This window comes from Caballeronia sp. ATUFL_F2_KS9A (assembly GCF_023630765.1).
GTDB lineage: Bacteria > Pseudomonadota > Gammaproteobacteria > Burkholderiales > Burkholderiaceae > Caballeronia > Caballeronia zhejiangensis.
The window spans coordinates 114,570-172,240 of the sequence record NZ_JALQEK010000022.1 but is presented as its reverse complement, the minus strand read 5'-3'; the positions used below and the strand labels follow the sequence as shown (position 1 = coordinate 172,240).

Here is a 57,671-nt window from a genome sequence, read left to right as displayed (position 1 = left end):
CGAGTGTTCGCTCGCGGTTGGATGTCGCACTCGACGGCGAGCCGCTCACGCGCCGCATAGAAGTCTTGAGACAGGACATCGTTCAGTTGCCGGCGCAGGCCGCGTTCCCCAAGGCCGCAAGGCTGCTGAAAACGGATGAGTTCTCATCCGTTTTTCGTTTGCGCCCCTGGCGCCGTTCGCCGCATTTCGTTCTGTACGGCAAGCCGTCCGGAAAGGAAGCGCGGCTCGGGCTGGTGATCGGCAAGAAGCAGGCGCCGCGCGCCGTCACGCGCAATCTGATCAAACGGCTTGCGCGCGATGCGTTCCGGCTGCGTCGCACGCAGTTGGACGGATTCGACATTCTCGTGCGGCTGCACGCGAAGATCGACCGCAAGGCAATGCCGAGCGCGAGCTCCCCGCCGCTTCGGGCGCTCGTCGGCAGCGAGCTGGAAACTTTGTTCGACCGTGCCGTGCGCGAAGCCGCGCGCCGCAGGGCCGAAACCGTGGCGGCGCCGCCCGAGGCGCCCGCCGTCGACGAATCATCCGGCCCGTCAGGGTCATGAAGCGCGGATTGCGCAGACTCGCCTCCACGGCAAGTCCGGCGCGCGGCGCGAAGCTTATGCAAACGGCACTCATCGCGTTGTTGCGCTTCTACAAGGTTGCTGTGAGCCCTCTGCTCGGCAACCGGTGCCGCTTTTATCCTTCCTGTTCCGACTACGCGCGCGAGGCAATCCAGTATCATGGCGCCGCGCATGGCACGTATCTCGCCGTGAAGCGGCTTTGCCGCTGCCATCCTCTTTCGGCGGGCGGCGTCGATCTCGTGCCGCCTCCCAACGCACAAGAATCTGGCGCGGACGCCGCAAGCCCCGGGCAAGACAAGCTTTCAACACCAAACGGCGCTAAAGCGCTTTCCGATCGACACTGAGACAACGCATGGATATCAAACGCACCGTCCTATGGGTCATCTTCTTCGTGTCAGTTGTCCTGCTGTTCGACAACTGGCAACGCGACCATGGGCGCCCGTCGATGTTCTTCCCGAGCGCGACGCAACCGGCGAAGACCGCCAGCAACCCGGCACCGGGCTCGGCCGCATCCGGCGCGCAGCCGTCCGAACTGCCGAACGCGCCCGCGGGCACGGCCGCTCCCGGATCGACGACGCCGCCCGCCACGGCGCAATCGCAGCTCGTCAAGTTCACGACGGACGTGTATTCCGGTGAAATCGACACGCGCGGCGGCACACTCTCGAAGCTTTCGCTGGTCAAGGAAGGCGACGGCAAGCAGCCGGACCTTTACATCACGCTGTTCGATCACACCGCGAACCACACGTATCTCGCGCGCACGGGCCTGCTCGGCGGCGATTTCCCGAATCACAACGACATCTTCACGCCCGTTCCCGGCCAGACTTCGCTGACGGGCGACGAAAAGACGCTGAAGATCGCGTTCGAATCGCCCGCGAAGGGTGGCGTGAAGGTCATCAAGACCTACACGTTCACGCGCGGCAGCTATGTGATCAACGTCGATACGAAGATCGAGAACGTGGGCACCGCGCCGGTCACGCCGAAGCTCTACATGGAGCTCGTGCGCGACAACACGCCGGTCGAGACGCCGCGCTTCTCGCATACCTTCATCGGGCCGGCGGTCTACACGGATCAGAAGCACTTCCAGAAGATCGACTTCTCCGACATCGACAAGAACAAGGCAACGTTCGAGACCTCGTCGGATAACGGCTGGATCGCGATGGTGCAGCACTATTTCGCGTCCGCGTGGATTCCGCAGCAAGGCGTGAAGCGCGACATCTACGTGCAGAAGATCGACCCGGACCTGTACCGCGTCGGCGTGACGATGCCCGCGCAGACCATCGCGCCGGGACAGACCGTGAACGTCGATGCGCGTCTCTTCGCCGGTCCGGAAGAAGAGCGCATGCTCGAAGGCATCGCGCCGGGTCTGGAGCTGGTGAAGGACTACGGCATGGTGACGATCATCGCCAAGCCGCTCTTCTGGCTGCTCGAGAAGATTCACAGCTATGTCGGCAACTGGGGCTGGGCGATCGTGCTGCTCACGCTGCTCATCAAGGCCGTGTTCTTCCCGCTGTCGGCGGCGAGCTACAAGTCGATGGCGCGCATGAAGGAAATCACGCCGCGCATGCAGCAGATCCGCGAGCGCTTCAAGAGCGATCCGCAGAAGATGAACGCCGAACTGATGTCGCTGTACAAGACCGAGAAGGTCAATCCGTTCGGCGGCTGTCTGCCGGTCGTCGTGCAGATTCCGGTGTTCATCTCGCTGTACTGGGTGCTGCTGTCGTCGGTGGAAATGCGCGGCGCGCCGTGGATCGGCTGGATTCACGATCTGTCGCAGCAAGACCCGTATTTCATCCTGCCGGTGCTGATGGCCGTCTCGATGTTCCTGCAGACGAAGCTGAACCCCACGCCGCCGGACCCCGTTCAGGCCAAGATGATGATGTTCATGCCGATCGCGTTCTCGGTCATGTTCTTCTTCTTCCCGGCCGGTCTCGTGCTGTACTACGTGGTGAACAACGTGCTGTCGATCGCGCAGCAGTACTACATCACGCGCATGATGGGAAAGAGTAAGAAGGCGGCGTAAGCGCTGCGTCTGCTTCTGATGCGAAAACGCCCGGCTCTGGCCGGGCGTTTTGTTTTGGTGGAGTGGGAATTTACCGCTTCATCGATCCGTAGAACTGCTCGACGAGCTCCTCGAGCAAGTATCGATGATGCGGCGACAGCGCTTCGATCTTCGTCGCCAGTTCGAGCGTCTCCTCGGACGCGGGATATTGCTCGTCGCGCGCAAGCGGCTTCGGCGTGACCTGCGGATTGCCGCTCGGCGGCGGCCCGTAGTGCAGCCAGTGTTGGTCGACCTTGAACCAGTCGGCGAGCGTCTTCAGCTTGTCGGCGGTCGGGATCGAACGCGCGGTGAGCCACTTGTGCGCCGTCTGCGGCGAAACGGGCTCGCCTTGATAGCGCAGGTTGAAGTGCAATGCGAGATCAGTCGCTCCGCGCATCTTTTCGGGTGCGCGGGTCATCGAGAATTTGAGCCGCTCGGAGAAATCGGCCTTTTCTTGTGGTGTAGGCATGGGCTGGATTGTGCGAGGCAATCGCTGCTTACCAGTCAACCAATTGCGCTACTTTTGGCGCGAGGCTGCGCCTCTTTATCTTGATTAAGTGTTGTTGTTGATTGCCGTTTGGCAGCGAGCTTGCATCATATCGCCAATCGCTGCGCGGCTTGCGTTCTTCAATGCACGAAGTTTCGCTTTCCGTTTCGTTGGGATCCTCTATCTCAAAAAAGATAATTCATACGGGACGCTTCCGACAGCGCTGGACAAAGGGAATCAGACGCCGCGCTACAATGCCCGCACTTTGAAACCATCACATTGCGCATCGACATGCTGAGCAACGACACCGATCCAATCGTCGCAATCGCCACCGCACCGGGGCGTGGCGGGATCGGCGTCGTGCGGCTGTCGTTCGGTCGCGCAGGCGAGGCCGCCGCGCAAAAGGCGATGCACGCGTTGTGCGGCCAGGCGCTCGCGCCGCGTCATGCGAGCTACGTGCCGTTTAGCGACGGCAACGGCGAAGCGCTCGACCGCGGCATCGCGCTCTATTTCCCCGCGCCCAACTCCTACACCGGCGAGCATGTGCTGGAGTTGCAAGGACACGGCGGCCCGATCGTGCTGCAACTCGTCCTGCAACGGGCGATCGAAGCCGGCCGCGATTTCGGCCTGCGGCTCGCCGAGCCGGGTGAATTCACGCGACGCGCGTTTCTCAACGACAAGCTCGATCTGGCGCAGGCGGAGGCCGTCGCCGATCTGATCGAAGCGAGCACCGAAGCCGCCGCGCGCTCGGCCGGGCGTTCGCTGGAAGGCGCGTTCTCGCGCGAGATCCATGCGCTGGTCGAAGACGTGATCACGCTGCGCATGCTCGTCGAAGCGACGCTGGATTTTCCCGAGGAAGAGATCGACTTTCTCGAAGCCGCGGACGCGCGCGGGAAGCTCGCGCGCATCCGCGAGCGGCTCGACACGGTTCTCGCCGACGCGCGTCAGGGCGCGCTTTTGCGCGAGGGTTTGTCGGTCGTGCTCGCGGGCCAGCCGAACGTGGGCAAGTCGTCGCTGCTGAATGCGCTCGCGGGCGCGGAACTGGCGATCGTCACGCCGATTGCCGGAACGACGCGCGACAAGGTCGCGCAGACGATCCAGGTCGAAGGCATTCCGCTGCACATCATCGACACGGCGGGGCTGCGCGAGACGCAGGACGAGGTGGAGCGCATTGGCATCGAGCGCACGTGGGGCGAAATCGAGCGCGCTGATGTCGTGCTGCATCTGCTCGATGCGCGCGAAGGCGTGACGCCGGAAGATCAGGCCATCGCGGCGCGCTTTCCGGCTGGCGTGCCCGTCGTGCGAGTGATGAACAAGACAGACCTCGCGGGCGCGCCGTCATCTGTGCGCGATGCGGAAGGTCACGCGCGCGAAGTCAATCTGTCGGCGAAAACCGGCGATGGCATTTCGCTGCTGCGCGACGAGCTGCTGAAGATCGCGGGCTGGCAAGCGGGCGCAGAGAGCGTGTATCTCGCCCGCGAGCGTCATCTGATCGCGCTGCGCGAGGCGCGGGAACATCTCGCGCTCGCCGCCGGACATGCCGATCAACAGTCGCAAGTGCTCGATCTTTTCGCGGAAGAACTGCGGCTCGCGCAAGACGATCTCAACGCGATCACGGGCGAATTCACTTCCGATGACTTGCTCGGCGTGATTTTCAGCCGCTTCTGCATCGGAAAGTAGACGTCCAAATAACTACGCGCCCGCCGGTTTGCCGAGCTCGCGCAATTCCACGCTGAGCTTTTCGCTTTCTTCCGGCCGTCCGTGAAACGCGGCAGGCGTGTTCTGGAACATCTCGATCCGGTACACGCCATCGCAAAGCGACAGCACCATCGTCTGAACCGCGTTCAGACTCGGCTCGAGCGCCGTCGCGCCGCGCGGCCACATGCCCGCGACGGCACGCAGCAGCAACGTCTGCCCGTTCGCCATGCGCCTCACCTCGCGCACCTTCGCGACGAAACGCGGCGTCGGATGCTGGGCGAAAATCGGCTGAAGATGCGCCTCGATGCAGGCGCGCCCGTCGATGGCGCTGCCGTCGAAACCGACAAGACTGCCGCGCTCCGTGAAGCGCGCCGCCATCGCGGCCGCGTCCTGCCTGTTCCAGTCGTCGAGCAGGCCGAAATACACGCGCCGCGCGCTTGCGGTCCAATCGTCCGGCTGACTCATGCTGCTTTTTTCCATGCCGCGGCGAAAATGCCCGCGCCCATCAGGAGCGCGCCGCCGGTGCGGTTCACCGCGCGCTGCACGGAAGCCTTGCGGATCGCCTTGCGCGCGCCGGACGCGAGCAGCGCGTAGGCGAACGCGTTGGCGGCCGCCAGTCCGACGAAGGTTGCTTCGAGAATCGCGATCTGCGACACGCTCGCCGCGTGGGGATCGACGAATTGCGGCACGAACGCGACGAAGAAAATGATGCTCTTCGGGTTCAACGTCGTGACGGCGTACGCGTGGGCCATGATTCGGCTCGTGCGCAGTTCGCCGGTAGGCTGGACCGCGTCCGTATCGACCACCGGCGCGCGCCAAAGCTTGATGCCGAGGTACACGAGATACGCCGCGCCGATCCACTTCACGACCATGAACAATTCAGCCGATGCCGCCAGCACCACGCCGAGGCCGAGCATCGATGCGGTCATCGCGGTAAGGTCGCCGAGCGCGACGCCGATGGTCGTCGCGAATGCGTACTTGCGGCCGTGGCCGAGCGCGTAGGACACGACGAGCAGCACGGTCGGGCCGGGAATCGCGACGAGGATCGCCGACGCGATCGCGAACGGCAGCCATTGGGCAAGGGTCATGCTTGATCTCCAGAGTTCGATGCGTCGATTTATCCATGAACGCCGAACGCGTGCAATAGGCCGATTGGCCATCTTGACGCGCGCAGAGCGCATCGGTCGTTATGTGTTGGATCAGTCTCACGGGCGTCTAATGCAACGCACCACGCGCGCGCGGCAGGCAAATTGTCACAGTCCTTCCGGCATAAGAGCGAGCTTTCATTTCTTTTCGCGCTTCGTTTTCGCGATTTTTAACTGGATTTCAATCGCCGCTTCACTTGAAAAGCGCCTGCGACATTCTGACGTGTTGCGGTCGCACATAACATATGCTTGCAAGTTTGCCTCCGTCAACTAGCATGAGTTTTGCGGTCAGCCGCTTTTAAATACATAGCTAATTTCGAAACGGTTTCGTTTGGGGGCTATACATGAAAAGACGCGTCGGTATTCTCTTCGCGATGATGGGTTTGTTTGCAACCGTTTCCGCAGCGCAAGCCCAAGACGGCGTTATTCAGCCTCAGCAGACGTTCACTTTCAGGCCAAACTCGTATGGCTGCTTATCCAAGGACAAGTTCGATTCGGCCGATCAACACGCGAAAGCCGGCGAGCATCAGAAGATGCAGCAGTTCTTCGAGGGTTTCGAATGCATTTCGACTCCGGTCGATTCGCATTTTCGCGTGATTCGCGTGGTGGGCCATGACATCGAATTCGTCAACGCCTCAAATAGCGACACGCAAGGTATGTGGACCGCGGATCGTTTCATCGATCAATAAGCGGTTCCTCGCAGAATATCCAGCCGACGATCCGGCGCGATTATTGAATTGCGCCGGAAGCGGGATTTATCCGTGAATTAATCGGCGGCAACAGGCCATCGATCCATTCCGCCGCGATCGAAGCACGATCGTGCGCGTCGGCGTCTTCCAAATTTCCTTCGATTCCCCGCACAATGTCGGTTTCGCGCGCAAATGCTCGCGCCATCTCGACAATTCTTTTCCGCTGGCCGAAAGACCGGCGTCCGATGCTGAATGGCTCTCAAATCCACGATCTACAAGGCAGACCTGCAAATTGCCGACATGGATCGCCACTACTACGGCGATCATTCCCTGACCATTGCGCGCCATCCCTCGGAGACGGACGAACGGATGATGGTGCGCGTCGCCGCGTTCGGCATGTTCGCCGACGAGCGTCTCGAATTCTGCAAAGGCTTGTCCGACACGGATGAGCCCGATCTGTGGCAAAAGGATCTCACCGGGCAGATCCAGACGTGGATCGAAGTCGGCCAGCCGGACGAACGGCGCATCTCGAAGGCGAGTGGCCGCTCGGAGCGCGTGATCGTGATCGCGTATGCGGGAAAGACCGCGGATATCTGGTGGAACGGCGTGAAGGGCAAGGTCGAACGGTTGCAGAACGTGACGGTCTGGTCGCTCGCGGATGGCATCGCAGAAGCGCTCGGCAAGCTGGCCGAACGGACGATGCGTTTGCAGATGATGGTGCAGGACGGCGACGTCACGCTAGGCAGCGAGACTGCCGACGCCGTCGCGATCCGCTGGAACGTTCTGAAGGACGGCGCGGCCTGAACATCAGACGTCGGGCCGACCTTTGAACTCGATCATGTTGCCTTCCGGATCGAAGAAATAGAGCGACGGGCCGAAGCCTTCGGCGCCGTATCGTCGCGCCTCTTCACCGATGCGCGCGCCATGCTTTTCGAGATGCGCGCGTAACGTGTCGGCATCGAACGGTTCGACGCGCACGCACAGATGATCCATATTGCCACCCGCGCCGGGCTGACCGCTCTCCGGCCGATCGATTTTCGCGCCGACGGCCAGCAGATCGATCAGCGAACGGCCCGCGCGCATCTGCACGAGGCCGATATCGCGCTGCTCCTTCTCGACCGGACAACCTAATACGACGCGATAGAAGTCCACCATGCGGTCGAGATCGGCGCAGCGGATGACGACGTGGTCGATTTCGCGGATCTCGAAGTGCATGCGGGCCTCGCATGTTTTGTATGGCGATCAGTTTAGCCGGTTGGGGAAGTGCAGATGGGTGCAGAAATGGGAAAGGGCCTGGGTTTGAGCCAGGCCCTTTGGATTCGTGGTGGAGAGGAGGAGGATCGAATTCCCGACCTTCGCATTGCGAATGTAAAAACCTGGTCTTGTGGCTTGGGGCTTATAGCTTCAGTCTCGAATATTTGCCACAATATCGCCACACTCACTTGAGCAAACACCAGAAATGCCGACCATTCGAAAGCGTGGGCAGTACCAATGGGAGGCGCAGGTACGCCGACGTGGCTATCCAGCGCAAAGCAAAACCTTTAATACCAAAGCTGAGGCGGAAGCTTGGGCCACCTTGATCGAATCGGAGATGTCTCGCGGTGTGTGGGTCAGCCGCAGTGAGGCCGAGGCGACGACGCTTTTCGAAGCACTGAAACGTTATGCGGAAGAAGTCTCGCGGTCAAAGAAGGGCGTTGCGCAGGAATCATCCGTCATTAGGACTTGCCAAGCAGACGAATTAGCTAAACGGCCGCTGGCCGGGATCCGTAGCGCAGATATTGCGAAGCTTCGGGACGAATGGCTGAAGAACTACAAGCCAGCGACAGTGCTACGTCGCTTAGCGGTCTTGTCACACGTTTTCAACATCGCCCGAAGAGAATGGGGCATGGAAAGCCTTTCGAATCCAGTCGAGCTCGTGCGAAAGCCCCAGCCAAATAACGCACGCACTCGTCGCATTGCTGCTGGCTGCACCACTACCGTTGCTCATGGCGTGGGAAAGTCCGACTTTGAACGCGGCGCACAAGACGGCGAACTTGAACGCGTGTCGAGGGCTAGTGGCTCGAGATTGCTGCCGCCCATCATTAATCTAGCCGTCGAAACCGCGATGCGGCGGGGCGAGATAGTGTCCCTGTTGTGGATGCACGTGGACCTCAATCGCTGCGTCGTGCATCTACCGTCGACGAAGAATGGGAACGCCCGTGACGTGCCTCTGTCTTCGCGTGCTGTTGCAGTGCTCCAGCCATTGAAAGCCTTGTACGACGCCAAAGGCAATTCGACCAACAACGGCGATAACAACGCCGACCGCGTGTTTGAGATTCGCACCGACGCCGTCACCCGAGCCTTCGAACGTGCAGTGACACGGGCCCGGAAGATATACATAGATGAGTGCCGGGCGGCCGAATTGAAGCCAGACGGAAAATTTTTGACCAATCTTCGCTTTCACGACCTGCGGCATGAGGCAACTTCCCGCTTGGCGTCGATCTTCCCCATGCATGAATTAACAAAAATCACCGGCTACAAAGACCCACGGATGTTGATGCGGTACTACCACCCGAGAGCCGAGGATTTAGCAAAGAAATTATCCTAACGTCAACAAATGCTTGCACGAGGGCTCACCGCCCAGCCACTTCTTGTCCGCGATTCGGGCCTCTGCCTATTCGAAGCCAAATTTCTCGCGATGGCGTGCCATTCGTGAACGGTGCGGGCTCTCGAGATGGAGCGAAGGCACGTTGGGAAGACTCAGAGCTATCTTGGCCTTAGCGCTGAGGCCCGGCTTGGCCAGCACCGCGCCATCATCGGTAAAACTCACCAGCCCCGCGTCGAAGGCGGCGTCCCAGTGAGCGCACAGGAGGAGCCCGTTGAACACGTTGAGCCGCTCGGCATCACTCGCGCATTCGGCCCAAGGGACGATATGGCTGGCGCGCAAAAGCGCCGGTTCGGTGACGCCGGTGAGCGGGCAAGCGCCCCAATAATCGATCAGCGCGGCGCGGAACAAGCCTTGTCCCACTCGCTGGCGCACGATGCGATCGATCTCCGTATCACCCAGCCCCGCGACCTCGGCCTCGAACTGGGTGAAGGGGAACGTCGGCAGACTGCGCGCAAGTTGGAAGGCGCGACTGAGTGCCCGGCGCATGTCCGCCTGCAGCGCGAAAGCGAAGGCGCTCTTACACGGCGGGGGGGCTGGGCCAGAAACCGCCTCAGGCAGTTCGGAAGCGAGGACTTGCGCCACACCGGCATGCTCCACCGCGAGGAACCACGGCGCGCCGTCATCGGAAGCACCGCAGGCAAGCGCTACCTCACCGGGCACGCCCTCATCCGAGCGGAACCACAGCCACCCATCCGCCTCACCGTTCGCACGGCGATAACCGTGATTCCACGCGGCCTGTTCAAGCTCGGTGCGTAGAATTGGGTGGGGGACGGAACGGCGCAGGACGGTGGAGGTCATCGATAGACCTCCAGTCGCGGCCGCAGGCCCTTAGCGAAAAGCGCGTCGTAGGCGCTGAGGACGAGGCGGCGGGTTCGGTATTCGCCGAACTTGCGCTCCTCGGTGGACTTGAGAACGCGGAAGGTCTCGCTGGGGTAATCCGGCCCCATGACGTCTGCGGGATCGAGGACGTAGCGCAGCTCGTCGCGTGCTAAACCGTAGGCGAACGCGTACCAGGCGTCGAGCTCGGCCCGCAGCTGCGCGCGACGAACGTCGTCCCAAGCGAAAGGCGCGCCCTCATAGCCGAGGTCGCGTGCGAAGGGGGCCATGGAATAGCTGGTGTACGTCAACTCCAGCACGCGCGGGACAATGAAGTCGAAGTCGAGCTCGGAATAGGCGGACGGGGGAAGAATAGGAAGCTGAAAAAGGTATTGAAATGTCAGGTTTGTACCGCCGAGCTTGCATCGCTCAACGTAGTCAGTGACTAGACTTCCGAAGTTTCCGATAAGGCCACACGCTGTTCGTGTCTCTGTGTTCGGTAGCGCCAGCGGCAAGGAATCACTCGCCCCTGCTCTCGGAAAGACCGCCGAAATCAGAGTACGCTCGTTAGTCGCATTGGTGATCTTTCGCCACCCTAGAAGCCATGCTTTATCCCATCCCTGAGCGCGCAATCTGCTTGAGACCTCGTCAGATGGCACCCAATAGCGAGGAGTCGGCTCCAAGCTGCTGTTGTTCCTCTCGGCGGGCTCGAAGTCACGGCTGGTCCCTCGGTCATATGTTGCCCAGCGGTGATTGAACTGATGTATTAGTTTGGCTTCGTAGAGAGGAACGTAACGTGCTGCACCTTCCCGAACCCAATCCATTCCCTCCCGCACATACCCTTCTTGCGTAAAAAAGAGCTCGTCGCGGAACCATTCCGCATCTTCTGCCATGTGCCAGATACGTGTGAAAAAGGAGGCATCCCACGGGTTCCCTCCTTTGCGCCCTTCCTCGAATAGCACCGGCACGCGGTTATAGATGCTCGCGGTCAATTCTGCGTCGCGGCGTGAGCGGAACACCGGGGCGGTCTTCGTGTTCGGATTTATCCTAGCGATCTCATCCGAGCTCAGCCTGTAATGACGACGTCCATCCTCCAACTCGTCAGTTGCAAGAATATAGGACGTGAACCGTATCGGCTCAAAGGATCGTCCCATGGTTAGCAGCACAAAGGGGGTATCTGGATGCACTGAGGGAAATAAGCGGCGAGCATTGTCGAACCCGAGAGCAGAAATCAAAAGATTCGACCGCACCAAATGGCTAAAGAATGGCGCAGCCGTTGCGTCCGTCGTAAGCCCGGCTTGCACGATGACCCCTGCGCGGCCGCCTTCGCGCGTCAGGTTCAAGAAGTGCTCGGCGAATAACGCATAGGTATTTACATCGCCGCGCCCTGTCCAGGGATAGCGACGGGTCGAAGCGGGTTTGATGCCTGTCGGCAGCTTGGTCGGGTCTTCGTCCTTAGGCGAGGTGAAGAACACACCCGATGCTTCGGCGAGGCGCTTGGCGGTCTCGAAGCGGTCGATCCAACTGCGTTCGTAGCTACCCTGCTCCTTGCCCGCCCATTCGCGGATCAGACGGCTACGCGCGGCCGCGTTAACGGCCTCCGCGACCGGGGTGCCCGCGAAGAACTCCTGCTCTTGCAGCTTGATCCGCTCCCATGGCGGATTGCCAAGTAGCACGTCGAAGCCGCCGCGCTCGATCATCACGTCCGGAAAGGCGAGCGGCCAGTGCAGCAGGCGCGCGGCTTCGGCTACCTCCGCGGTAGCGGCCTCCAACTGCGCATAGACCTGCCCGCCACCAAGCCGCTTGCGCACGTCGGCAGTCGTTGGCACCACCCCCTCAACGTTGCTGGCGGGTACCTCGGTCTTGGGCAGGAGGAAGGCCGCGACGTAGAGGTCGCAGGCGACTTGGGTTGCCCAGCGCGCCGGATCGCGGCGCCACGCCGCGTAAGCTTCGCGCTTCTTCTCGACCTGTCCGACGGTGTCTTCGGGCATCCTGCGGATCAAGTTCAGATTGGCCGCTAGCTTGGCCGGCGGCATGGCCCCGCCGCCGCCCGCAAAGTCGAACGCGCCTTGCCCAGCCTTGGCGTCACGATTAGCCTGCAGGAAGAATTTCGCTGCGTCTTTTCTGTCGCCGGTCAGCGGCTTGTACGCCTCGTCGGGAATTCCCTGTTCCAACGCGTCTAGGTCGAACACCCCCAGCAGCGCGTCACCGCAGCGGATGTTGCCGTCCAGGAAGCCGAGCGGTTTGCCAGGAGAAACGCTCTCGATCCACAGCGCCACCTTGGCGAGTTCCACGGCCATCGGGTTGCGGTCGACCCCGTGGATGCAGCGGCCGACGACGTCGCGGAGCGCCGCCTGCGTCTCCTCCTTGCCGGCGTCCTCGTTACGCAGTCTCGCCACGCGATCGGCCATGCGGCGGGCGGCCCCAAGCAGGAAGTGGCCCGATCCGCAGGCCGGGTCGATCACCCTGAGATCGAGGATCGCTGCAACCTTGCGCTCGAGGGTGTCGGCTTCGTCCTCCGCCTTGCGCAGCACCGGATCGAGCGCGCCGTCGAGCAGCGTCTCGACCAGGCTGTCGGGCGTGTAATAGCTGCCGCTGGTCTTTCGGGCGTTGCCGCGCGCGCTGTCGTTGAGGTCGAAGACGTCATTGGCGCCCAGCTGCGGGGTGATTTCCAGCAGGCCTTCGTAGACACTGCCGAGCTCCTCGGTCTTGAGATCGCGCCAGTTAATGCGATGCGTCGCCCCGCCGCGTGTAATGAAGCCGAGGTGGAAGAGCGCTGTCAAGAAGCGCCGGTTGCTAATCTTTGCGCCGTTCATAATTGGCGTCGCGTCGGCGGCGAACAAGCCGCCCAGCGCCGGAAGGCCAAGCACATCCTGCCCTTTTTCCAGGCTGGAAAGGGTAATCTTCATCGCCTCCCACGCATCGTGATGCGTGTCACGCGCCACTCGACGACGCGCGCGCTCGCGCCAAAAGCCGAAGGAATAGCTGTCGCGATACAGAGCTCGCGACTCCTGGCTGACGCGACCGGGGTGGAGCAGTTCGCGGTCCTCCGCCACAGCGAGGAAGATCAGGCGATAGGCAGTGCGCAGCAGTTCTTCAAAGAACGCAGTCAGCCCGGCGTGGTCGACAAGCGTCTTCCGCAAGTCAGGGTTGGCCTCGACGGCGCCCTGGCCGAGTTCAGCGAGAGCCTGCCGCACGTTCCTGTAAAGGTCCGCGCGAGCGGTCTCGCCCTGTTTGAGCCCTTCGGTGCGCCATTCTTCCAGCGCGCAATCGGACGGCGGTGCGCCCGCCGCGCCGAAGCGACTCGCGTGGGTGAGCAGCCACCATGCAGTGAAGTCGACGATCATCTCGCCGCTAAAGATTGCACCTAAGTCTGCCTCAATCCAGGCCGGACGGGTCAGGCTGGCGTTGTCCCGCATCAGGCGCACCTTGTCGCCCGCGAAAACGATACCCCACAGTGCCTGATCGGCACTGTTGAGCCAGTCCTGCTGCAGCGAGACAGGGCTGCGCTTGAGGCGGCTACCACCCGCGCCGTCGCCGAACTCGGGCGCGGATAGGTTGAACGCCTCACGTCCCACGGCAGGCGCGGCCACGACGACGGGAACGCGGCCCTGCTTCGCCTCCCAGGCGAGGCGGTAGCGGCGATTTGCATCGGTGTGCTCGATAGGGCCCACAAGATCGTCGAAGCCAAAGCACTGCGAAAGCAGCTCGTGCACAAACTGAGCGGTGTGCGTGACGGTCTTGTGCTCAATCCTGACGTAGTCTGACCATAGCGCCTGGCCGATACGAAAGTAGCGCGCGATCTCATCGTTCAGGCTTGTGCCGCGCGGACAGTCATAGCTGGCGGCGAGCTTGGGCGTGGCGGGGGCAGCCGCGATCTTCTGTACCTGTTCCGGCGCGATCAAGCCGCCCTCGATAGTGACGGCGTCAAGGCCAAGCTCGGCGGCACGGGAAACTCGAGCCATCAGTTCGCCTCCGGCACGAGGACATAGAGGCCGATGACGTCGGCAGGCAATACGGGATCCACTTCGGTCGTGGTGCCTTCGCCACGAGTTGCAGCCTTCATGCGGTCGTGATCCTCTGATAATTGGGCTGCGCGCGTCCTGGCGTAGGCAGCGATGGCGGGTTGATAACCGCCCAGACGGGCACGCGCCGCGTCAATCTGGCGAGCGATAACAGAAGGCTCGATATTGCCGCTGGCGTCGACCTCCAGTAGCGCGAGCGCATCCGCGCCGAGCACAGATGCTTCAGTGCCGGCGGGGCCGAAGGCGAGCGCGGTGGCTTCCTCAGCCAATAGGGTGCGGCGGCCACTGGTGGTTAGCTTGAAGCGCAGGCGCAGGAGCAGGACGGTGGTTAGCGTATTCACCGCGCGCGTGCGCCAGGCCCCAGCGCGGCCAAGCGCGGCGTTGCCCTCGACCGAGACGGGATCTAGCGCGCCCTCAGCCATCGTCTCCGCGAGCAGCGCAACGAGCGGGTGGGTGCGGCCGACATGGGTGACCTCGGGCGTCAAGTTGTCCTCGAAGCTGATCGTGCGGGTGCCGGTGAGCCTGCGCGCTGCTAACCGCTCGCGCAGCTGCTGGGGCATGTCGTCGTAGTGCACCCTCCAGTACGCGCCTTGCTCGCCGAGCGGCTTGTCGATGCGTAACAGCGCGCGACGAGTGAAGCGGCGCACTTCCTCCGGCCCGCCTAGCAGGGCGCGCAGGCGGTGCCATTCGGGGAGGACCTCCTCAGGCTTAAGCGCAGACTGCGCATAGCGCGTTTGGCTGCGGCGGGCGTCTTCCTCAGCGTTCTTCCATTGGCCGTCTAGCGTTGCGGCAGCGTCGCCAAAGTCAAATATGCCTTGCGCACGGGGCCTGCTGGAATGCAGAAGCATGGCCTGCATCAGCGCGTTCGAAACGCTGGCGGAATCCTCGGGCACCGGAACGACGACCCCGGTTTCCTTCTGGATGCGCTCCATCTTATTCTTGATGACCTTGATGACGGCGCCATCAATGATCGAGTTCTCGCCAAACATCATCAGCGACCAAACTTCCGGCGCCTGCTGGCCAAAGCGGTCGACGCGTCCATCGCGCTGTTGGTGGCGGGTAGGATTCCAGTTGAGGTCGTAGTGGACCACTGCGTTGAACAGCGACTGCAGGTTGATACCCTCGGATAGGCAATCGGTAGCGACAAGGATACGATCGGTGTAGTCCTCTAGGGCCTCCACGCGCAGGCGACGCTCTTCGGGGGTGAGGCGGCCGGTGACGACTTCGACCTTATGCTTCTTAAATGCCGCCTGCAGTGCGGCGCCGACGGCCTCGGCCGTGTTGATAAAGCGACAGAAGACAACTGGGCGTGCGCCCTTTTCCGCCATCACGTTGGTGACCCAGCTGATTAGCTCGCGCAGCTTGGGATCCTTTTCAAAGTTGGCGACCAGTTTTTCCGCCTGGGTTATCAGGGCTCGCAATTCAGCGGCTTCCTCGATATCGAGGGCGGTAGCGGGTTCGAGATCGGTATCGGCAAAATCGCCCTCATCGCTGTCGAACAGAATAGGTTCGAGCGCGTCCTGCTCCGCTTTGCCGCCTAGCCGATTGCGCAGCGCGCTCAGCGCGGCCGCGGGTGACGAGCCGACGCAGCGCATAAGCGCAAGTGTGCCCCAGAAGGCTAGGCGCCGCGCCTTCTCACCATTGACGCGAGTGGCGACGCCGACACAGTAATCCAGGACGTCTTCCTGGAAGTTCTGGAAGTCGCCGGTGAGTGCATAGGGCGCGTCCTTCTTCATCCGGGTGGCAAAGGCGCGGGTCTCCCCCCATTTATCAGCGATGTCGGGGCGGCGGCGCTGAACGAAGTGCTGGGCCAGACGGCGGCGGTAACGCTCGACGGCATTCGCGTCCGGCGCATCGGGACCGCCCTTAAGATCAGAATGCAAAAGGCTGAGCAGGCGAGCATAAGCGTCCTGGTTGCCGCTGTGGGGGGTGGCGGTAAGCAAGAGAAGGTGCCGCCCGGTCTTCTCTGCCAGCGTTTCCAGGACGGCGAAGCGCTGGTGCGTGCCGTTCTGGTTGCCACCCACACAGGTATGCGCCTCATCGACGATGACAAAATCAGGGCATGTCTGAGCAAAACTGGCGCGGCGGCTATCGGCCTTGATGTAGTCGAGGCTAACGACGGTGAAGGGATGCACCGCGAAAATGGTATCGCCCGGTGCGAGGCCCCGCTCCAGCGAGCGAGCGCGGCCAGAAGTAACTGCAACGGCGTCTATGTCGAACTTTTCGGCCAGTTCACCGACCCACTGATCGACGAGCTGCGGCGGACACAGGACGGTGAAGCGGTCGATCTCACTGCGGTCGAGCATCTCGCGCAGGATCATGCCTGCCTCTATCGTCTTTCCGATGCCCACGTCGTCGGCGATCAACAGGCGCTTCACTTCAAGGCGCATCGCCATGAGCAACGGAACCAACTGATAGGCACGCGGTTCGACGCCGAGATGCGCGGCACTGCGGAATGGCCCCGCTCCGCGCCGCAGCGAGAGGCGCAGCGCGTCGGCCAGCATTCGCGCCGCGTCCTGCGTATCGAGTTGGTCGGGGCTCGGAGGGTCGAAAGTCGCAGGCTGGACCGGGGTTCGCTCCAGCGCGGTGGCGATGACGATGGCATCCTCCTCCGAACCGGACAGTGGGCGGACCCGCATCAGCCCCTCGCCTGGTTGGCCGAGCACTATCCACTCACGGTCGCGGGCCTTCACGAGGTCGCCGGTCTGAAAATGGCCGGTCGAAAGAGCGGAATTCATGCAGGCACTCCAAGCGCTGCCGCCAACGCGGGGGGCATGGTTTTGCCGGGAAGTTCCGGCAGTTCGATGAGGTCGCGCCCGATCGCCGCGCAACGCGCGACGAGTTCAGTCGGCGGAGTTCCGGCGACGGCCATGACCAGCAGGTCTGGCCAGCACAGCGGCCAGGTGGCACCGGCGAGGATTTCGGATCGTGGTGCGGGAGCGTTCCAGATGGCAAGCGCCGCCAGCCAAGGATCGTCGCGGTTCGCCGCAGCAGTAGCCGGACGGTCGCGCTCGCACCGCGCCATGCGCTCGATCACGTCGCGAACCCTCTCGTCCTCGCGGTCGATCATCTCGTGGTCGGGCTGGTTGTAGTAGGACAACAGGCAGCGGTAGCACCCGGCGACGCAGGCATCGTCGGTATCGTGCAGATGACCATCCTCACTTCGTTCAAGGTGCATCAGGTCCAGCGCCACCTCGGCGATGCGCTGCCAGCGTTCTGGGCCATCCATCAGCCGCTTAAGTACGCCCGCTCCCCCTTCGGTAGCCTCATAGAGCAGGATCGCCTTGCGATCCTCGCGCGTGGGCAGCGGCTCGCCAAGCAATTCGCCCGTCTCCAGCACATGCTCGGCCTCGATCGCGCGGATCAGCGCGTGCTGGAGCGTCGCCAGCTGCGCGGTGGAGAGGTCAAGGCCCTGATCGAAGCGCACCAGCAGGGCGTTCTTGGTGTCCTCCACCACGGGCACAATTGATTGGCGACGGGCGGCCTTGGGGTCTTCGTCCTGATCGTCGTCCGCATCGGGGTCCTTGAGCCAGCGACCGGTCAGCGTATCGATGTCGAAGCCCGTATGCGCCTTCTCCTTGCGCCGCCGCAGGCCTAAATTGACGCGGGAGAGTTTCGTCTGCGGGCCGTAGCACAGCACCGCCAGCGGGCTTACGTCGGCCTTGAGCAGCAGGTCTTCCTGCCGCCGGGGATCCCACTCGAAGATCGTACGCAATTCGAAGCCGCGCCGCTGGCGGTCCTCGTCGTTGGCGGTGATCCGCGCCCCCGGCACGGCGTCGACGTTTTCGATGCGGTAGAGCTTGGAAAGCCTCCCTTCATCGGTCAGCACATCGTTGCACACCGCGCAGCGTTCTTGGGTCTCGCTCTCGTGCGCAGCACCGCATGACTGGCAGCACTTCATGGTGCGCGTCACCAGCATGTTGCCCTCGGTGCGTGATCCAGCAGGCAACTTGGCGCGATTGCAACGATAGGCCTTGCCCTCGTGGTAGACGAGGCTGTTAGGCCCGAACTCCGCAATCGCTAGGAAGCGCGGACGCTGCAGCACAGTGGAGGACTTGTCAGCATCGATGAAGGCGTAGAGTGGCAAGCGCGGGAAGTTGTAGCCCGGCAGGAAGCCTTCGGTCGCCAGATAGCGGTAGACGTAGAAATCTGAGCTTTGTGAGGACACGCCCGTCGCTAGCAGTTCTACCTGCTTGTCTGCGCCCACATACCGCGCCCGCGCTTCGCGCCGCTCCTGTGCGCCGATGCCGGTACGCTGACCAATGCGATGCGCCTCGTCTCGGTCCTGGCAGGCAGAGCGGTAGAGTTCGCGCCAGCGTCGGAATGCGGCGTCGAATTCCTTTGCGCTTTCGCCCCACAAAGCAGCGACGAACTCGACGGGGTCGCCGATCTGCGACGCGCCCGCGGCAGGTAGGGCCGAGGCGACGATGCGCCCTGCGCGCGCCTGCACCTCCGTGTCCGCCGTCGCTGTGGCGAAGGCGGCGAGGATGGCGGCTTTTACCGGCAGGCCCTCGACGTCCATGTCGAGGTTGTCGGGGATCGATTTGCCTAGCGACTCCCTCGCCGCCGCCAGCCACTCCGCATGGACGTGCGCAGAAAGCAGGTCGGCGTTGACAAGGTCGATCGCAGGCGCCTTTACGATCCCAGCGACGAGATCGATTCGCCGCTCGAAATAATATTGATCATGCGGGCTCTGCGCCGCGCAATATGTGACGACTAGTGCCGCCTGCCCGCTGCGCCCCGCGCGGCCAGCACGTTGAGCGTAATTGGCGGGCGTCGGAGGAGCATTGCGCATATAGACGACGTTGAGCTGCGAGATGTCGACGCCCAGCTCCATCGTCGGCGAGCAATAGAGCAATGGCAGGAAATCGCGCTTCTCGTTGATCACGCGTGCCTCGCCCGCCATCTCGGCCATGCGGGCCTTGTCATTCGCGCCGAAACGAAAGCGACATTCACGCAGTTCGCGCAACAGCGAGTCGACCTGCGCGGTATGTTCTCGCGCCTCAAAGGCCATAGGCAGGTCGCCGGGCGAGCCGAGCCGCGCCGCGACGTCAGAATAGAGACCCGCAAAGAATACGTTGCCCCTGTCATTCTCCGGCTTGCCCTCGCCCGGCCTGAGCCGCACCGCACCGGGCGCAAGCCGCCAGCCCGTCAGCAGCCCCACCGAGAACTGGCGGACCACCTGATGTTTCGCGGCTGCCGCCAGCATCGCCTCCAGCAATAGCTCGCGGTCGGCGAGGGGAATGTTCACGCCTGCCATCTTGACCAATCTGCGCGCCAGCCCGCCTCGTCCTGAGACTCGCAACACACGTTCATTCTTTCCGGCATGCACACCGATCACCAGCGTGTTCAGGAAATTAAGGTCTTTGTACTGCTCCTCGGTGCTGATCGCCCAAGGATCTTTGAGCAGACTTCGCGACTTCTGGCCGACCTGCTCCAGCTCGACCGGATCGAGCGCATCGACGGCCACCGCTAATCCCTGGCGCATGGTATCGAACAGGTCGCGGAACATCGCCCGGCGCGTCTTTGCTGAGATCGCCGAAAAAATCGCGAAGCCCCGGCGCTGCGCGTCCGTCAGGCTCTCCTGATCCTTACCCCCACAGCTCTCCTCGTCCTCCGCCAAAAGCGTGACGCCAGGATAGTCGACGCGGATGAGGTCGAGCTGGTCAAGGTTGGGGTTGGTGAAGCGCCAGCCCCGCCTTAGATCGTTCCACAGTCGATGGGCGAGCACACGGTTGATCGAGGTCTTCGCCTCATCGAGCGCGGCGAAGCCCTTGGGGTTCTCGTCCAGCATCCAGGCCGAGCGACGGCCCTTGTCCTCGGGGTTGAAGCCGAGCGCACGGCGTAGTGCATCGCCGAACTGCTCGTGCCCCAGCCCCTCGTCCCCTGCGGCGCGCACCGCGCGTAGCATCGCCCCGCGCAGCAGGGTGACGAAGATGAAGTCGTTGAAATGGCCAGACTGCAGCGCGGCGTCCTGCCGGTTGTCGGTAAAGCCAAGTAGCTTGCGTCGCGCCTTGTCGGTCGGAACTTTTCCGCGCTCCATCCAGTCGAGTGCGGCGGTGGTGATGAGTGTCGTCGCCGAACTACGCCCCTCTGCTGAGAGACCCGCTAGCTTGTTGATGTCACGAGCCTGCGGCGGGGGCTGGTTGCGACAATGCGGGCAAAAGCGGAACTTGCCCGGGAAGAACCAGGCCCGCACACCGTCCATGTCACCACATCCATCTGCGCCGAGCATCATCATCCGCCCGTCGTGCTTGCCGCGATGATTGGACTTGAGGCGCGGATCGCCAGACTTTGTCAGCTCCAGCCAGTCGTCTGGGTAATCTTCTGGCTTGCCGGTGAAAGCTAGCGCACCGTCGGCGTCAGGCACTAAGAAGCCGTGTTGCCATCCCTTGCTATCGACCCCATCGATAGCAGTCTGGTCGATGGGGCGCGCGACCACCGTGCCCTCGTCGTCGATCGAGACCGAGTGCGCCTCATGCCCGCACTCGCGACAGAAGAAGACCGGGTAGAGGCGCGCCTCGCGATCCTCGCGGTCGTACTTCTCGGCCGCCAGCGCGACGCGGCGCGTTCCTGCGGGCTGGAGCGTGGCATGGGCATGCCCCGCGCCTGAAAGAAATCGGTGCAGTTTGAACGCCATGAACGCCTGGTCACGCTCGTTAATGCACTCGCTCATAGCGACGAGCCGCACTTCGAGCGCCTTGCGGCATAGCGCGGCGTCGAGGTCAGTGTGGGCCGCGAGCGTCGTCGCCGCATCAGTTAGCGTCTGTGGCTTGCGACGGCGACGGGCTTCTTCCTCGTCAAGGCCGATGTTCATCTCGATCCACACCGCGAGCGGATCGCGGCGGAACATCTCATGGTCGGTCGGAACCGGCTCGGGCTGGAGCACCGCTGCCTTGAGCGCCTCTGGCTGCCACACTCCCTGCGTGCAGCGCGACAGGCTCTCTGTAATTACGTCATCCTCAAGTACCGTGCTGCCGAACAGCGTAGTGCCTACCTTCGCCACGGCCCTGCGCCCGGCATCCACATCACCCGAGGCCATAGTCGCCGACGTGCCGATGCACAGCATGTCCTGCGTGCCAAGACGCTCGCGCACACGCCGCACCAGCATCGCGACGTCGGCCCCCTGCCGCCCGCGGTAGGTATGCAGTTCGTCCAACACAAGGAACTCCAGCCCATCCATGTTAGCGACAACTTCTTGGTCAAGCCCATCCTGCCGCGTCATCAGCAGTTCGAGCATCATGAAGTTGGTGAGGATAATGTCGGGCTTGGCCGCCGCGATACGTTTGCGCTCGGCGTCGCTCTCCTGACCGGTGTACCGTTCGAAGGTTGGTTTCAGATGCGGCTCGAGGCCGCAGTCTTCGATGAATTTCTCCAGTTCTTCGCGCTGGGAATTGGCCAGCGCGTTCATCGGATAGATCACGATTGCGCGGGTGCGCGGCACCGCACCCGCGCGCTTGGCCTTCAGAATGCGATTGATGATTGGCACGAAGAAGCACAGCGACTTGCCCGAGCCAGTGCCAGTGGTAACGATGTAGTTGCGCTTCTGCAGCGCCTTCGACAGCGACTGGTCCTGATGGCGGTGCAGGCTGATCGCCGAGCGATCTGCGCCGAACGCAAAGACCTTGGGCAAGTCGGGGTCGATGACACCCTCTTGCGCAAGGTCCACCAGCGAGCGGCCACGCTCGAAATGCGGATTCACCCCGATCAACGGCTCAGGCCAGAACTTCCCACTGCGATAGATTGCCTCTACTTGCGTGCGAATATCCTGCGCCCGGATCATAGTGAACGAACGAGCGAATGCTTCGTAACGGCTCAACAGCTCCGCATCGAGGTCAAAAACATTCATCTAGTTTCCCCCAGTCATGACATCCCATGACAACTGTTGCGCGAATAAGAGTGCCATTCAAACCGCTTTTGAGTGGGCCGCACCAACCGACTCGGATTTTTAGGATTAGGCGAATCGTTGAATCCCAGCTGCGTATCAGTCGTAGCTGCAGCATGGCGCCCAGAAGTAGCGACACGTTTTGCTAGGTCGGAATAACAAGCAACCGGACCGAGGATGTATCACCTTGACGGGGCAGCGGAGCGGACCAGCTCGCGAAGAGCGGAACAAGTAAGTGTTCTTGGACGTATTCGTCGCGGCTCCAACAAGCGTCGAGCTCCTTGGCAGTCGTTCACGCCGCCTCACAAACGTTTCAGACGCATATCGCAAGATCAGCAGTCTAAGCAAGATGTGCTTGCATTCGCGCGCATCGATCGCGCCTCTTATTTCGTCGGTTGCGGCGAAGAATTCTTTCCCCAATGCTCAATCTGATCTCCCAGGCAGCATTTCTATTGTTCCCGGCTATGCTCCAACGCAGGCAGCTCTCAAGGGTGGCGCGGGGCGATGACCCCAACGTGTTTGTAAAGAGTCGTGCGGGAAACACCGTAACGCCGCGCCACCTCTGCCACTTGGATATCTGGGTCCCGCAAGAGCGCCTTAATCTCCCTAAGCTGCTTCTCCCCAAGTTTCGGCTTTCGGCCACCTGAACGACCTCTGGCACGCGCTGCTGCCAAGCCGGCTTGGGTTCGCTCACGGATCAGACTGCGTTCGAACTCCGCGAGGGCCGCGAAGACATGAAATACGAGCTTGCCAGCAGCACTCACCGTCTCGATCTTTTCAGTCAAGCTCTCGAACTTGATCCCTCCGCGTTCTAGATCGGCCACAATCTGGACCAGGTCTTGCAGACTGCGGCCGAGCCGATCCAACCGCCAGACGACCAGCGTGTCACCGCTTCGCAGTGCTTTTCGACACTGATCGAGCTCCGGGCGCGCGGCGCCTTTACCGCTAACCGCTTCCGCATAGATAACGCAGCATCCTGCCTGCTGAAGCGCATCCCGCTGCAGGTCTAGGTGTTGGTCCTCTGTGGACACACGCGCATAGCCGATCCGTTGATTCATTGGCTCAATCGAGACATTGAAAACTTGACGCGAATGTTAACTCGTCAGACAAGATTTCGCTATGCTCGAATACGCGTTTTGGATGTGTCTAGAAAGCCACCGTTTTCTTGACTAGTACTCGATGCCTGCGCTTTCGGGCGTGCCTGTTATAACCAGCGGGAACTAGACAAGCTCAACGGCTAGCAGGCGTACGTGTGCTCGATCCGGCCGGACCTGCCGACTTGTGCTCACTAGCTTGCTGCGCCTCGCGTATATTGCGGTCGAGCCGCCGGGCCCCGTTCTCCAGCGTGTCAATCTAACGGAGGAACGGACGCGTCACCGACTGGGAGCGCCCGCCGTCGGGCGCAGTCGGACAGAAAGGGACCGTTGCCCGACGTACGGGTGCGACGTTCGGGAGGGCGCTTTGATCCGCTGCTGGGCAGTCAATCGGGGCACGGCCATGCCCTACAGTCCTTCCTGCCCCTAGTCCAGGGGTTAGTTTCTTTATTTTTTCAGCATTCTCTCAAGACTGTTTGAAAATTTTTCGAACGAAATCGCGCCAATGATGTCATCCGATAATTTTTGAACGAACATCAGTTCATCTATTCCACGGTTTTCGAGGTTTTTACGAATTCTAAAATAGAATTTCTTGTCTGGCTGCTCTACCTTTTCCCTCGCCCCGTATTGCTGATTATGTTCAGCAGCCAAGGAATCCAAGGAGTCCAGTTGAAAATATTTGTCATTAATTATCTTCTTTAAAGCAGGATTGGCGCCCTCGATAACGATGGAATATAGAAGCTTCTCAACGCTCTTGATTGGCAAAAACAATTTCTTCATGTCGCCAAATTCGTTAGAGACTTTGTCTGCTACATCACCGTCGAGGATGCTTATAATTTCTCGACCAACACCCAAAACATTGCCTCGCAAGAGATCACGCTGCAACGTGAGCACGTTCGCATATCCCCCGACGGGCACCACGTTTACTAATTTGCTTGAACCCAGATTCTTGGATTCTAGAATTTTTTCAACTAGCACCTTTGCCAAAATGTCCTCGACAAGCAGCAAAAAGTCAAAGCCATCATGTCGATACACGTCTCGAATAACGTAGCTGGGATACCCCGGATTAACAACATCAACGATGCCCGCATTGTTTTCGATTTTATAGATATTTTTCGGCTCAATTTTTCGAATCACTTCGGGCGAATGCGATGTCAATATCACCATTAGGTTCGGCGCGTTATGGACAAGCTCATTGATCAAATCTATAAATCTACTCACCGCGATTGGGTGTAACGCGAGTTCTATCTCGTCGATCAACACTAAGATCAATTGGTCTTTCGCAAGCGAGCGTCGAAATATCGCATTGTACAGAAAATGCAGAAGTGAGATCAGAAGGCACTCTCCCGAACTCATTCGATACTGACTAATCAAATTCCCATTGATGGAATTGAAATATGGCGTGCTTGTTAGTCGCAGCCTTTGAGCGATTGACCTGTTTTTAATTCTCTTCAGATCTTTGTATTTGTTTGCCGTGCCAGTGAGAATTTGACTCAATTTTTCCTTGACGTAGTCGTCAGCGTCCACGATATCTTCGGCCGCGATATCTCCCGACTTAAGAAGTCCATCTACAGTCCGTGAGTCATTGAACCGAGTTCCGTAAAACAGGCTTCCCTCATACATCCCACGGAGAGATACTGCCCGATTCGCTACGTCTGCCCAGTCATTCGCACCGGACCACACGTCAACTTTGCCGTCAAGGCCAATTTCGACTTTCGAAAATTTATTGTAGTCATCTGAATTGAGTGATCTCAGTGACTTTCGTATAGCTTGCGAAAGCGCCAGCAATATGGTGCTCTTGCCGCTTCCATTGCTGCCAACAATTAAGCTTACACTTTGTTCCAGCGGAAACTCGATTACAGCTGACTTAATGTTTTTTACCTGCTCGATCTTTATCTTAAGATTTTTCATTTTATTAATATTAATTTGTATCGGCTAAACGATTTCCGCGACTGTGTGCAGTCAGAGGCTCAGTTGTTGGCAGAGCGCTCTACCCGTGGCGTACGAGCGGCATGAAGCTATGAGTGCGGGCCATATGATCGTTGCCAAGGTTGCTAGTTGAAGATCGTGTTATCGGCTTTTTTCCTGCATTCTTTAGTCCAACCGACCCATTTAGCACCCCGTGTGACGATGAGCGAGACCTGGCGATGGGCCCCTGTATTTCTGCGACCGCAGTATTCCGACAAGAGACATCGGCGAAGGCTGCTAACCAACGGCAGTTCCGGATCGCGTGCTGCGTTGCCAATTGCGTTAGTCGGCACCCGGGCCATGAACGGCCGTTCGAGGTTGTCGCCCAGCTTCCATGCTCGGGATCTGATGGGCCCGTGCTTAACGACCGCTTTTCGGCGAGCGAATCGCGGGTAAATCTGCCTCGACCCCGCCAAGCAGGTCATTCGCAGACATCTTCGTCGGACATTCGGACGTCGATTCGTGGTCCGGATTCCGCCGTCCGAGCGAAAGCCGAGCGGGATGGCTTTTTGCCCTTAGGCCGCCATCACGGCATCTTTTTGGCTGGCAGCTACAAAGACCAGAGTTATCGTCTTGTCTTGGGGCCCGACCTACGACCTCTTCTTGGAGGTCCGCAGGTCCGCAGAGAGATTGATGGCGGGCCACACTAACAGGAGCGCACTACTTCTTCGACCTCGCGTGCAGCAGATGGGAAACGGCACTGCTCAACGCTTTCTCATCTTTGAGCACCTGCGCCATGCGATCTGATAGCTCTGCTAGCACAACACGGACGCTAGTCGCGTATTCCAGACACTGCTCATCCGACATTGCGTGCAGCCCTTCGCTGAGCGCGCTGTGCAATAGCAGCAACGGACTATGACCGTCTATTAGCAACGCCTGCGGTAGCGCGTCCTTCGCCATCTCCATGGACTCACTGAAACGTGTCTCGGTTTGTGCAGCACGCAGTGTGTGGACCATGCCATCGGTCACAGCATATAAGTTTCTTGAATGATTGCTTTGTAGGCTCGCAAGGACCATTGGAAAAGCCACTATTCACTCGTCCTGCTAGTGGCTTTTTCCTTTTTGACTATATGATTATTCAATGATGCCAAAAAGAATATTAGCGCAACAGGCGCGGGAGCATTTATAATCATTAGTGAATTCCTTGTTGGCGTACGCGCTTGTTCTCTCTCAAAGCTTATTAATTCACGTGGTGCCTTCGCAGCCACATTGATTGGCGCGGCCACGCATGACCCCGGGCCGTTTGGGGCACCTACCCGGTGTGTGGGATCGTGCTAGCCACTAAAAAGGCAGCATTAGAGACCTACTAACTTGCAACAAGAAGCAACCCAGCAATAGTGGGTGCTGAGCTCAGAGTTTTCTCCACGAAAGGAAAGTGCATGACCACTGTTGGTCAATACTGGGCTGTAGGACAGTCCGCATCATCCCCACTTGCTTTGACGACATCCGAACTTGCGGGATACCTCGTTTCAGACTGGGTATCAAATCTTCCATCCGTCACCGCGACAGACTTGATGGGGTGGCCGCAGTATTTACTAACCGTAACCAAATCGACCACTGAACTGTGCCTGGTTCCCGAGCTGCGCAATTGTGAGCGACAGTGGAAAGGTTTCGTATCATGGATGCTAGGCGTCGCTTCGGCCAGAAAGATTCTTGACGAAGAGAGGTATCAATGGATCGCACCCGTGAGCGCCTTTTACCCAAATAAGGTTGTGCCGGTGACAACCCATGGCTGGCATCCTAGCTATCCTCCGAGCCGCTTACGTATCGCAGCTGATCCGAAAAACACATCGAACTTGCTGCCTGACTATGTTGCACTGCGCCCAGCGATCTCAGGTGGTAGCTTTAATTGGGCGTTGGTCGAAGCCAAAGGCATCGACCGATCTTTAAGCTCAATGACGACCGCACTGCGTCCTTGGTCCGATCAAGTGCGCAATGCGAAAGTCTCGTTGGTAGCCCCCAAAAGTAACGCAACGACTCCAGTCCACATCTCGCGCCATCTCGTTATCGCAACACGGGTCTCGCCGAATGCATCTCGAGACACAACGCGGCGTCTGCAGATTCGCGCATGGAATTCCGAGGAGGCAGTTTCTAATAAAGACACTAACACGGCGGAGTTAGAGGTTATCGCGGCACATTTGCATGGTTTGTGTCAAAACCTTGGCCTCTTTAGAAATGCGGACGCTATCGCACGGGCTGCGCGACTGAGAAATGGTTCGACTCGAACGATAAACGACGACCTTATGGAAATACTACGCGATGACGCAGCCGAAGAGCTCCATTCGCGAATGGTGGTCTCTACGTCGCGTCTAGATTACCAGGATCAACGGCCCCCTAGGAGGGTCACATTACCCGAACGCCGTGACCGACGAGGAGTTTCGAATGCGATCGTCACCGTGGAAGCGGCTACCTTAGACCTTTTGGAACTTGTACAGAGAACGTACTCAGTCGATTCGATTGACACAGCGCGCGTACAGGGCCTGTCGAGAGAGCTTACGGATTGGTATTCGAAGCGATCTCTTGATCGTAGGGCCAACGACTCAATACAGCGTGACGGTGTTACGGTAAGCATGCTAACCACCGACGTCTGATCGGGAGTGGAATCCTCCGTCCTAGCGACGCTGGCTCCCGGCGATCGAGTGACCGCTTCCAGGATGAAGAGACCTCTCGAGCGTCCGCACGACATGAGTGGCGGAGGTCTCTTCCTGGCCGATCGGGTGAGGTCGCCAACGGCCGCCAACCGGCATTCCGGATCGCCGCGAGGCGCTGCTTGACGGTCGGCGCTGAGTGCGTCTGCGTTTGCAGCTCAATCCAGGCCGCAACATGCAACGGTTGCACGGCGGTGATCGAATTCACGCCGGCGTTTGCACACCATGCGAGGAAATCCCCCGCAGCGTGCGCATAGGCACGCCGCGTATGCGGATTGCGGATCGCCGACGCGAAGAACTCCAGAAAGCGTATGCCGGCACGCTCGCCCGCGGCTATGACAAGTACGGGCGTCGAAATGCCATTATGTGTGACGATCTGGCTCACGGCGCGGCCCGTCGGGCGGCCGCCCGCGCATCGACGATGCCCAGCAAATGACTGGCCAACGCAATCATTTCGACCGCTTCGCGCGGCGTGTCGATCGGCACGTTACGGTGGGAATGCGGATTCTTGTAAGAGCCGATCGCCCCCGCAAAAAGGGCCGCCAGGGCTTCCTGCTCGCCCGCGTCCTTCGTATGGTCAGCCAGAGGCCCGGCGTTCGGCCTAAAGGCCTGCCGCATCATCGGCACGCCATGCTCGGCGGCCGGATAACGTGCGGCATCCCGCACGGCAATTTCGACGGCCCGCATCGCCTCGAACACGGCAGTCGGATACGCACCACGCATGAACGACAGCCATACATCGTTCGCGATCGCCGGATGCAGGAGCGCTTTGGGCAGCAGGCGGGCGGTCTGGTAGTCAACGAAGGCCTGCGGATTCTCGAAACGCTGTGCACGTCGGCTCAGATGCTTGAAACCGTTGTTACCGTTCATGCCCTCTGCCGGCACTACCAGTCCTTGTGCCTCCATCCACGCAAATGCTTCAGCTAGGGCAAGGTCAATCTCACCGATGCGATTTCGCGGATATATGTTCCCTCGGCCGACGGCGGTTTCCAACTCAAGGCGGAGGTTGCCGAAATAAACCTGCCGTTCTGGGCGTGTTGCCTTTCGCCGTAAAGGAGCCGGGTGTTTTCGGCGTAATGGCGCCAGCGAAGGGCGCCTGATTCGGGGCTCGAACGGGGAACAAGAATCCTTGTTTTTACCTCCTTTCGCAAGTGCTGATTTGTTGCTTTCGGGCATCGGGCGTGGAACACGGTAGCTCTCGCCGTCGAGCACGACGCGGTACGCGGCATGTCGCAGACGATCAAGCGTTGCGGCACCGAGCATTTTGTTGGTCGCGAACGCGTCGCCCCATTCGGTAAAATCCAAATTACTCGTTAAGACGGTCGACGTACGCTCGTACCTCTCGGCAATCAGATCGTGGAAGTCTTCGTCTTCAGGCGTGCGCATGGGTTTCAGTCCAAAGTCGTCAATGATGAGCAGCGGCACCTTGGCAAGCGCCTGGAAGCGTCGGTCGTAGGAGCCGACGGCTTGCGCGTTGCGTAGCGCGCCGAGAAGCCGGGTCTGGGTCATGAACAGGACATCGTGACCTTGCCGGGCGGCTGAGTGGCCCAGTGCCTGCGCCAGATGGCTTTTGCCCGTTCCGCAAGGACCGGCGATTAGCACGCTGACCTTCTCATCGATGAAGCGACAGGTCGCAAGATCATGGACGACGGCGCGATTAAGATTGGGTAGCCTGCAAACCCGGTTTCTTCCTGCCCGTCCGGGTGCTTTCGCGTCTGTTCCGGCGACTGTTCCTCGAGCGGTTGCAGCATGCCTTCGACACAGGCGAACTGAGGTTCTTCTCCGCCTTGACCCATCTGTCCGAGCCCGCTCAATTCGCCCGCTACCTTATGGGTCCGCGGCACGTCGAGTGGGTCGTTTATGCCAAGCAGCCATTCGGCGGCCCGCAACAGGTTCTCGACTATCTCGGCCGCTATACACACCGAGTCGCGGTCTCCAACAACCGCCTCGTCGGCCTGACCGACGCTCACGTTACGTTTCGCTGGAAGGACTATCGCAGACCAGACAAGCCGCGCGTAATGCAGTTGCCCCCGCTTGAGTTCATCCGGCGCTTCCTGCTACACGTCCTTCCTCGCGGACTGCAACGCATCCGCCACTATGGGCTGCTGAGCAATCGCCTGCGCGAATCCCGGCTGACCGCATGCCGTCATCTGCTCAACGTTGAGCCGGACCGCGAAGCCCGCACCGCGCCCGAACCCGACTATCGTGACCGCTACGCCAAACTCACTGGCCGGTCGCTCTACGACTGTCCCGTCTGTTCGCGCGGTCGCATGCTCTGCTACCTGGTGCGTTACCGCGAGCACCACCGGCGAGTCCCCGATGAATTCCGTTCCGCCCGACTACAGCATCGGTTCCAGCACGTCCCGCAGGCACCGGTGGACACGCTCGGCCAGACGTCGCCTACCGCCGCCTGCCACACTCTGCGTCGTCTGTTCATCCCATGCGTTGTGCGGATCTCCCATCCTTGAACCGGTCCGCAGGCCGTTCATCCCGGGCGTCACAAACCCTGTCGTCGAGAACATCGCATGCTGGCCTTTCAGTTCAACGCCCATAGCCGCAAACGCCAGCGGAGCGGCTTAGCTCAAAGAATTTTTAGCGAAACACAGCCGGCCCGTACGTCGTGCCAATGCGGACGTGGTCCGCCGTCTGCGCTTCGCTAAAAATCCTCTGCCTTATCACATATAGGTGGACCGCTCATCGAGCATTCGGCGTGTGCGCACGACGTGCGCACAATACCCCGGCGTCGAAACAGAGAACTGTAGAGACAACGTGTCTGAAACAGATGCTCACGTTGACGCGCCCACCCACAGTCAGGGCGGAGCTAAGGGCCTCAGCCCCGCTCCGATGCATCGGGTTTGGGCGCTCGAAGACAGCGTTCAAATTCATTCGGCCTTCGTTAACCTTTCGATTCGAACGTTCGACTCATCAATGAGAACTAGGGCATCATCCAACGCATCGTTAGCTGCTTTTGTGGATTTCGCAACGCTCTCAAATAGGTCGAGTAGATCAGCCGGCAGCGGGTCATTGAAGTCATCGCGAACATCGAGCTTGCCATCCAGAAGACCGAGCCGAACGGATGGCGGGAGACTGGAAACGAATTTCTCTCCGTGCTCCACGGAAAATCTTACAAGTTCCCGGTGCCCATCCGGATATTTCTTAATACAGAGTCCGATAGGGGTATCCGCATCGCGGTAGTAAATCGCCCTTCCTGCTTCAAGATGCTCGCGCGCTGCACGGCCATCGTCGGACTGCAGAAGACGAATCCACTCGTCCATATCATCCGGCAGACCTTTGAATTGGTCATCTTTCATAGTAGGTCCAACTCCGAGGCTGAATGAAGTTTAGCCGCTAAATCTGCCGAGTTCGCCAGCTTCTTCGCATCGTCCGTAAATCATTAGCGGTGCGTTCGTGATATTAGCTTAAGGGCAGTGCGCTGTTCGGCTAGAGAAGGATTAGCCCCAAAACCGCGACTGTCGTCGCAAGCTTCCGCCACGTTTGAGCACCCAAGCACAAGGAATGTCAGCGCGGAGCTGCAAGGGGGTCTGTAGACTCTGAAAGACCTATAACGCTTCAGGACGACCTTTGTTGCAGTGTCGCTTTCGAATTTTTCGGTCCAGCTTCCTTACTTGCTTCTCAAGCTCCTCGATCTTTGCGAGATAGGGCCTGAGCTCGTCCATGATACGGTCCTCCCGTTCCCGGAGTTGCTTGACCATGAATGCGTAGTCTCGCTCGTACTTTTGACGAGCCACCCACCTTTCCGACCACGCACGATTAAGTTGTTCGCTGTCCTTCCTCAGCTTCCGCAATTCGCGTATCGCCGTCTTCAGTTGCGCATCTTCTGCCAGTTCGGCAGCCAGTTCCGGGTTCATGTCCGGCCTCGCTTGCGCACGGTCCACAGTCACATCGCTTCGATTACATCTCCGCACAAACTCGTCGTCCTAGTCTGCCGGATTGAAAAACCGCGCGCCCCCGTACTGTCAATGAACGGGAGCTGACGGCCTCATGCGCCGTTGCCGTTGATGCCATCGCGCGCAAGTTCAAGGCCTCTTGCACAATCTCAAGCCGCGACGCACGGCTTCGAAGGCCTTACGGGACCGCCATGAGCGTCGAAAGCCCCGAAACAACCGCGTCTTGATGTTGTTAATTCAAGCCGTGCGAAAAATTGTGCGGCCGCCTCTACGTTGACAGTACGGGGGCGGGGTTAGTTGCTATAGACTCAACTCCTGTGGGGCTCGTCCTTCTCCTTGTCGATACGCCGATTCGAGTCGAAGATGAACGACGGGCGTCGTCTACAGCGTCATTGGCGTTCTGGACGGACGCAGCAATCGAGGAACGCGCTTACGCTTTTCCCGCTCCACCATCGATCACCCCTCGTTTATCAGTCCAACTCGCCGCTCGGCAGAGGGGTGGGGTTCTCAACCCCCCCTCTACCGAGGAGCTTATTTCTTTCGGGCCGTCAACCTCCGTCCGCCGCCTCCGGCGGCCTCCCGAGACGGGGCTTGCCGGAATAGCGCCGCGGTCCCTTATAGCTCGGCAAAACCGCTATCAAATGCTCGCCTTGCAGGTCAAATGTCACCAGCTCCCGTCGACCGTCCGGATACACCTTCAAAATTCCGTCCATCCCTTCCGGAGCCGACACATACGCCGGTTGACCGGCGGCTAAGACCGCTTCAAACGGCCGCTCACGGAGAATGGCTCTAATGTCCAGCTCGAACGGGCGCGGCTTCCGCGTCGAACGTGCCGCTTTGCGACCTGACCAACCCATCACGCCGAGGTCCCAAGCGCCGACACTTTAAATCCAACAACCTCGACCGCCGACGCCGCAGCATCCAACGACTTAAACACCCGAGCGGCACCATCCTTAACCGCTCGCAACGCCACCGCTCGATCTTCAGTTCCAAAGAAGCGAACCACCCATCCGCCTGGAACACGAACCAACGCAAAGGCCGTCAAGAGGCCCCCCTCGCGCAGCTCCGACGCTACCCGCTGCGTTACCAATGTCTGATCCGAGAACGCTGGCAACTCCAACGCCCTACGATCTGTCACATCCTTCATGCAATCCCCCGCGTTTTAGGAAAACATAGTGACGTTGTTCAAAAGCATCAAGACATTCTTGATGGTCGGGAATACGTTGATCCAAACCGAACAGACGTTCTGTCCTGCCCCTCGTTTGGCAACAGCGCTTGTGACAGATGACCTATGCGCCGTCTGCGATACCGTCAGGGTCTTCGTCCCAAAACCTCTCCCCCACGCGGAACCCGAGTTGCCGAGCCAACTCACGCGGCAACCGCAATAGAATCGAAGCCTTCTGTCGAACCACCAGCACCTCGAAATCAACTCCCTGGATTTCGACGTGCAACACCTCGTCATCAAACAGCTCGTAGTACGTCTTCCACGCCGTTGTACATCCGCCCTCGCTCTGCTCAACTATCCTATCTCCGCTCATTTCTCCTCCCTTACCACGTATTCACCACGGAACTCATCTGCCGCATGGTCTTCGTCGGCGATTATCCACACCTGTCCGCGTCGTCACAAAAGCTCGACATGTCCTCGTTCAGGAGCGAAATATAGCCGCTAAATTCGCCTAGCGCGCCAGCTTCGGGCGATAACGGCAACCGTACATTCGGAACACCGGACCGTTCCCGGCGAACAGGCGGGAGCACTGGACTGAAAATTTAGCGGCTAAATCGTGACGGTCCTTTGAAGACACTGTCGGAGCCGAAGAGCCAAGCGCTCTTATTTTGCAGTCCGCGAATGGCAACAACTTCAGGCGACCGAAATAGCCGGCGCTGATCGCTTTCATTGGAAGCGGTTATTAGTATCCACTCATTCCAAAAGCATGACGGATGACGACCGAAGATGGGGCTACCGGGCAGTCGGTTTTTTAACGAGATCCAGCATTGCTATTTGCATCGTAACAATCCGTTCGAGCACGCCATGAATAACCCTGCGCATTTGCTCAGGATCCTGCGAGCTGAGTTTTTGACTATTTGTCAGCCACAGCTTTAACAAGCCACCAAGCCGCCCTTGATCTCCATTAATTTTGGCGAGCTTTAACACTAGCTCTGCATCGATGACTCCCTTGATGCGGTAGCCCATTCCGACGTTACGCAGGTACATCGAGACACTCATTCCTGCCTTACGCGCGTTCTCTTCAATGCTCGCCTTCTCTTCCGGCAAGCACCACACTTTGATTGGCGTAGAACCTTTTCGGGTGGCCTTAACTTCGTTATCCATTCTGGCGTTCATTCGGTATGCGCCCTGTGGTCGGGCCGTCGTCACCACGAGGTGACCACTCGTCTCAGCACGATTTCCGTTGAGCGCGGAGCGCGAATAAGGAAAAGTGAAGAAGGTCCGCCCGCTTGCGGGTGGGCCTACTTCACCTATCTTGCCCGGAAAATTCGCAGTACGTTTCAGCGACAGTCGTGGAGAAAATCAAGATAAAACCGATCAACGCCATGATCATTGCAGCGTTGCTCGCAAATTGAACGCTTTCTTCGCGACTGAACGACAATTACACGGTGCTTGTTCGACAATTCCGCAAATTTGTCTTGATCGTTGATCACGTTCTTCGCAGAACCAACTCATTCACGTATCGACGAAAGGCTTGATAACCAAAGGAGATCACACCATCGGCCTTCAGCGACTTATATATCGCCAAGATCGACCAGCCTTGGCTAAGTGCAACTTGCACCTCGTTCCGCACAGAAAGAAACGTTGCACGATTGGCTGGGCCCGGTGAACGGCCAGGTTCCGCCAGAACCATGGCGGCGATTCTCTCCGACAGACTCATTTCATCCACTTTCGTCTTCCGATCAGATTTTGGATCTTCGATTCTGACTTTTCAAAACACACAATTCGCGGTAAAAATACGAACAATTTTTGACACATTGCGATCAATCAATGGATATCGGTACCGGAATCTCGTCTCCAGCAGAGCTACTGAAACGACGGCGCATTCGAACAATAGTGGTGATGCACGAGTTGATGGCACGTGTCGGAGCAGTAAACGCAAATCAATTCGCGAAATGGTTTGATTCGTCGACCGAAGGTTGGTCGCGAACGACGGGCCCGGAATCAGTATCCGATCTGGCAACGCAGGTTGCAGAGACTCAGGATTCGAAGAAGTGGTATCGGATTGTGAGCGGTGCCCAACCACTGTCTGAGCGGTCGCTGTCGAACCTCCAGCATTTGTTTCCCGACGCTCGACGGATCTTTTCTGACGGCCCAGAACGTCTTTTTGAGGCGTTATGGGGCGAGATAGATTCCCTCTGGTCGATATGTCGCGTAGAAGTACATGCGTACGAATTCCCAGACCCGAAACGACCTGTCGATGCCTCTGCTTTTAACCCAGACGATCTCGAAATATTCGCCGATGCCGGCCTTTCGTTTGAAGAATCCCTGGATAATTTCGAGTGTTCACTTCTTTTACATAAACAGTTTGGCCAAGGGCTAACACTCAATTTCCTGTCTGAAGCGATAGCGTTCCACCGCATTTATGGCGCGATAAGTAGGCTTTGCAGAGTAGATGGTGTTGGAGCGTATCGATGTGTCCGGATGTGCCTTAACGATCAAGCGATCGCGACGCAGCTTGAAAAATTCAATTTTCACCGCGCCACGATGAATGTCTACGAAAGCATATCGAACGAGCTATTCACTGCAGAGGTGCGCCGTTTACAGAACGACTTGGAATATAGGAAGTCCGTCGGCGCTGAAGACTTCGCCGAATATGCACGCAATCCAGAATCTCTCTGCTCGGCTGATGCACGTGCGGAGTTGCTGCGCATCGCTTGAGCGACTCGCGGTGCATCCACGTGGCGCAGTTATCCACCGATTGATAAGACAATGCACGTTAAAGGTTTTAATAGTTAACAAACCGCGCGCGCGCGTTACGCCCTGCTCCACCATCGCGAGAACCCCGCCCTGCCGAGCGTCGCGATAACTGTCGGTGGTTGATACCACGTAGGGCCGGTGGGCGAAAACACGTACCTATCCACAGGTTTTGGTGTGCGAAACCACGTGCCCGAGCATTGGCCATTCGAGGGCGGTGGGTGAAAACACGTTATGAAAACTAGGCACCAGCTGATAGGTTCGGTCCGGGCAGACTCTGTAAGAGCCTTGCCGTATTCCTCGTGTAGAAAGTGACAATGTCTTTCTCGCCGAGGAGAATTTTGTAATCGGGAAGTTTGTCCGCACTTGCGATGGCACGCACCATTCGGCGAAACTCCTTCAGCGTCGCCTTGCTTCCTGCCTTCTGACGAAGAAGCTCCAGCCCGATCCGCGCTAGTGCCTGATGCCCGCAATGCTTGCGCGCCAGTTCGTATAAACGCCGTTCCAACGGTTTCCTCAATCGAAAATATGCGTCGTTAAGAGTGAAGACCTCGAACGCGCATAAGGCGCGGTAGAGCCACGTAGACAGCTCCACCTCCACAAAACCCGATCGTGAAGGGCCTTCTTCGTTCGTTACCATCGTATAGCGCTGGATAAGGTTAAACCCCTCGTCGATCCGAATTCCGCCGGTACAGACGTTGGTCGTTAGAATCGTCCCGTGTAGCCTTTCGAGCGATGATCTAAGTGCGTTGTACTCTGCACCGCTCACGCCACGTCCAGTCGCAATTAGATAGTCATATGCCCTGAATCGTACCGTTCTGGTATTCGTCTCAGGTAGACCGCGGTCTACGCCCGCGACGAGCTGGGAAGCGACGAAGATGAGTACGTCCTTGTCATGCAGCGTGGCGCGCCCGAGCAGGCTCGACTTGACCGTAATTCGTCTCATCCCATCTTGACTCTCCCATTTCGAGATCGATATATCGGGCTTGGTCGACAGTGAGAATATCGGCAATTCCATGCTTGCTGCGTCACACTTGAAAGCGTAGTCATGTAGATACGCAGGAAAGAAATCTGCCGTGACTCGATTCGCGTCGACGAGTGGTCCGGCCTTCATCGCGCGACTCTTGCTGGAGTACGGTTTCAAAGCTTGGCCGCACCAACTCGAACATTCTCAGCGGATTTGCCCCCGCGCTGCCTGGCGATCTGCTCCGCTTTGGTAGGTCGGCCGCGTCGCTTCAGAGAAGCTACTGCCGCATGACTTGCGACCGTAACCTCAGACGCGACGTGCTCAAGCAGCCACTGCTCGACGTCTTCTATACGCCAAAGCAATCGCTTAGTACCGGGTAGTCGACATATGGGAGGAAGCGCTTGAGGGTTGCGCGAAGCGTCACTCCGAATGCTCGCGACGGACTTATGCAGGTAGATGGATAGCTGATCGACGGTGAGAAGCGCTTGCATGGCTTGGACCTTGTAGCGCCATGCACGACTTCGCACATGACGGCGGTGGTTTGCTAATGCATGCAAGCTTCCCGTCTACGTCCATGCCGGTCCCGGTAATTCACGCGGATTTTTTTTACACATGTAGCTCGACGGCTCGGGCAACACTTCATCGCCACAAATCCGCCACACCAAGTGTGCAAAAACCTGCTTCACAACGCAAAACAACGCACTACATCGCAAGACGTAGTGCGTTGTTTCTAAAGCAATTTCGTGGTGGAGAGGAGGAGGATCGAACTCCCGACCTTCGCATTGCGAACGCGACGCTCTCCCAGCTGAGCTACCCCCCCAACGAATCAAAATTGTACCACAGCAAAATCGCCGTCAGGCAAGCCTTCAGACGACTTCAATCAACGCTCACTTCTGCGGCGCCCCCGCCAGAATCCAAGACACGACCGTCTTGATATCCGCGTCGTTCATCTTCGGGTGCGAAGGCATCGGAATCGAGCCCCACACCCCCGCGCCGCCGTTCTTCACCTTCTTTTCAAGCATCGTGCTCGCCTGCGGATCGCCCTTGTACTTCTCGGCGACCTGTTGAAACGACGGCCCCACAAGCTTGCGATCGATCGCATGACAACCCATGCACGCGTTGCTGCGCGCGATCGCCATCGCATTCGCGGATGAACCCGTCTGCTCCGCAGCAGACACACCAAAAGACGCGGCAACGATCACCGCGCCGACAATCAAACGCATCATGTTCATTTCACCGTCGAAGCCGGATTGGCATTCCCCGGACGCACATCCGAGTTCTTCACGGGCGCGGGCGATTGCGTATCGAGCGGACGCGACGTCACGCCCGAATCAGGCACCGTGCCAACCGTCGCCTCAGCCGGCGCGCTTGCCGCCGGCGCCACGCTCGTCCCCGACGCGGCCGCCGCTTCCAGCGCTTGCGCCTCTTCAGGCTTGATGTACTGGAACACCTTCACGACCTGCTCGACGCCCGGCACGCGCGCGGCGACATCCGCGCCATGCGCGCCTTCGTCCGGCGTGACGAGCCCCATCAGATAAACGACACTGCGCTCGCACACCACCTTGTAGTCGTTCGCGTGCAAGTCCTTCTCGCCGACCATCGCAGTCTTCACGCGTCCTTCAAGGTAGGAATCGTTCGCGCGCGATGAGTACGAACTCGCGCCCTGCACCGACAGCTCGTTGACGATGCTGCCGACGTTATTGATGTCGCGCACCACCGCCTCGGCCTTCGCCTTCGAAGCGTCGTCCGGCACTTCGCCCGTCAGCAACACGCGCCGGTTGAACACGGTCACGTTGACATGCGACGTATCGGGCACGTTCTCGTTGATCCGCGAAAGCGCCTTCACCTGAATCTCGCGATCTTCGGTCTGCGCGCCGAGCGTGCGGCGATCCGTGGCGATCAACGTGCCGCCGGCCGCCGCGCCGACGACCGCGAGCGCGCAGCCCTGCAACGTCAATGCAACTCCCGACAACATGCCCACCATCAGCGTGGCCTGGGCCAGCGTCGCCTTGACGCGTGTCTTGTTCATCAACTCCGTTCCCCCTTTCAGTTTCAGTCGTCGCCGAGCAGCATCGCATCGATGCCGTCGCACAGACAATGAATGGTCAGCAGATGGACTTCCTGGATGCGCGCCGTTCGTTCGGCCGGCACGCAGATATGAATATCGGTTTCGGCGAGCACGTCGGACATCGCGCCGCCGCCCTTGCCCGACAACGCGATCACGATCATCTCGCGCTCGTGCGCTTCCTGAATCGCAGCAAGCACGTTCACCGAGTTGCCCGACGTGCTGATCGCAAGCAACACGTCGCCCGATTGGCCGAGCGCGCGGACCTGGTTCGAGAAGATCTGCTCGAACGCATAGTCGTTGCCGATGGCCGTGATTATCGACGTGTCCGTGGTCAGCGCAATCGCCGGCAAGCCCGGACGCTCGCGTTCGAAGCGGCCGATGAGTTGCGCGGCGAAGCGCTGCGCATCGGCAGCCGAGCCGCCATTGCCGCACACGAGAATCTTGTTGCCGTTCGCGAGCGCGCCAAAAAGCGTATCGACGGCGGCCGCGATCGGAACCGCCAGCGCGTCGAGTGCTTCGAGTTGAAGTGCCGCGCTGTCGCGGAATTGCTGTTGAATGCGTTCGACTGACATCGACTCTCGATCATCGGCCGCGACATGCGCGGTGTGTGGCTTGAACGCTCAAGGCGTCGGTTGTTGCGCAGTTTACCGCATGCATCATGCGATGAACCGCAGTCACGCCTCGTCGGCGCGAAACGCATCGGGCAGCCAATGGATGCGGCCCGCATCGAACGCGACGACGTCGAAACGGCACGCAGGCAACGCGCCGCGCCATGTCGTCAGGAAATGCTGCGCGGCATGTACGAGGCGCGCGCGCTTCTTCGCATCGACGCTTGCGACGGCATTCGCGTAACGCCTGCTTCTTCTCGCGCGGACTTCGACGAACACGAGCGCGCCGCGTTCATCGAGCATCACGAGATCGATCTCGCCGCCGCGACACGTCACGTTGCGCGCGACAAGACGCAGGCGCTGCCGCTGCAGGAACGCGAGCGCGTGCGACTCGAAAGCGTCGCCGAGCATTTTGGACACGGCTCCTCCGTAAAAGTTGTCGGCGGGCCACCGAATCGCGCATGGCAAAATGACGACCTTTCCTTCGACGCCCGCGCTCATGCTTCAGATCTCCGAACTCGCCGCTGGGCAGCACTATCCGACAGGCGCGCTGTATATCGTCGCAACGCCGATCGGCAACGCGGCGGACATCACCGTGCGCGCGCTCCACGTGCTCGGACTCGCGGATCGCATCGCCGCCGAAGACACGCGCAACACCGCGCAACTGCTCGCGCGCTATGGCATTTCGAAGCCGTCGATCGCCGTGCACGAGCACAACGAGCGCAGCGCCGCCGAACGCGTGATCGAGCATCTCAGGAACGGCGAGCGCATCGCGTGCGTATCCGACGCGGGCACGCCCGGTATCTCCGATCCCGGCGCGCGTCTCGTCGATGCCGTGCGCGAGGCCGGCCTGCCGGTCATCCCGCTGCCGGGCGCGAGCGCGCTCACGACCGCGTTGAGCGCGGCGGGCGCGTTCGTCGGCGGCTTCTCGTTCATCGGCTTCCTGCCGACGAAGGCGAAGCAACGTGCGTCGGAGCTGAAGAAACTCGCAAGTCTTCCGATGGCGCTGGTGTTCTACGAGGCGCCGCATCGCATCGTCGAAACCGTGCGCGCGCTCGGCGACGCGTTCGGCGGCGAACGGCAACTGCTGATCGCCCGTGAGCTGACGAAGTTACATGAGAGCCTGCATCGCTGCACCCTGGCCGAAGGGCCAACGTGGCTCGAAGCCGATGCGAATCGTCAACGCGGGGAATTCGTCCTGGTCGTCGAAGGCGCGCCCGAAGCGCACGACGCCGACGACGCCCACGACGCGCTGCTGTCGACGCTGCTGGAAGAGTTGTCGGTGAAAAGCGCGGCGCGCATCGCGGCGACATTGACGGGCGCGTCGCGCAATGCGCTGTATGAACGCGCGCTGAAGCTCGCCAAACGCGACGAGAAATAAAAACGGGCCGTTGCGATAACGGCCCGTCGGGTTCTGCGAAGCTGTCGGCGAGATCAGTTCACGCTGTCGTCGGCCAGCGCCTGAGCCTGCTCTTCGCGCGCCGCACGCGCTTCCTGCTGCGTGAGACCTTCGATCTTCACCTTCTGCGTGCCGGCGCCGCGCATGCCGAGCACCGCCGCCGCTGCATACGACAGATCGATCACGCGTCCGTGCACATAAGGGCCGCGATCGTTGATCTTCACGACGACGGTCTTGTGATTCGCTTCGTTCGTCACGCGCACCCACGACGCGAGCGGCAGCGTGCGATGCGCTGCGGTCATCGCGTTCATGTTGAATTTCTCGCCGCTCGCGGTCTTGCGACCGTGGAACATGCGTCCGTACCACGACGCCTTGCCCTTCTGCTCGAAGTTGCTGGCGTCGGGACCGGTCGTGATCGGCTCGGCGTCGGAAAGCGACTGCGCCGGTTGCGCCGGCTTCTCGGCGGGCAGCGCGGAAAGGTGCGAATCGAAGGCGAGCGGCGCCGTCGAGCGGGCACTGCTCGTGCTGAAGGAGTTTGTGTTCTGAGGATTGGATGCGACATCGCCCGAACCCGGCGCGGCGCAACCCGCCAGCACGCCAACTGCTAGCAGGCTCCCGACATGTCGAATAAATCGAGCATTCATAGACGTGTTTTCAACGATAAAGGAGCGGCCGCGCTGCGCTGGTCGGCGCGCGCAAGGCTGCTCGAGGCTTTGCCGTGCAAAGCAGAACGCCGCTCGCTGAAGCGAACGGTGAACTGTGCTCGGATGCGGCGCACTCGTGCCGCAAACGCCCGGTTATTGTTCACGTCTGGCGCAACCTGTCCCCGGCAGCCTGACCAGACCCCACAAGCCGCCATCGAACGTGGCATCACGTTCGTGCGCTGGTGAAGCCAAGTGAGCGCAGGAACGGCGGCGTAGGCCCCATCCGGCGTGACGGCGGCAAAGGCCATCTGACAGACGCGCGGCGTCTGGCCGGACAAGACGTGTGCACCTACTGGAGGTGCGTGAGTTGCAATTGCGAGGCTTTTGGCCCCCAACAGCGTACTGACAGCGATTGTAAAAACGCACTAGCGTTTTGGCATTCGCCCAATGACGGCATGGTTCGATCCATGCACAAGTAGTGCCATTATACAAAAAAACCGTGGTCCGGCTCATCGGACCCATCGAATTGTCATTGATTTTCGCTATGAGCGTAAGAATTGCCGCTTTTTTGAGCAACGCCGCAGCGGCGCGCGCTGCCGTCGGACCCGTGGTCGCACCGGTACAATGAACGTTTTTACAGGCCCGCGCGCATCGACGTCAGTCATATGAAAGTCATTCTCGTTCCCGTAACGCCCTTTCAGCAGAACTGTTCGATCGTGATCTGCGAAGCGACCCAGCGCGCCGCCATCGTCGATCCGGGTGGCGACATCGAACGCATCATCGCGGAAGTCGAACGCCAGGGCGTGACCGTCGACAAGATTCTTCTCACGCACGGCCATCTCGATCATTGCGGCGGCGCCAAGGCGCTCGCGGACCATTACGGTATACAAATAGAGGGACCGCATCGCGAAGATGCGTTCTGGATCGATCAGTTGCCCGCGCAGACTCAGCGCTTCGGTTTTTCGAACGCCGAAGCCTTCACGCCGGAACGCTGGCTCGACGACGGCGACGCCGTGCAGTTCGGCAACGAGTCGATGGAAGTCTATTTCTGCCCGGGCCACACGCCGGGTCACGTCGTATTTTTCAGTCGGGAGCACAATCTGGCGTTCGTCGGCGACGTCCTGTTCGCCGGTTCGATCGGCCGGACCGATTTCCCGCGCGGCAATCACGCGGAACTCATCCGCTCGATCCGCGAAAAGCTCTGGCCGCTCGGCGACGATGTCACCTTCGTTCCCGGACACGGCCCGGCATCGACGTTCGGCGAGGAACGGCGCAGCAATCCTTTCGTGCGCGACGGCGCGGCAACGGGTGCGACAGCGTGAACGCAATTCCCGAAATCTACGTCAGCACCGATGTCGAGGCCGATGGCCCGATTCCCGGACCGCATTCGATGCTGAGCTTCGCGTCCGCGGCCTACACCGCGGACAAGCAGCTCATCGGCACCTTCTCCGCGAATCTCGAAACGCTCGAGGGCGCGACGCCGCATCCGGTTCAGGCGGCTTGGTGGAAGACGCAGCCCGACGCGTGGGCCGCATGCCGCAAGGATCTGCAGAAGCCGGAAATCGCCTTGCCGGCCTATGTCGAATGGGTGGAAGCGCTGCCCGGCAAGCCCGTGTTCGTCGCGTATCCGGCGGGCTTCGACTTCACGCATATGTTCTGGTACATGATGCGCTTTGCCGAGCGCTGCCCGTTTTCGTGGTCGGCGCTCGACATCAAGACGCTCGCCTTCGCGATGACCGGCCTGCCGTATCGCAAGGCCATCAAGCCGCGTCTGCCGAAACACTGGTTCGACGAGCTGCCGCATACGCACGTCGCGCTGGACGACGCAATCGAGCAAGGCGCACTCTTTTGCAACATGCTGGCCGACCTGCGGATCTCGCAGGAGAAGCTGGCCAGGCTTGCGAAGGAATCCGGCGACGACACTGAAGGTAAAACCGCGCCCTGAGGCGGGGGAGTTAGGGAAACTCCCTCAGTGCGGGCGCGTTTGCATTGCGTTTCTTTTTCGACGCCTCTACTATGAGAGTCAAATCGCGACCGAACGGAGGCGCAGTTGACTCTCGATACATTCTCACAAAAAATCTTGCGTCTCCTGCAGCTGGACGCACGCCGCTCCGTTCAGGAAATCTCCGACCAGGTCGGCTTGTCGAGCACGCCGTGCTGGCGTCGCATCAAGGACATGGAGCAATCGGGCGTCATTCAGCGCTATACCGCGCTGCTCGATCGCGAAAAGCTCGGTCTGCATGTCTGCGCGCTCGCGCATATTCATTTGACACGGCATACGGAAGGCGGCGTCGAGCAATTCGAACGCGAAATCGCCACTTGCCCGGAAGTCACCGAGTGCTATAGCACGACCGGCGAATCCGATTACATCCTCAAGATCGTCGCGCCCGATATCAAGGCTTACGACGCGTTTCTCCACGATCGCATCTTCAAGATTCCTGCCGTCGCTCAGGTGCGAACGAGCGTTGTGCTCCGAGAGATCAAGTTCGACACGCAATTGCCGCTCTGACGGATTGCGTTTAGCGCCGCGTTTCTAATGCGCGCTTGGACCGTTGGTTCCAGCGCGCGGAATCGGTGCGTCCGTTGGAAGAGCCTTGTAATGCAATGGGCGAACGCGCATCCAATTCCCTTTCAGCCAGTCGATAAAAATCAAACTACCCAGCACGCCCGGCCTGATACGGCGAAATATCCTGATGGTTGGCGATCCCGGTTCGCTCGCGAGCCGGCATTGCGGCGCGAACCGTGAACAGCAATCCGCCGAGGAAATTAATGCCGAAATTCGACGGCAGAACCACGATGATCCGAGTTGCCGCAAGTCCGCTATCTGGCGCAATATTCCTTCAGGAGACGTCCCGGTTTTTCGGCCTGCGCGCTGTTGACGCAAGCGCGGTGTAATGTGTCTCCGGTCTTCGAACTTCGGCAAATGACGAAACACCGATCATCTGATCGCACAAATGAAAAAGCCGCGTCACGTAACGCGGCTCTTCGAATGCATCGTTTGATGCTTTGCAATTACTTGCCGATCAGAAAATTATCCCGATCCTGCCCGGCGATCCACTTCGGCGGCTTGCCGCGACCCGACCACGTGCTGCCACTTTCGGGATCGCGATATTTCGGCGCCACGCCCGAGCGGCTGCGCGCGGCCTTCGCGCCTTTTGCGCCACGGCCGCCAGCCAGTTCCTGAAGCGTGATGCCATAATCCGACATTTTCTGCTTGATCTCATTAAGCACTTCCGCGTATTCGCGCGACTTCGCTTCTTCAATCTGACGTTCGAGAGACTCGCGTTGTGCGAGGAGTTCCTTGTATGAAGGCATGGCAATTCCCTAAGTGGTTTGCTGACTTGCGAATCGGCGCGCTCGCTTTCAGTTATCAGTATAGCCTCGGACTGGCACGCAGATTAACACAGTTCCCAATAACGCGGCATGTGCGAATCGCCACTTATTAAAAGTTTAGCAATTTTCTTCGTAACAATTGCCGAAAGCTCAGAAGGTTCGCTTGTTCGCTCTTCGGACTTAAAAAGCTCTGCCAGTCGCGACGACGACTCGACGATGGCATCGGATGAAAACAAAGACAAACGAGTCAGTCGCAAAGTTTCATGAGATGGCAACTTGCCACGAAAAAGCCGCTCTGCAGCGCGTTCCATGCGGTTGAAATCGGGTCGCAACGTCTCGGATTTATCTCGTTCAAATATTACGTTGACGCTCAAAACAATCGATAACCGCGGCCTTCAAATCCTCGTTCGTCAGTTTCGGGTAATCGAATGTAAAACGATTGCGGATGTCGGCGAGCAGCAAATCGCAGCCGTACCGGTCTATCCCCAATAATCCGAGATTCTCCGGACGGCCGCTGTAAGCATCGAAATATTTGCATAACGACGATTCGTCGTCCGCCGAAAGCGGCGGCAGCGAATCCAGTTCTTCTCCGCCGAGCCATCCCATCGCGCCGAATCCGCCTATATAACGCATGCGCTCGAGCGACATCACCCAGAAGGAAAAATCGCCGAGTTCCAGATAGCGTGCCGCATCCGGGTGATACCGCAGATAGCGCCGCGCGAGCTCTTCGCGATCTTCGGGCGCGGCGGGCGCGAAACTGCCGAGCATCGTCAGGCGCTGGCCTTCCAGCACGCCGCCATCCGCCGCGTGGGAAACCAGAAACCCCGCGCGCGCATCGGCCTGAAGATTGCGCGTGTGCTCGGCGAGATGGCTGATGAGCACCATCGGCACATGGCGCTCGGTCGGCGCGAACGGCAGCGCCGTCGGATAGGGAAAGCCGCGCGGCTCGCGGGTAAGCGTGGCGAGCGTGCCTTCGGAGACGCGATGCAGCAGATGCAGCGGCGCTTGCGACGGGATGTTCATCCGGGCCTCGTGCGTGGGTGAATGGTCGGACGATGGTAATGCAGCAGGTCCGAGCGTGTCGCCTGGCCGTTCGATAGAATCGAAAGCCTTCGCGTTCGATGGCAACATGTCCGGTTGTCATCGCATCCCGCGCAACTTCAAAGAACGATTTCATTCGTGTCCGATTCGACCACTGCCTCCGCCGCCTGCGAATCCAATCCGACGCTCGCGCTACATCGCACTCTTCCGCATGCCACACGCGTACGCGCGCGCTACGCGACGATGGCCGTCTTCTTCATCGCGGGCATGATGTACGCCTCCTGGGGCGTGCACGTTCCCACCGTGCGCGATAAGTTCGCACTCAGTCCCGGCATGCTCTCGTTCGCGTTGCTGGCGGTCGCGGGCGGCTCGATCTTCGCGATGCTCACCGCCGGATCGTGGATCGCGCGCGCCGGCACGCGCACCGCGTGCATGGCGGGCGGCATCACGATGATGATCTGCGGCTCGCTGATCCTCGTGACGCCTTCTTACTGGATGCTGCTCGTCGTGCTCGCGATTTTCGGCTTCGGCATGGCGACGCTCGATGTCGCGATGAACGCCGAGGCCAGCGCGGTCGAGCAGGCTCTGGCGCAGCCGATCATGTCGTCGCTGCATGGCATGTTCAGCATCGGCGGGATGGCGGGCGCGGCCGCGGGCGGCGCATTGCTCGCGCACGGACTCGCGCCGGCGGCGCATCTCGCGCTCGCTTCCGGTGTGAGCCTGCTCGTACTGCTCGTATCGATGCCCGCCGTGCTGCCGCACGTTCCGCATCACGACGAGCACGCGAAGGCGTCGTCATCGAATCGCTGGCGCTCGGGCGCGCTGTGGGCGCTCGGCGGCCTCGCGCTCGTCGCGCTGATCGCGGAAGGCGCGATGTACGACTGGGCCACTGTATATATGCGCGATGTCGTCGAAGCCACGCCGTCGGTGTCGAGCGCCGCTTACGCCGCGTTCTCGGGCGGCATGGCGGCAGGCCGCTTCGGCGGCGACGCGGTGCGCGCGCGTTTCGGCGCGCCGCAACTGATCTTCGGCAGCGCGGGGCTTGCGTTCATCGGCATGGTGATGGCGCTCTTGCTGCCGAACACCATCGTCACGATGACCGGCTTCACGCTGATGGGCTTGGGCCTCGCGAACATGATGCCGGTGCTGTTCGCAGCAGCGGCGCGCGTCGAGGGCGTGACGCCCGCGGAAGGGCTCGCGCAGGTCGCGGGCCTCGCGTATTTCGGGCTGCTGCTCGGGCCGGTGTTGATCGGCGGCGTTGCACAGGTCAGCAATCTGCCGATCGGGCTGTGCGTCGTCGCGGCGTGCTGCTTCGTCATCACGCTCATCGGACCGCGCATTCTCAGGCGCTGGAAGATATGAAAAAGCGCGCGGTCCTTTCGGAACCGCGCGCTTCTCTTGACTTCGAGAAGTCCGAAGGAAATTACATCTTCACGACGTCGAGCAGCGTCTTCTTGCCGCCCTTGTAGTTGTACAGCGAGATCACGCCGTGCTTCAGATCGCCCTTCGAATCGAAGGTCGTCTCGCCGATCACGCCCTTGTAGTCCGTGTTCGGCATCGCGGCGACGATCTTCGCCGGATCGGTCGAGTTGGCGCGCTTCATCGCGTCGACGATGATGTACACCGCGTCATACGTGAACGGCGCGTAGATCTGGATCGGCTGGCCGAAGCGCTTCTGGAACTTCTCCGCGAACTGCTTGCCGCCGTCCATCTTCTCGAGCGCCATGCCCGCTTCCGAGCACACGACGTTGTCGGTCGCATCGCCTGCGAGATCCGACAGCTTTTCGGTACAGACGCCGTCGCCCGCGAGAACCTTGGCGCGCAGGCCGAGCTGCTTGGCTTGCTTGGCGAACGGGCCGCCGGTTGCGTCCATGCCGCCGTACATCACGGCGTCGGGGTTCTCACCCTTGATCTTCGTCAGAATCGCGCGGAAGTCGACGGCCTTGTCGTTGGTCGCGTCGTGCGAGATCACCTTCAGGCCGAGCGACTTGGCGGTCTTTTCGAACTCGTTCGCGAGACCCTGGCCGTATGCCGTCGAGTCGTCCACCACGGCGACGCTCTTCACCTTCAGGTTCTTCGCGGCGTAGTTGGCGAGCGCCGGACCTTGCTGCGCATCGGTCGCGACGACGCGGTACGTCGTCTTGAAGCCTTGCTGCGTGTAGGTCGGGTTCGTCGCCGACGGGGAAATCTGCACGATGCCCGCGTCGCTATAAATCTTCGACGCCGGGATCGACGTGCCGGAGTTCAGGTGACCGACGACGCCCACGACCTTGTCGTCGACCAGCTTCTGCGCGACTTGCGTCGCCGTGCGCGGGTCGGCCGCGTCGTCTTGCGCGTCGAGTTCGAGCGTGACCTTCTGGCCGTTGATCGTCAGGCCCTTGGCGTTGATCTCTTCGACTGCGAGCCGCGCGCCGTTTTCGTTATCCTTGCCCAGGTGAGCAATGCCGCCGGTCAGCGGAGCGACGTGACCGATCTTGACGACCTGGTCGGCTGCTGCGGACGTTGCCAGCGTCGCGAAGAGCACGGCTGCGGCGCTGATCGGCAACAGTTTGTGAAGCTTGGTGTTCATGTAAGTCTCCAGTTTCGGTCCCAAAAACAACGTAATCGCCCTGTGCCCCGTCTTTCATCACGATCGCTCAGTCCCGTGGACGACCACGCCGGATGCATCGTCATGCACTTGGCAAGTCCTTCCGGCAGGCCGTTCGTGGCAGCCGCCATCCGCACTGCGCGCAAGTGTAGGGTTGTCAAATTAATTTAGGGAAGTTTTTTAAGATAGTGGTGTCACTACCAATTAACGGCCAGTTGTGATGCGCCGCCGTTTGTGGTGGCGTTCGCGTGAAGAAGCCCTGTGCATGCGGGTTTGCGCGACATCGGCGCGCAAAGGTTTGGCCGTCATTCGAGTCCGGCAGACGCGCGCCGATAATCCCTGCCCATCGGCACCATTAGCCTGTTTTTTAATGACTGTTTTTAGCTGGCGTTTAGATCGGCGCCTCTAAAAACCGGCTGCGCGTCAAAGCGCGTGCCAGAGGGCGCGCGGACGTTCAGGGCGACTGAAAGGGAAAGCTGGCAAACTCACACGCCTGCATTCCCACACACAAGGAGTTTGACGTGACCGTTTCCACGACTTCACGCTGGATCGACATTCCGGCCGATGGCGGCAGCTTCCAAGGCTATCTCGCGCTGCCGAAGACGGGCACCGGACCCGCCGTGATCATCCTGCAGGAGATCTTCGGCGTGAACGGCCACATTCGCAGCGTCGCGGATCAATACGCCGCCGATGGCTACGTCGCCCTCGCACCCGATGTTTTCTGGCGCACGCAGCCGCGCGTCGAGCTGGGTTACGAAGGCGCGGATCGCGAAAAGGCGATGGAACTGCTGCAAAAGACCAAGCTCGATGCCGCTGTCGCGGACGTCGGCGCGGCTGCGAAAGCGCTGCGCGCGCTGCCCGAAGTGACGGGCAAGATCGCGGCGATCGGCTATTGCTTCGGCGGCCGGCTCGCGTATCTCGCGGCGGCCGAGGGTTCGGTGGATACGGCGGTGGCCTATTACGGCGGCGGCATTCAGAACGCGCTCGACAAGGCCGATCAGGTCAAGGTGCCGATGCAGTTCCATTACGGCGAACTCGACGCGCACATTCCCGCCGATGCCGTCGATGCCGTCCGTCAGAAGTTCGCGGGCCGCGAGGATTCGGAACTGTATGTCTACGCGCAAGCCGACCACGGCTTCAACTGCGGCGATCGCGCGTCGTATAACGGGAAGGCGTCGGCGCTCGCGCACGGACGCACGCTGACCTTCCTCGGCGCTCATCTGTAATAGAAGCACCTTTCGCAAGCGCGCCCTGAACGGCGCGCTTGCTATATCAGCGCGGGCAATCCTTCGACGAGCAGAAAGGCGGCGAGCACACCGAGCAATGCGCCGAACACGCGCAGTACGTTGTTTCTCAGATGCGTCGCGCAGGGAATGGCCCCGAGGAACAGCGCGCCAGCGAGCGCCATCGGGATGATCAGAATGAAGTCGCCGATCGTGAAATACGTCGTCATGGTGCGTCTCCCATCGTCCTGCTTCTGGCTTTATCGTCGCGTGTGAAAAGCTGCATCGACGATTCGAGTATAGGCCGCGCCAACGAAGGCGTTAGCCCAACTTCGTGCGACGGCAAACCACGAAAACGTACGAAAGCCTTGCGCGACAAGGACTTGCAGGCACCTATTTTTAAGCGGACGCGGAAAAACCCTTAGCTTCGGCTTATTTCAATCGGCTTTCGATTGTTCAGACGACAGCGTGCTCGCGCCGGTTCAGATGCACCGCGCCCGCAATCCCGACGAGCAGCAGCGCGCCGATCAGCCCGGCGACGCCCTTCCATCCGAATGCGGTCCAGAAGTGTCCGCCGTACGATCCGATCAGACTCGACCCTATGTAATACGCGAGCAGATAGAGCGCGGCCGCCTGGCCTTTCGCTTGCATCGCGAGCCGTCCGACCCAGCCGCTCGCGACCGAGTGCCCTGCGAAGAAGCCGAACGTCAGGCACGCGATACCCGCAATGATCACCGGCAGCGCGTTCGACAAGGTCAACGCGATGCCGAGCATCATCAGCACCAGGCTTGCGATCAGCACGCGGCCGCGCCCGAAGACATCGGCCATCTTGCCGGACCACGGCGACGCGACCACGCCCGTCAAATACACGCTGAAGATCGCGCCGATCTGCGTCTGATTCAGTTCGAACGGCGCGCCCAGCAACCGATATCCGACGTAGTTGTAGAGCGTGACGAAACTGCCCATCAGCACGAAGCCGATGAGAAACAGAAACGGCAAACCGCGATGCCGCAGATGCCCGCCGAGCGAGCGCCGATGATGCGCGAACCCGACGCCGCGCCGCGGCTTGAAGCGTCGCGACGGCGGCAGCAGCGAGCGGAACGCGAGCGTGGCGAGCAGACCCAGCAGCCCGATTCCGCCGATCGCAACGCGCCAGCCGAAAAGATCCGCGAGGATGCCGCTGATCACGCGCCCGGCCATGCCGCCGATGGCCGTCCCGCCGACGTAGAGTCCCATCGCGAGACCGAGGCCTTCGGGATGCACTTCCTCCGCGAGATACGCCATCGCGACCGCGGGCACGCCGCCGAGCGCGAAGCCTTCGAGCGCGCGCACGACGAGCAGCGCGTGCCAGTCCGGCAGCACGGCGGCGATCACCGTCAGCACCGACGACGCGAGCAGCGAAAGCGTCATCAGCCGATGACGGCTCCAGCTTTCCGAGACGAATCCCGCGATGAAGATGGCGATCGCCAACGCCGCCGTGCTCACCGACACCGCGAGCGCGCTGACCGCCGGACTGACGCCGAACGCCTTCGTGAACTCGGGAAGCAACGGCTGCACGCAGTAGAGCAGCGAAAAAGTCGCATAACCGGCGAACAGCAACGCGAGCGAAGCACGCCAATAGGCGCGCGAGCCGCGTTCGAGATACGGAGCGGCATCGGCGGCCCGGTTTGCGTTAGCATCCACGAATGAAGTCTCTGCTGAAAAAACTCTCGACGATACGCCGATCCTCAGGGTTTTGCCTGATAAGCAAGCCGCGATCCGGCCACGTAGCCCATTAATTGCTGCTATTCGTCTGCGATCGGCAACATAACGAAGCGAATGGCGTCGCGCCGACGCGCCGCCATGCGCTAAAGTTAGAGCACAATCGTTCATGAAAGCCGCGCGTGTCGCGCTTCCCGCAACAGCGACGCGGCGATTGTCTGGTGCACGAGCCGTGAAAAGCCTGTGCTTGGTGAAAACATATGACCGGCGCTTCAATCCCAGCCGGCGTTGAAACGGGGATTCATCATGCAAATCGGTTCGATTGTCCGCTCCGTGCATATTGCCGTGCCTCAGGGCGCGCGCGGCATCGTGATGCGCATTCTCGGCGACATGGCCATGGTCGCCTGGTACGCGGGCGAGCCTGGCGTAACCAAACTGCTCAATACCGAGCCGTTCTTTCTCGAAGACCTGATCGATACGGGCGATGTCGTGCGCCCGTCGAACACGGTCGTGCACTGAGAAGCGACGCGCCGCATTGCGGCACAATGCCGGGATGAACTCGATCCATCCCGACTCCCAGGGCGCGCCCGCCGACGACGCGCCGCCCTTCTCCGGCCTCACGCCCGATTGCGTACTCGATGCAGTCGACCGCGTGCTGATGCCCGCAGGCGCGCGTACCGATGGCCGCCTGCTGCCGCTCAACAGCTACGAAAACCGCGTCTATCAGGTGGGCGTCGAGGACGGCGCACCGATCGTCGCGAAGTTCTATCGGCCGAAACGATGGTCGAATGCGGCGATTCTCGAAGAGCACGCGTTCGTCGCGAGTCTCGTCGCGCGTGAGATTCCGGCCGTACCCGCGCGCGCGCTCGATGGCACGACGCTGCACGAATTCGACGGCTTTCGCTTCTCCATCTTCGAGCGGCGCGGCGGACGCGCGCCCGACCTCGATCGCAGCGACACGCTCGAATGGCTCGGGCGCTTCATCGGGCGGATTCACGCGGTGGGCGCGGTCGAGCCGTATCGCGAGCGGCCGACGCTCGATATCGACACTTTCGGCTATGAACCGCGCGAGTTCCTGCTGACGCACGGCTTCGTTCCCGCCGATGTGCGCGAAGCGTGGGAAGCCGTCGTGTCGATGGCGCTCGAAGGCGTCGCGCAATGTTTCGAGCGCGCGGGCGATGTGCGGCACGTGCGTCTGCACGGCGACTGTCATCCGAGCAACGTGCTGTGGACCGACGCGGGCCCGCATTTCGTCGATTTCGACGACAGCCGCATGGGCCCGGCCATTCAGGACTTGTGGCTGCTCTTGCCCGCCGGACGCGCGGATGCATCGCGCGCGCTCACCGATCTGCTCGCCGGTTACGAAGATTTTTGCGAGTTCGATCCGCGCGAACTGCATCTCATCGAAGCGCTGCGCACGCTGCGGCTGATTCATTATTCGGCGTGGCTCGCGCGCCGCTGGAACGATCCGGCGTTCCCCGCCGCCTTCCCGTGGTTCAACACGCAACGTTACTGGGAAGACCGAATCCTCGAATTGCGCGAGCAAGTCGGCGCGATGCAGGAAGGCCCGCTTTGGCCCGTTTGAAATTTTTTGTGACATTCGCGGACTGTCAGGCGATCGCGAAGCGTTGAAAAGCGCTTTTCGGCATGTAATGATAACAATTCTCATTTGCCCGCCTGACATCGATCGCCGCGCGCGCGTGCGCGTTTAGCGATCGGGGCGCGGCTTTGCCTGCCAACGCCCGAATTCTGGAGAGACGCGTGAACGCGCCTGAAACCCTCAATACGCCGCCGTCCGCGACGGGCGGCTCGACGCATTACCGTCCGCATGGGCGTCTCATCGACGATGCCGAGCAGATCGTCCGCAAGAATCGCTCGCGCCGCTCGACCTTCCTGAAGTGGCTGCGCAAGGTGCATGGCTGGGTCGGCTTGTGGGGTGCGCTGCTGGGCCTGCTGTTCGGCGCGACGGGTTTTCTGCTGAATCACCGCGCGCCGCCGCTGCGCATTTCGACCGGCGAGCCGCAGGTTTCGCAGATGCAGATGCCGCTGCCCGCCGAAGGCTTCAAGTCGCCGCGCGACATGGGCGCGTGGCTGAAGAAGGAACTGAAGATCGACGGCAATCTCGGACGCGCGCGCAAGGAACCGGCGCATCCGGTCGGCTGGGGCGACAAGAGCACGATGCAGCCGGAACAATGGTCGGTGATGGTGGCATCGCCGGGCGGCAGCGTGATGGCGGAGTACTGGGTCGGCAACAATTTCGTGTCGGTGAAGCGCACCGAAAACACCTTCCTCGCGATGATGACCAACCTGCACAAGGGCGTTGGCCTAAGCGTGGGCTGGGTGCTGCTCATCGATACGTTCGCGGGCAGCATCATCCTGCTGTCGCTTACCGGCGTGCTGCTGTGGACCGAGCTGAACAAGAAGCGCACGGCGGGCGTGGTGATCGTGGCGGCGTCGCTGATTGCGGCGATTGTTTGCGGGTTGATTTGAGGGATTCGGGACGTCCATCACGCGGCCGACGTCCCCTTCCCCTTCCGCGGGTTATGCCGCGTCAGCCACAAATAAAGCCCGCTCCCGAGCACGACGATCGTCAGCACATCGAACGCGGCCCAGAAAATCTTCAGCGGCATGCCGCCGAAATCGCCGAAATGCAGCGGCTGCGAGCCGAGCAGCACCTTCAGATACCACGGCAACTCGCGTGAATCGGTGAGCGCGCCCGTCGATGCATCGACGAGCACAGGTCGCATGATCCGCGTCGTCAGAATGCCGTCACCGCGCATCCACACGGCATAGTGATGCGGGCTCGCGAAGCGCGTCCCCGGAAACGCGACGAACGACGGAATCATCTCGGGCGCGACGCGTTGCGCTGTCTTCACGGCATCGTCGATGGAAGCGCGCACGACGACCGGCGGCTTGTCACGATACGGCGCGACCATCTGCGCGAGCTGATCGTTGCGCCATGCTTCGAGCATGAGATCGGCGAGCGTGTTGATCGAACCCGTCGCGCCGACGAGCAACGCCCACGCGAGCGTCAACATGCCGATGGCGTTATGCCAGTCGAGCCACACGATCCGCCGCTTCTTCTTCAGGCGCACGCGCCCGAGCCCGACCTTTCGCCAGAACGGCAGATACACGACGATGCCCGACACGATCGCCGCGAGAAACACGACGCCCATCGCGCCGAGAAAGAGCTTGCCGAAGAGCCCGGCGAACATGTCGACGTGCAACTTCAGCAGCACGAACTTGAGCGAGCCTTTGCCGGGCGGCATGCCGAGGGGCTGGGCGGTGCGCGCATCGACGGTCGTACTGAGCGTATCGTCGGGCGGCGTGTCGGCTTTCGGCGCGGTGACGACGACCGGCAAAAGCGGATCGTCCGGCTCCCAGATCATGTATTGCGGCACATGGCCCGGATGCTCGCTCAGCGCCGCGCGCAACACCGCGTCGTAGCTCGCGCGCGCATTCGCCTGCGATGCAGGCAGCGCTGGCGCTTCGATCGCATCGCCGGTGAGGATGTCGAGTTCGTGGCCGAACACGAGCGGCAAGCCGGTCAGACACAGCAGCAACATGAACGCCGTGCAGACGAGACTCGTCCACCGATGCACGATCGACCATACGCGCAGCGCGCGCTGGCTGATGTGGCGCTTGTTCGCGGACGAGCGCGAGTCGGGCGATGCATCGGCGCGGGCGGCTGCGCGCTGGTCATCGCCGGTCAAAAACTTGCCGGGCATTCGACTAAATCGTTGAGCTGAAAGGGAAACGGCTGCGCGTCAGCCGAAGCCGGCCACGCAAATGAGAATGATTATTATATAGCCGTCGCGCCCGTCCGGGCCGCGTTTCGTCAGGATTTTGTAATAATCAGACGCCGCAGACTTCGCCTTTTCCGGCAACCTCGCGCGCCGCTTTCGCGCCTTCCACCTGCAACAGTTCGGGCAACGACACGCCGTTCTTCGCCGCCGTGACTTCCGCGAGAATCGACACCGCGATTTCCGGCGGCGTCCGGCTGCCGATATAAATGCCTACCGGCCCATGCAACCGCGCCAGTTCGGCCTCGCTGAGATCGAACTCCTTCAGACGCTCGCGCCGCGCCGCGTTGTTGCGCCGCGAACCGAGCGCGCCGACGTAGAACGCGGGCGTCTTCAGCGCTTCCATCAGCGCGAGATCGTCGAGCTTCGGATCGTGCGTGAGGGCGATGACCGCGCAGCGTTCGTCGAGCTTCATCTCCATGACCGTGTCGTCGGGCATGGTTCGCACGATCGTCGTGCCGGGCACATTCCACTCTTCCGTGTATTCCTCGCGCGGATCGCACACGGTCACCTGATAATCCAGCCCGACCGCGATACTGCACAGATAGCGCGACAACTGCCCCGCGCCGATCACGAGCATCCGGTAACGCGGGCCGTGAATCGTCAGCAGATGCGCGTCGTCGAAGAGCACGCCGTCGGTGGCCTGCGCCGGTTCGAGGCGCGCCGCGCCCGTGGCCATGTCGAGCGTGCGCGCGACGAGCTTGCCGCTTTCCACCGCCGCGCACAATTCCGAGACGCCGCTTTCCATCGTCAGCGGCTCCAGCACGAGCTGGATCGTGCCGCCGCACGGCAAGCCGAAGCGATGCGCCTCTTCCGCGCTGATGCCGTACTTCACCGCTTCCGGCTTCGTCTGCTCGATGCCCCGCTGCCGCACGCGATCGATGAGATCGTCCTCGATGCATCCTCCCGACACCGAACCGACGACGTGGCCATCGTCACGCACGGCGAGCATCGCGCCTTCGGGTCTCGGCGACGAGCCCCATGTCTTCACGACCGTCACGAGCAGCACGCGATGTCCCTCTTCGAGCCATCGCGCGCTGTTCGTCAGGACTTCGAGATCCACGCTGTCCATGATTTCTTTCCCTTTTCCTTCTCTTCTGCGCCGCTTTCGTCTTGGTCGGCGGCTGCATCTTGCGATTCCTGGCCGCCTTGCAGCTGCGCGCTGAATCGCTTGAAGAATTCTCCCGCGATCTTGCGCGCCGCGCCGTCGACGAGCCGCGAGCCGATCTGCGCAAGCTTGCCGCCGACCTGCGCGTTTGCACTGTAACTGAGCTTCGTCGTGTCGGCTTCGTCGCCGGGTTCGAGGTTCACGGTCGCGCTGCCCTTGCTGAAGCCGGCCGCGCCGCCCTGCCCTTCGAAGACGATCGTGTAAGTATGCGGGGCGTCGATATTCGTCAGCTCCATTCTTCCCTTGAAGCGCGCTTTCACCGGACCGACCGCCGCCGTCATCGCGACGTTGTAGGCGTTCTCGCCATCGGCGTCGATGCTGTCGCAGCCCGGAATGCAGACCTTCAGGATCGACGTGTCGTTCAGCGCTTCCCACGCGCGCGCCTGCGGCACCGGCAACGTGTGTGTTTCGGTCAGTTCCATCTCGTGTCTCCAGTGTGCCGTGACAGCGCGGCCAGTTCGGCTCCGACCGCGCCGAGGCTGTCGAGGTTATGTGCCGCGAGCATTGCATCGACGTGTGGCAGGATCGCGCGCACGCCTCGCGCGCGCGGCGTGAAATCGGCGAAACGCAGCAGCGGATTGAGCCACACCAGCCGATGCGCGAAACGCCTGAGTCTTTGCATCTCGGCATCGAGCACGTCGATGGCTTCGTGATCGAGGCCATCGGTGACGAGCAGCACCGTCGCCCGACCGGCCAGCACACGCCGCGCCCAGCGCCGATTGAACTCCGCGAGCGTCGCGCCGATGCGCGTGCCGCCGGACCAGTCCGCGACGTTCTGTCCGAGTGCGGCAATGGCGACATCGGGATCGCGTTCGCGCAAGGCGCGCGTCGCGTTCGTGAGCCGCGTGCCGAACAGGAACACTTGCAGACGCTCGCGCGATTGCAATAGCGCGTGACAGAAGTAGAGCACGGCGCGCGAATACGCGCTCATCGAGCCGGAAATGTCGAGCAGCAACACGAGCGGCGGTCTGCGCTCGACCGCCGCGCGATATTTCCACACGGTCCAGTCGCCGCCCGAGCGCACGGCGTGTCGCGCGCTCGCTTTGAGATCGGCATGCGTGCCGCGCGAGCCCGCCTTCAGCCTGCGCGTCGGTTCCGTTGCGAGCGGCATCCGATGCGCGCGAATCTGATGCCGCAGCGTGCGCCATTCGTCGGCGCTGAGCGTGTCGAAATCGCGATGGCTCAAGCGTTCCTGCGCGCTGAACGTGATGCGCGCGTGCGCCTCTTCCGGCTTCGATTCCCGCGGCGGCGTTGTCGACGATGCCGCCGCGCGCGTCGCCAACGCATCGGCGAGACGGTTGTTGCGCTTCGGCGGCGGCATGCCGCTCTTCACCTTCGGCAGCAACAGCGCGCGCAGCTTGCCTTCCCAGTCGGGATCGCGCCAGAAAAGATCGAACGCCGCATCGAAGATGTCGCGTTCGTCGCTCGCGTGGACGAGCAAACACGCGAGCGTCGCGCGCACATCGTCGCGGCGATTCAGATCGACGAAGCGCAACGCGTCGAGCGCATCGACCGCGTGCGCCGGCGACATGCCGAGCCCCGCGCCGCGCAGAAGCCTCACGAAATGCACGACGTTGCGCGCGAACGGTTCCATCGTGG

General features: G+C 60.7%; 48 protein-coding genes, 1 tRNA gene and 3 pseudogenes (1 of these 52 only partly in view). 18 read left to right on the top strand and 34 right to left on the bottom strand.

Going from position 1 to position 57,671, the window contains the following annotated elements:
- The first annotated feature begins 77 nt into the window (after positions 1 to 77).
- From rnpA to yidC, 3 genes are read left to right on the top strand one after another with little or no spacing between them, the layout of a single operon-like run.
- A complete protein-coding gene (gene rnpA / locus NCS67_RS13510; RefSeq protein WP_308196617.1) occupies positions 78 to 542 on the top strand; it encodes a ribonuclease P protein component in 465 nt (154 codons plus the stop codon).
- Between the two features lie 56 nt (positions 543 to 598).
- Complete coding sequence (gene yidD / locus NCS67_RS13505) at positions 599 to 904, top strand: membrane protein insertion efficiency factor YidD (RefSeq protein ID WP_033536595.1); 306 nt, start codon at positions 599 to 601, stop codon at positions 902 to 904.
- A gap of 8 nt (positions 905 to 912) precedes the next feature.
- Positions 913 to 2,580 (top strand): membrane protein insertase YidC, encoded by a 1,668-nt coding sequence (gene yidC, locus NCS67_RS13500; protein WP_008352228.1) that lies wholly within the window; start codon positions 913 to 915, stop codon positions 2,578 to 2,580.
- A 70-nt stretch (positions 2,581 to 2,650) separates the two neighbouring features.
- On the opposite strand, the gene NCS67_RS13495 is transcribed toward yidC, so the two are convergent.
- Entirely contained in the window at positions 2,651 to 3,067 is a 417-nt protein-coding gene (locus tag NCS67_RS13495; protein ID WP_008352229.1) for a transcriptional regulator, read from the bottom strand.
- A gap of 309 nt (positions 3,068 to 3,376) precedes the next feature.
- Between NCS67_RS13495 and mnmE the strand changes: the two genes are divergently transcribed.
- Positions 3,377 to 4,765 (top strand): tRNA uridine-5-carboxymethylaminomethyl(34) synthesis GTPase MnmE, encoded by a 1,389-nt coding sequence (gene mnmE / locus NCS67_RS13490; RefSeq protein WP_008352230.1) that lies wholly within the window; start codon positions 3,377 to 3,379, stop codon positions 4,763 to 4,765.
- A gap of 12 nt (positions 4,766 to 4,777) precedes the next feature.
- On the opposite strand, the gene NCS67_RS13485 is transcribed toward mnmE, so the two are convergent.
- Positions 4,778 to 5,248 (bottom strand): SgcJ/EcaC family oxidoreductase, encoded by a 471-nt coding sequence (locus NCS67_RS13485; RefSeq protein ID WP_008352231.1) that lies wholly within the window; start codon positions 5,246 to 5,248, stop codon positions 4,778 to 4,780.
- Positions 5,245 to 5,871: a LysE family translocator gene (locus NCS67_RS13480; RefSeq protein ID WP_239294320.1), complete on the bottom strand. Its 627-nt coding sequence runs from the start codon at positions 5,869 to 5,871 to the stop codon at positions 5,245 to 5,247. Before NCS67_RS13480 ends, NCS67_RS13485 begins: the two co-directional genes overlap by 4 nt.
- A 401-nt stretch (positions 5,872 to 6,272) precedes the next feature.
- Between NCS67_RS13480 and sap1 the strand changes: the two genes are divergently transcribed.
- Both sap1 and NCS67_RS13470 read left to right on the top strand, forming a co-directional pair.
- Entirely contained in the window at positions 6,273 to 6,617 is a 345-nt protein-coding gene (sap1, locus tag NCS67_RS13475) for a surface attachment protein Sap1 (RefSeq protein ID WP_008352233.1), read from the top strand.
- 252 nt (positions 6,618 to 6,869) lie between these two features.
- Complete coding sequence (locus NCS67_RS13470; RefSeq protein WP_033536561.1) at positions 6,870 to 7,421, top strand: YaeQ family protein; 552 nt, start codon at positions 6,870 to 6,872, stop codon at positions 7,419 to 7,421.
- Positions 7,422 to 7,424: 3 nt separating this feature from the next.
- On the opposite strand, the gene NCS67_RS13465 is transcribed toward NCS67_RS13470, so the two are convergent.
- Positions 7,425 to 7,832, bottom strand: coding sequence for a VOC family protein (locus NCS67_RS13465; protein WP_250435403.1), 408 nt, complete (start codon positions 7,830 to 7,832; stop codon positions 7,425 to 7,427).
- A 244-nt stretch (positions 7,833 to 8,076) separates the two neighbouring features.
- On the opposite strand from NCS67_RS13465, the gene NCS67_RS13460 reads away from it, so the two are divergent.
- Positions 8,077 to 9,204 carry an integrase gene (locus tag NCS67_RS13460; RefSeq protein WP_250435401.1) on the top strand — a complete coding sequence of 376 codons (1,128 nt, stop codon included), beginning with the start codon at positions 8,077 to 8,079 and terminating at the stop codon, positions 9,202 to 9,204.
- Positions 9,205 to 9,270: 66 nt separating this feature from the next.
- Here the strand turns inward: NCS67_RS13460 and NCS67_RS13455 are convergent, their stop codons facing one another.
- From NCS67_RS13455 to NCS67_RS13415, 10 genes and pseudogenes are all read right to left on the bottom strand, one after another.
- Positions 9,271 to 10,062 (bottom strand): HNH endonuclease, encoded by a 792-nt coding sequence (locus NCS67_RS13455; RefSeq protein ID WP_250435398.1) that lies wholly within the window; start codon positions 10,060 to 10,062, stop codon positions 9,271 to 9,273.
- Positions 10,059 to 14,045 carry an Eco57I restriction-modification methylase domain-containing protein gene (locus NCS67_RS13450; RefSeq protein ID WP_250435396.1) on the bottom strand — a complete coding sequence of 1,329 codons (3,987 nt, stop codon included), beginning with the start codon at positions 14,043 to 14,045 and terminating at the stop codon, positions 10,059 to 10,061. Before NCS67_RS13450 ends, NCS67_RS13455 begins: the two co-directional genes overlap by 4 nt.
- Complete coding sequence (locus NCS67_RS13445) at positions 14,045 to 16,843, bottom strand: DEAD/DEAH box helicase (RefSeq protein ID WP_250435395.1); 2,799 nt, start codon at positions 16,841 to 16,843, stop codon at positions 14,045 to 14,047. The genes NCS67_RS13450 and NCS67_RS13445 overlap by 1 nt, the downstream gene beginning before the upstream one ends.
- The gene (locus NCS67_RS13440; RefSeq protein WP_250435394.1) at positions 16,840 to 21,954 is read right to left on the bottom strand and encodes a DEAD/DEAH box helicase family protein; all 5,115 of its coding nucleotides are present in this window, start codon (positions 21,952 to 21,954) and stop codon (positions 16,840 to 16,842) included. The genes NCS67_RS13445 and NCS67_RS13440 overlap by 4 nt, the downstream gene beginning before the upstream one ends.
- Positions 21,955 to 22,089: 135 nt before the next feature.
- Positions 22,090 to 22,410 carry a type I restriction-modification system subunit M N-terminal domain-containing protein gene (locus NCS67_RS32020; protein ID WP_350029134.1) on the bottom strand — a complete coding sequence of 107 codons (321 nt, stop codon included), beginning with the start codon at positions 22,408 to 22,410 and terminating at the stop codon, positions 22,090 to 22,092.
- Between the two features lie 65 nt (positions 22,411 to 22,475).
- Entirely contained in the window at positions 22,476 to 23,048 is a 573-nt protein-coding gene (locus tag NCS67_RS13435) for a recombinase family protein (protein WP_250435393.1), read from the bottom strand.
- 483 nt (positions 23,049 to 23,531) lie between these two features.
- On the bottom strand, positions 23,532 to 24,995 hold the full coding sequence (locus NCS67_RS13430; RefSeq protein ID WP_250435392.1) for an ATP-dependent nuclease: 1,464 nt from the start codon (positions 24,993 to 24,995) through the stop codon (positions 23,532 to 23,534).
- 2,802 nt (positions 24,996 to 27,797) lie between these two features.
- Positions 27,798 to 28,085: pseudogene (locus NCS67_RS13425) on the bottom strand (site-specific integrase); the annotation flags it as partial.
- Positions 28,082 to 28,570 (bottom strand): TIGR02391 family protein, encoded by a 489-nt coding sequence (locus NCS67_RS13420; protein WP_284504087.1) that lies wholly within the window; start codon positions 28,568 to 28,570, stop codon positions 28,082 to 28,084. The pseudogene NCS67_RS13425 and the gene NCS67_RS13420, both read right to left, overlap by 4 nt.
- A gap of 258 nt (positions 28,571 to 28,828) precedes the next feature.
- A pseudogene (locus NCS67_RS13415) lies at positions 28,829 to 29,374 on the bottom strand (ATP-binding protein); the annotation flags it as partial.
- Here NCS67_RS13415 and NCS67_RS13410 point away from each other — a divergent pair.
- Positions 29,365 to 30,023, top strand: a pseudogene (locus tag NCS67_RS13410) (IS91 family transposase); the annotation flags it as partial. The pseudogenes NCS67_RS13415 and NCS67_RS13410 overlap by 10 nt on opposite strands.
- Positions 30,024 to 30,582: 559 nt before the next feature.
- On the opposite strand, the gene NCS67_RS13405 reads toward NCS67_RS13410, so the two are convergent.
- The 4 genes from NCS67_RS13405 to NCS67_RS32015 all read right to left on the bottom strand — a co-directional run bounded on the left by NCS67_RS13405 (position 30,583) and on the right by NCS67_RS32015 (position 34,493).
- Positions 30,583 to 31,011: a hypothetical protein gene (locus NCS67_RS13405; RefSeq protein WP_250435391.1), complete on the bottom strand. Its 429-nt coding sequence runs from the start codon at positions 31,009 to 31,011 to the stop codon at positions 30,583 to 30,585.
- Positions 31,012 to 31,260: 249 nt separating this feature from the next.
- Complete coding sequence (locus tag NCS67_RS13400; protein ID WP_250435390.1) at positions 31,261 to 31,569, bottom strand: hypothetical protein; 309 nt, start codon at positions 31,567 to 31,569, stop codon at positions 31,261 to 31,263.
- Between the two features lie 1,996 nt (positions 31,570 to 33,565).
- Positions 33,566 to 33,949: a conjugal transfer transcriptional regulator TraJ gene (gene traJ, locus NCS67_RS13395; RefSeq protein WP_502801056.1), complete on the bottom strand. Its 384-nt coding sequence runs from the start codon at positions 33,947 to 33,949 to the stop codon at positions 33,566 to 33,568.
- Between the two features lie 313 nt (positions 33,950 to 34,262).
- Positions 34,263 to 34,493: a TraK family protein gene (locus NCS67_RS32015; protein ID WP_206539448.1), complete on the bottom strand. Its 231-nt coding sequence runs from the start codon at positions 34,491 to 34,493 to the stop codon at positions 34,263 to 34,265.
- Positions 34,494 to 34,603: 110 nt separating this feature from the next.
- On the opposite strand from NCS67_RS32015, the gene NCS67_RS13385 reads away from it, so the two are divergent.
- Entirely contained in the window at positions 34,604 to 35,494 is an 891-nt protein-coding gene (locus NCS67_RS13385; protein ID WP_250435389.1) for a hypothetical protein, read from the top strand.
- Positions 35,495 to 35,771: 277 nt separating this feature from the next.
- Here NCS67_RS13385 and NCS67_RS13380 read toward each other — a convergent pair whose 3' ends face one another.
- The 6 genes from NCS67_RS13380 to NCS67_RS13355 form a co-directional block, all read right to left on the bottom strand.
- Complete coding sequence (locus NCS67_RS13380) at positions 35,772 to 36,548, bottom strand: replication initiator protein A (RefSeq protein ID WP_250435388.1); 777 nt, start codon at positions 36,546 to 36,548, stop codon at positions 35,772 to 35,774.
- 693 nt (positions 36,549 to 37,241) lie between these two features.
- Positions 37,242 to 37,317: transfer RNA gene (locus NCS67_RS13375), tRNA-Ala, on the bottom strand.
- A gap of 67 nt (positions 37,318 to 37,384) precedes the next feature.
- Positions 37,385 to 37,729: a c-type cytochrome gene (locus NCS67_RS13370; RefSeq protein ID WP_175979692.1), complete on the bottom strand. Its 345-nt coding sequence runs from the start codon at positions 37,727 to 37,729 to the stop codon at positions 37,385 to 37,387.
- A complete protein-coding gene (locus NCS67_RS13365) occupies positions 37,726 to 38,526 on the bottom strand; it encodes a BON domain-containing protein (protein ID WP_008352287.1) in 801 nt (266 codons plus the stop codon). Before NCS67_RS13365 ends, NCS67_RS13370 begins: the two co-directional genes overlap by 4 nt.
- A gap of 23 nt (positions 38,527 to 38,549) precedes the next feature.
- The gene (locus NCS67_RS13360; protein ID WP_250435387.1) at positions 38,550 to 39,137 is read right to left on the bottom strand and encodes a phosphoheptose isomerase; all 588 of its coding nucleotides are present in this window, start codon (positions 39,135 to 39,137) and stop codon (positions 38,550 to 38,552) included.
- 102 nt (positions 39,138 to 39,239) lie between these two features.
- A complete protein-coding gene (locus NCS67_RS13355) occupies positions 39,240 to 39,674 on the bottom strand; it encodes a YraN family protein (protein ID WP_250435386.1) in 435 nt (144 codons plus the stop codon).
- Here NCS67_RS13355 and rsmI point away from each other — a divergent pair.
- On the top strand, positions 39,673 to 40,554 hold the full coding sequence (gene rsmI, locus NCS67_RS13350; RefSeq protein ID WP_175979689.1) for a 16S rRNA (cytidine(1402)-2'-O)-methyltransferase: 882 nt from the start codon (positions 39,673 to 39,675) through the stop codon (positions 40,552 to 40,554). The genes NCS67_RS13355 and rsmI overlap by 2 nt on opposite strands.
- 53 nt (positions 40,555 to 40,607) lie before the next feature.
- Here rsmI and NCS67_RS13345 read toward each other — a convergent pair whose 3' ends face one another.
- Positions 40,608 to 41,216, bottom strand: a complete 609-nt coding sequence (locus tag NCS67_RS13345; RefSeq protein ID WP_033536464.1) for a septal ring lytic transglycosylase RlpA family protein — start codon at positions 41,214 to 41,216, stop codon at positions 40,608 to 40,610.
- Between the two features lie 665 nt (positions 41,217 to 41,881).
- Between NCS67_RS13345 and NCS67_RS13340 the strand changes: the two genes are divergently transcribed.
- From NCS67_RS13340 to NCS67_RS13330, 3 genes are all read left to right on the top strand, one after another.
- A complete protein-coding gene (locus NCS67_RS13340) occupies positions 41,882 to 42,538 on the top strand; it encodes an MBL fold metallo-hydrolase (protein WP_250435385.1) in 657 nt (218 codons plus the stop codon).
- Positions 42,535 to 43,161, top strand: a complete 627-nt coding sequence (locus NCS67_RS13335) for a 3'-5' exonuclease family protein (protein ID WP_175979687.1) — start codon at positions 42,535 to 42,537, stop codon at positions 43,159 to 43,161. Before NCS67_RS13340 ends, NCS67_RS13335 begins: the two co-directional genes overlap by 4 nt.
- Positions 43,162 to 43,266: 105 nt before the next feature.
- Entirely contained in the window at positions 43,267 to 43,725 is a 459-nt protein-coding gene (locus tag NCS67_RS13330) for an Lrp/AsnC family transcriptional regulator (protein ID WP_008352298.1), read from the top strand.
- A gap of 503 nt (positions 43,726 to 44,228) precedes the next feature.
- Here the strand turns inward: NCS67_RS13330 and NCS67_RS13325 are convergent.
- Positions 44,229 to 44,531, bottom strand: coding sequence for an H-NS histone family protein (locus NCS67_RS13325; protein ID WP_008352299.1), 303 nt, complete (start codon positions 44,529 to 44,531; stop codon positions 44,229 to 44,231).
- A gap of 369 nt (positions 44,532 to 44,900) precedes the next feature.
- Entirely contained in the window at positions 44,901 to 45,572 is a 672-nt protein-coding gene (locus NCS67_RS13320) for a HugZ family pyridoxamine 5'-phosphate oxidase (RefSeq protein WP_250435384.1), read from the bottom strand.
- 156 nt (positions 45,573 to 45,728) lie between these two features.
- Here NCS67_RS13320 and NCS67_RS13315 point away from each other — a divergent pair, with 156 nt between their 5' ends.
- Positions 45,729 to 46,952, top strand: a complete 1,224-nt coding sequence (locus tag NCS67_RS13315; RefSeq protein ID WP_250435383.1) for an MFS transporter — start codon at positions 45,729 to 45,731, stop codon at positions 46,950 to 46,952.
- 61 nt (positions 46,953 to 47,013) lie between these two features.
- Here the strand turns inward: NCS67_RS13315 and NCS67_RS13310 are convergent, their stop codons facing one another.
- Complete coding sequence (locus NCS67_RS13310) at positions 47,014 to 48,159, bottom strand: branched-chain amino acid ABC transporter substrate-binding protein (RefSeq protein ID WP_008352302.1); 1,146 nt, start codon at positions 48,157 to 48,159, stop codon at positions 47,014 to 47,016.
- Positions 48,160 to 48,698: 539 nt separating this feature from the next.
- Here NCS67_RS13310 and NCS67_RS13305 point away from each other — a divergent pair.
- A complete protein-coding gene (locus NCS67_RS13305) occupies positions 48,699 to 49,403 on the top strand; it encodes a dienelactone hydrolase family protein (RefSeq protein ID WP_008352303.1) in 705 nt (234 codons plus the stop codon).
- A 41-nt stretch (positions 49,404 to 49,444) separates the two neighbouring features.
- Here NCS67_RS13305 and NCS67_RS13300 read toward each other — a convergent pair whose 3' ends face one another.
- Together NCS67_RS13300 and NCS67_RS13295 are read right to left on the bottom strand one after the other, a co-directional pair.
- Positions 49,445 to 49,630 carry a hypothetical protein gene (locus tag NCS67_RS13300; RefSeq protein ID WP_008352305.1) on the bottom strand — a complete coding sequence of 62 codons (186 nt, stop codon included), beginning with the start codon at positions 49,628 to 49,630 and terminating at the stop codon, positions 49,445 to 49,447.
- Between the two features lie 226 nt (positions 49,631 to 49,856).
- Positions 49,857 to 51,083: an MFS transporter gene (locus tag NCS67_RS13295; protein ID WP_175979684.1), complete on the bottom strand. Its 1,227-nt coding sequence runs from the start codon at positions 51,081 to 51,083 to the stop codon at positions 49,857 to 49,859.
- 324 nt (positions 51,084 to 51,407) lie between these two features.
- On the opposite strand from NCS67_RS13295, the gene NCS67_RS13290 reads away from it, so the two are divergent.
- The 3 genes from NCS67_RS13290 to NCS67_RS13280 all read left to right on the top strand — a co-directional run bounded on the left by NCS67_RS13290 (position 51,408) and on the right by NCS67_RS13280 (position 53,591).
- Positions 51,408 to 51,620, top strand: a complete 213-nt coding sequence (locus NCS67_RS13290; protein ID WP_008352308.1) for a hypothetical protein — start codon at positions 51,408 to 51,410, stop codon at positions 51,618 to 51,620.
- Positions 51,621 to 51,654: 34 nt separating this feature from the next.
- Positions 51,655 to 52,686 (top strand): serine/threonine protein kinase, encoded by a 1,032-nt coding sequence (locus tag NCS67_RS13285; RefSeq protein WP_239294357.1) that lies wholly within the window; start codon positions 51,655 to 51,657, stop codon positions 52,684 to 52,686.
- A gap of 176 nt (positions 52,687 to 52,862) precedes the next feature.
- On the top strand, positions 52,863 to 53,591 hold the full coding sequence (locus NCS67_RS13280) for a PepSY-associated TM helix domain-containing protein (RefSeq protein WP_239294358.1): 729 nt from the start codon (positions 52,863 to 52,865) through the stop codon (positions 53,589 to 53,591).
- A gap of 17 nt (positions 53,592 to 53,608) precedes the next feature.
- Here NCS67_RS13280 and NCS67_RS13275 read toward each other — a convergent pair whose 3' ends face one another.
- From NCS67_RS13275 to NCS67_RS13260, 4 genes are all read right to left on the bottom strand, one after another.
- Positions 53,609 to 54,829, bottom strand: coding sequence for a PepSY-associated TM helix domain-containing protein (locus tag NCS67_RS13275; RefSeq protein WP_250435382.1), 1,221 nt, complete (start codon positions 54,827 to 54,829; stop codon positions 53,609 to 53,611).
- A gap of 127 nt (positions 54,830 to 54,956) precedes the next feature.
- On the bottom strand, positions 54,957 to 55,976 hold the full coding sequence (locus NCS67_RS13270) for an XdhC family protein (protein ID WP_250435381.1): 1,020 nt from the start codon (positions 55,974 to 55,976) through the stop codon (positions 54,957 to 54,959).
- Positions 55,949 to 56,494 (bottom strand): SRPBCC family protein, encoded by a 546-nt coding sequence (locus tag NCS67_RS13265; RefSeq protein ID WP_008352328.1) that lies wholly within the window; start codon positions 56,492 to 56,494, stop codon positions 55,949 to 55,951. The genes NCS67_RS13270 and NCS67_RS13265 overlap by 28 nt, the downstream gene beginning before the upstream one ends.
- On the bottom strand, positions 56,485 to 57,671 hold the 3' portion of the coding sequence (locus NCS67_RS13260) for a vWA domain-containing protein (protein ID WP_241814029.1). Its footprint extends 7 nt past the window's final position; the window shows 1,187 of its 1,194 coding nt (coding positions 8-1,194); its start codon lies beyond the right edge, outside the window; its stop codon occupies positions 56,485 to 56,487. Before NCS67_RS13260 ends, NCS67_RS13265 begins: the two co-directional genes overlap by 10 nt.

Bases quoted from the DNA above. Each gene is read 5' to 3' on its own strand.
- NCS67_RS13360 (WP_250435387.1), bottom strand. From the start codon at position 39,137: ATGTCAGTCGAACGCATTCAACAGCAATTCCGCGACAGCGCGGCACTT.
- NCS67_RS13480 (WP_239294320.1), bottom strand. From the start codon at position 5,871: ATGACCCTTGCCCAATGGCTGCCGTTCGCGATCGCGTCGGCGATCCTC.
- NCS67_RS13450 (WP_250435396.1), bottom strand. From the start codon at position 14,045: ATGGCTCGAGTTTCCCGTGCCGCCGAGCTTGGCCTTGACGCCGTCACT.
- NCS67_RS13455 (WP_250435398.1), bottom strand. From the start codon at position 10,062: ATGACCTCCACCGTCCTGCGCCGTTCCGTCCCCCACCCAATTCTACGC.
- NCS67_RS13385 (WP_250435389.1), top strand. From the start codon at position 34,604: ATGGATATCGGTACCGGAATCTCGTCTCCAGCAGAGCTACTGAAACGA.
- mnmE (WP_008352230.1), top strand. From the start codon at position 3,377: ATGCTGAGCAACGACACCGATCCAATCGTCGCAATCGCCACCGCACCG.
- NCS67_RS13300 (WP_008352305.1), bottom strand. From the start codon at position 49,630: ATGACGACGTATTTCACGATCGGCGACTTCATTCTGATCATCCCGATG.
- NCS67_RS13370 (WP_175979692.1), bottom strand. From the start codon at position 37,729: ATGAACATGATGCGTTTGATTGTCGGCGCGGTGATCGTTGCCGCGTCT.
- NCS67_RS13285 (WP_239294357.1), top strand. From the start codon at position 51,655: ATGAACTCGATCCATCCCGACTCCCAGGGCGCGCCCGCCGACGACGCG.
- NCS67_RS13460 (WP_250435401.1), top strand. From the start codon at position 8,077: ATGCCGACCATTCGAAAGCGTGGGCAGTACCAATGGGAGGCGCAGGTA.
- NCS67_RS32015 (WP_206539448.1), bottom strand. From the start codon at position 34,493: ATGAGTCTGTCGGAGAGAATCGCCGCCATGGTTCTGGCGGAACCTGGC.
- traJ (WP_502801056.1), bottom strand. From the start codon at position 33,949: ATGAACGCCAGAATGGATAACGAAGTTAAGGCCACCCGAAAAGGTTCT.
- NCS67_RS13325 (WP_008352299.1), bottom strand. From the start codon at position 44,531: ATGCCTTCATACAAGGAACTCCTCGCACAACGCGAGTCTCTCGAACGT.
- NCS67_RS13320 (WP_250435384.1), bottom strand. From the start codon at position 45,572: ATGAACATCCCGTCGCAAGCGCCGCTGCATCTGCTGCATCGCGTCTCC.
- NCS67_RS13420 (WP_284504087.1), bottom strand. From the start codon at position 28,570: ATGAACGGTAACAACGGTTTCAAGCATCTGAGCCGACGTGCACAGCGT.
- NCS67_RS13430 (WP_250435392.1), bottom strand. From the start codon at position 24,995: ATGAAAAATCTTAAGATAAAGATCGAGCAGGTAAAAAACATTAAGTCA.
- rsmI (WP_175979689.1), top strand. From the start codon at position 39,673: ATGCTTCAGATCTCCGAACTCGCCGCTGGGCAGCACTATCCGACAGGC.
- NCS67_RS13435 (WP_250435393.1), bottom strand. From the start codon at position 23,048: ATGAATCAACGGATCGGCTATGCGCGTGTGTCCACAGAGGACCAACAC.
- NCS67_RS13380 (WP_250435388.1), bottom strand. From the start codon at position 36,548: ATGGAATTGCCGATATTCTCACTGTCGACCAAGCCCGATATATCGATC.
- NCS67_RS13405 (WP_250435391.1), bottom strand. From the start codon at position 31,011: ATGAAAGATGACCAATTCAAAGGTCTGCCGGATGATATGGACGAGTGG.
- NCS67_RS13440 (WP_250435394.1), bottom strand. From the start codon at position 21,954: ATGAATGTTTTTGACCTCGATGCGGAGCTGTTGAGCCGTTACGAAGCA.
- yidC (WP_008352228.1), top strand. From the start codon at position 913: ATGGATATCAAACGCACCGTCCTATGGGTCATCTTCTTCGTGTCAGTT.
- NCS67_RS13310 (WP_008352302.1), bottom strand. From the start codon at position 48,159: ATGAACACCAAGCTTCACAAACTGTTGCCGATCAGCGCCGCAGCCGTG.
- NCS67_RS13470 (WP_033536561.1), top strand. From the start codon at position 6,870: ATGGCTCTCAAATCCACGATCTACAAGGCAGACCTGCAAATTGCCGAC.
- NCS67_RS13465 (WP_250435403.1), bottom strand. From the start codon at position 7,832: ATGCACTTCGAGATCCGCGAAATCGACCACGTCGTCATCCGCTGCGCC.
- NCS67_RS13485 (WP_008352231.1), bottom strand. From the start codon at position 5,248: ATGAGTCAGCCGGACGATTGGACCGCAAGCGCGCGGCGCGTGTATTTC.
- NCS67_RS13270 (WP_250435381.1), bottom strand. From the start codon at position 55,976: ATGGACAGCGTGGATCTCGAAGTCCTGACGAACAGCGCGCGATGGCTC.
- sap1 (WP_008352233.1), top strand. From the start codon at position 6,273: ATGAAAAGACGCGTCGGTATTCTCTTCGCGATGATGGGTTTGTTTGCA.
- NCS67_RS13495 (WP_008352229.1), bottom strand. From the start codon at position 3,067: ATGCCTACACCACAAGAAAAGGCCGATTTCTCCGAGCGGCTCAAATTC.
- NCS67_RS13340 (WP_250435385.1), top strand. From the start codon at position 41,882: ATGAAAGTCATTCTCGTTCCCGTAACGCCCTTTCAGCAGAACTGTTCG.
- NCS67_RS13400 (WP_250435390.1), bottom strand. From the start codon at position 31,569: ATGAACCCGGAACTGGCTGCCGAACTGGCAGAAGATGCGCAACTGAAG.
- NCS67_RS13365 (WP_008352287.1), bottom strand. From the start codon at position 38,526: ATGAACAAGACACGCGTCAAGGCGACGCTGGCCCAGGCCACGCTGATG.
- NCS67_RS13445 (WP_250435395.1), bottom strand. From the start codon at position 16,843: ATGAATTCCGCTCTTTCGACCGGCCATTTTCAGACCGGCGACCTCGTG.
- NCS67_RS13275 (WP_250435382.1), bottom strand. From the start codon at position 54,829: ATGCCCGGCAAGTTTTTGACCGGCGATGACCAGCGCGCAGCCGCCCGC.
- NCS67_RS13355 (WP_250435386.1), bottom strand. From the start codon at position 39,674: ATGAGCGCGGGCGTCGAAGGAAAGGTCGTCATTTTGCCATGCGCGATT.
- NCS67_RS13345 (WP_033536464.1), bottom strand. From the start codon at position 41,216: ATGAATGCTCGATTTATTCGACATGTCGGGAGCCTGCTAGCAGTTGGC.
- yidD (WP_033536595.1), top strand. From the start codon at position 599: ATGCAAACGGCACTCATCGCGTTGTTGCGCTTCTACAAGGTTGCTGTG.
- NCS67_RS13290 (WP_008352308.1), top strand. From the start codon at position 51,408: ATGCAAATCGGTTCGATTGTCCGCTCCGTGCATATTGCCGTGCCTCAG.
- NCS67_RS13265 (WP_008352328.1), bottom strand. From the start codon at position 56,494: ATGGAACTGACCGAAACACACACGTTGCCGGTGCCGCAGGCGCGCGCG.